A 57,671-nucleotide genomic window follows, 5' to 3' on the forward strand; every position below is an offset into this window, starting at 1 on the left:
TTAGTGTATGTTGGTTTAAAATATCAGCTAACGTTTTGCAGCTTGGCGAGGTGGCGAAGTTTGGAACCGATTATTTTTTATCAAAGATAAAATTTCTTGCGAGAAATGAACTTGTTTTTACTACGAAATTCGTAATCATGTTATATGGCTGTTAGCAGATGTTTTAATCTTTTTGAAATCTCATTTTTAAAGGTAATAATTTTGCTGTTTTGTTAAGCATTAACTCTCTTGGTTTAATTTCCCAATGTAAATAATTATCATTAAGTTTTAAGTAAACTGCAGAATCATGACCGCATAGCAATACTTTTCCAGTTTGTATTTCTGAAAAGTAAACAATCACTGAATTTTTATCTTTTGAGTCTAAAAATGAAGCTCCGACAATAATATTAGGAAAAGTTCGATCCAAAGTATTTAATAAAATCTCACCGTTTTTATTAAGTTTTAGGTTTATGTATAATGCATCTTGTTGATTGCTTTCATCGAAATATTTGAAGACTTCAATTTCAACTTCATTATTCATGTCACAATAAGTCCAACGTCCTAAAAAAATATCGAGAACATTATTAATATCTTTAAAAATTTCATTTGAATAATTTGGATTGTTAATAAGATGTTGATGTTTTTCTTCAACAGGATAAACATCCTTTTGAGCGAAAGAAAAATTAAAAAGTAATAATAGTAAAAAATACTTCATTTTGATACGGATTTTATGAAATCTCTACTAACGTTTCGGCGCAAGGTGAGGTTACGAGCTTTGGAGTTATTATTTTCTGTTAAAGATAAAATTTCTAACTAAATATGAATATGTATTTGTTATGATTCGCCATCATGTTGACTTGTTGTTGGGTGTTTGTTTTTTTAGTATAATTCATTTTCAAAAGGTTCAACGTCTTGAAGTTTAGGCAAAGGACTAATTACTATTTTCTTTTTTGTGCTACTAATTACTTCGTCGTTATCATATCTTTCTGCTTTTTCAATTCTAATTCCGGTTGAGAGATTGAAATCTGTTGTTGTTATAACGCCTTGTCCATTAGAATAGACTTCATAAAAACCTATTAACTCAAAATTTCCATTTTGAAATCTAAATTTATGTTCAAAATATCCTCTTACTAACTCGAATCTAACAATGAGGACTCCTTTTTTTATAGTAATATCGGAAAATCCATTTCCAGTGTTATAATTGACTCTTCCCTCAGGATATTGCGCTTCAATAATTTTAGTTGAGGCAACAATAGATTTAAAATCCCCGTTTGGTTTAGCAAAAAATATTTCTAGTTTATAGGGCGACTTTTCATTTATTGTGTCTTGAGTTACAACAACTTTGTCTGTTAAATTATCTTTATTTAAATCGCCTTTAACTTCTTTAATTTTAACGTTAAAATTGGCTTTTACATTTTTATTTTGTGAAAACATACAGATTTCAAATAAAAAGAGACTAATTAAAAAAATGTTTTTCATGTTAAAGAAATAATTTATTGAGTAAAAGTTGAGTCAAAACGACCGTTTGTAATGTTGTAAACTGCACCTGTATTTGGGTCTGTAACTGTAAATTCAAAAGTTGCTGAAACAATGTTATTTTGGATGTCAAATTTTGATACATTTAATGACCCAGGTTGTACTGAATTTGTTTTTCCTGGAGGACAAATACAATCGAAACTTAAAAAAGCATAAAAATTTCCATTTTCACGTTCTTTAAGAAGAATTTCTCCTTCTATTAACTGTGATTTTAAAGATCCTATATCTATTTGCAAATTCTCTTGATTGTTTATTGAAGCTGTAATTCCAAAATAATACTCACCATTTACCAACTGATAAAAGCAATTAAAATCGCCGCTGTTGTCTACATAAGGCACACCGTTTACTAGGCAACCAAAAGTGCCTGCGCCTATTTGTGTAGCGGGTGGTAATTGGCTTAATGGGTCTGCAGGTGGGTTGTCGTCTTTGTTGCAGCAACTCAGTGTAAAGGATACGAATAACAATACAAGTAAATTTTTCATAGTTGGTTGTTTTAGATTGCCATCAAATATAGTATTCTAGTGTAACGACACTGTTATTTTTACGCAATTTTGATTGTGTTGCTAACAACATTTTAAGTTGCGATTATAAGCTTTGGAACTGATTTTTTTAAAACTATATTTTCTTGCGATGTGTAACTTAAATTTAATGTTTTTTGAGATATGGTTAACTGGCTGTTGACTAAAGTTTCTTAATTATTGGCGGTACTTTTCGTATGGGTATTTCTAGTATTTTATCAAATTTAATAGCTCTGTTTTTTATTGCTTTCAATTGTTTTGATGTCATCAAATTATCCATCCATTTTGCAAATTTCCAAAATTCTTTTGGACCTTCTCCACCGTGAAGCGATAGCCTTTTATTATCCATTGAAAAATTTAATGTGGTTCCGTCAGTTATATTATCATTTAAAAAAAGAGAATCATTAATTGGGAATTTTAGTTTACATATTAGATTATTAAGTTTTTCCTTCTCACTTTTTATTAAAAGAAAATAGTACAAGTCATTTAGTTCATATGAATATCTATTTAAATAATAAACTGTATCAGATGAGTTGATTTTTAATAAATATGAGGATTTTAGGTTGCTTTGCATATATGTGAAATTTTCAAAGCATTTTTTTTCTTTTTCACTACAACTATACGACAAAATAACTAATGTTATTATAAACAATTTTTTCATTGGAAGAAAATTTTTAATTACACCTAACTATCAGAAACGCCACATCTAAAAGTTTCATTTCACAAACATAAATAAAAAACCAGTTACGATTTTACGGTTTTCCGCACTACTATTTACGGTTTGGAATTTCTTATTTGCAATCGGTTAGGGTAAGCGGCATTTTTGTGACAAAGTTTAGTTGATCGATGTTTTTAAAAGCGGTTCCGGTTGCATTTAGTTCGCCCGAGCCTTCTAATAAAGTTGTTCCCTCAATTTTAAAGGCTACTTCTCTTTTACTCAGTTGTCCTTCCGACTGAAACGTGTAGTTAAGTACTAAAATACCGTTTTTGATTTTTCCTGTAACTGTACCCGTATTTTTATCTTTTTCGACAAATGCATATGTTAAGTTTCCTTTAATTTCCTCGTCGATTTCGGTAATTTCTAGTGTAATGTTGTTGGCACCATCATCAAATACGTAACAACTTTCTTCAATAGTTGGTGTAGCTTTTTGGGTTGTAGTTTGTGGTTGTGTAGGATTTTGTTCTGTATTTTCTTCCGATTCTTTTTTACAATTTGTTAGTACTATTGCGGCTAAAAATACTAAGGCTATTTTTTTCATGATGTAATTTATTTTTATTTTACTTTTTTTCATAAAGATAGTAATATAAAACTAAATGCATTTGCATTCCGTATATGTGAGTATGAAAAACTTAAAACTTTATGTTGTTATAATGCTACTTCCACTTGGGATGCTGGCTCAGAAAATTGATAATATGGCCTCTTTTCGAGACCTACATTCGAAGCGTTATTTTCGTATTAATTATGATAATGATTATTTTGCATCTAGAGATCAGGACTACACGCAAGGTTATAGTTTTGAATGGGTAGCGCCTAAATTAGTCCAAAACCCTGTGAATACTATATTGATTCAGCCTAAAAATACGGAGAAAAAATACGGAATTTCTTTAGAGCATATTGGTTTTACACCGAATAATATAAAAAGTCCGAACATACAATTTGGCGATCGGCCTTTTGCCGCAACGATTATGCTAAAAAGTTTTTCGATTGCTACTGATACGCTACATAAATCGCGATTCATAGCTTCTTTTAATATGGGATTAATTGGTCCGGGTGCTTTTGGAAAAGAAATGCAAGTAGCCATTCATGAAGCTACTGGAAATACCATTCCAGAAGGTTGGCAAAATCAAATTAAAAATGATGTGGTATTGAATTATGAAGTGAGTTATGAAAAACAGTTGTTTCAGTATCGTAATTTCTTTTCGTTACAATCTACAGCTAGGGCAAGAGTAGGAAGTTTATTTACTGCTGCCGGATTAGGTGTTACATCCACTTTAGGTATTGTAAATTCGCCCTTCTCCACCCATTTGCCTAAGAAACGATTTGCCTTGTATGGTTTTGCTCAAACCTTGGCTCAAGTTGTAGGTTACGATGCCACTTTACAAGGTGGATTATTCAATAGGAAAAGTCCATATACAATTCGTAACCATGAAATAGAACGCTTAACGGCACAAGTTAATTTTGGATTAATATTGCAAACTAAAACCCTATATTTTGAGTATTCTCGGGCTTTGATCACTAGAGAATTTGAAATGGGAAAAAGCAGTAAATGGGGTGGAATTAAAGTAGGTTTTCGAATGTAGAAACAGTATTGAAAAATAAAAAAAACCGCTACGAAACTATATTTGAAGCGGTTTTGTTCGTTTTAGTTTATGATTTAACTAAGATTTTTGTTCTTTATTGAAATATACTAAGTAATAATACATTTGTTTTTCTTCGTCCCAACCTTTTTCTACGAATTTCTCGGCACTTTCAGGGTTGATGAAATCTAATCTAATTTGAATGTTGGTGTCTAATTCAATAGTATTCTTTAATTTTCTACGTACATCTGTAACAGCTGCATTCGCGATAGGGAAATTAGAAACATCTTCAATGCTGTATTTCGCACCTTTATCTACTTTATAGTTTTTAAATTCTGGAATTAAATCGGGATTATTAATTACATCATTTAAGAAAGCCGTTTCTTCAAATTCATCATTTTTGGCAAAGTGATTTACAGCACGGTTCATAAACAACACTTCTTCTTTTTTGTCTTCAGCAGGTAAAACTACTTCTTTGGCGAAATCTTTACAAAATTGTAGGTATTTTTTAGTCATAAACGTTTCGTCTTGAAACACATCTACACTTAAAAAATGCTCTAACCAGTAACGGGCATCGTATCTGTTGCTGTCTACAGTTAAGATTTTATAACCTTCTTCTTTTTTGTAATTGAAAATCAAACAGCCTTTGTCTAACTTGTTTAAGTTGATTCCGTCTTGTAAAATCATTTCTAAGTTACTACCGTTTTCTTGAAATTGTAGGAAGTCGGTTTTGATTTCACTTTTGAATACACCAATCGCATCCACTACGTTATTGTCGATAGAAACGTTCGTTAAATAAGCAATATAAACTTCACCACTTTTGATGTGTGGATGATTTGACTGCTCAAATAAATGCTGAGTAATTTTTTTAGAAACGTTATGAATTTCGCTTGGTTTATTGAAAATTTCTGTAGCCAAATTGAACATTTCATTGTATTCTAAGTCAACATCGTGAGCAAATTGGTAATAGTTTTCTTCTTTTTCACGGAAAGCTTTAAAGAAATATTCCTTTAAAATAGGCATTATTTCATCATTCAAAGTATACGGATTTTCAGATAAAAACATTTGTTCTTCTTTGTTTTTATTTCCAACTCGGTGAATAGAAAGGTTTTCTACGTGTGTATTAAATAAGTTTATCATTATTAATGTGTCAATTAGTCAATTTGACAATTAGTCAATTAACTATAATTATTAATTTTCGTTTAGTATTTCAATTGGCACATTGCCACATTAGCACATTGGCTACTTGTATTAGTTCCAGTTTTCTTCAAATCCCATATCTTCGAAGCTGTCGTCGCCATCAAACATGTCTAAATCATCCTGATCTAAATCGTCTTCAAAATCGTTAAATAAATCTTGGTTTTCTAAATCGCCACCTCTAAAGCCACTTGTTGTAGCTTCATCTGGTAAAACACCGTGTGAGAATAATAATGCAGGATAAATAACTTCTTCTTTATTTTCTTCAATGGCAGCAAGTTCAACAAAAAACGTCCACATTGAAAATAAATCGTAAACGTAAACCAATTTAGTATTTTGTTCGTGAACTAAATCGTCTAATTTGTATTCGGCCATTGTTTTTATTTCACCTGGCACATCCCCGGTATCAAACATCGGAATTCCATCTTCTTCATGCCAAGCCCAATCGTCTCCACAAGTATAAAAAGCACCAACTTCAGTACCATCAAAGCCAAAAGCATTGACTAAGGCGTTATGTAAATCTTCTAAAGTATCTTTTGCTTCTATAGCAATATCTCTAAAAATATCTTCTTCGTTATCTAAAATGGCTCTAAACTTATAAATCATAATGTGAAATTTTAAAAGGCAAAAGTACGTAATATTTAAAATGTTTTAAAGTCAAAAATACGATTGTTAATAAAAACAGTAAGCAGTTGTGAAATAGAGATTTGGTGAATTTGATACTTGTTGGTTTTTTTTCATATAGATAAAATAAATTTTTAAAATCTTTTAAATCCGTGTTTTATATGTTCAACATCATTTTTGTAAACACAATTCAGAAGCATTATTCTACAATTCGGCACATTCCTTTTTCAAATGGATGTGGTTTGTTCCAACTTTGCTTCATCAAAAAAACAAAAACATGAAAAATTTTATTATTATTTTAATTACACTATTTAGTTTCGCTTCTTTTTCTCAAACCAAAATTTCTGGAAAAGTAGTAAATAAGAAAAACCAACCTATGCCAGGTGTAAACGTCTTTATTGATGGTACATATGACGGCGCTTTAACTAATGAAAAAGGCGAATTTAGTTTCGAAACTGATGCTGAAGGAAATCAAATTTTAAAATTTACTTTTAATGGTTTTTTAGATGTGACAGAAGATATTGTTGTAGCAGCATATGTTCATCGCGTTTTTACGCTTTTTCAGGATATGAATACTATTGATACAGTTGTAATTTCTGCTGGAACTATTAAAGCGGGTGATAATAGTAAAGTTACCGCTTTAAAACCTTTAGATATTGTAACAACAGCTGGTTCTTCTGGTGATATTGTAGCAGCTTTGGAAACCATGCCAGGTGTAAATGCAGTAGGAGAAAGTGGAAGATTATTTGTTCGCGGTGGAGAAGCAGGAGAAACGCAAACTTATGTAGATGGCATTCGTGTGGCTCAACCTTATGGCGCAACCCCTAACAATACCCCAACTCGTGGACGATTTTCGCCTTTTTTGTTTAAAGGAATAACCTTTTCAACTGGTGGTTATAGTGCGGAATATGGGGATGCATTATCAAGTGTTTTGTTATTAAATACAGTGGATGAACCTGTTCAAAATCAGACTGATATTTCTATAATGACAGTTGGAGCTGGTATTGGTAAATCGAAAAAATGGAAAAATAGTTCTATTACTTTTAATACAAGTTATACGAATTTGAAACCCTATTATTTGTTAGCACCACAAAGTTTAGATTGGAATAAAGCACCAGAATCTGTCGCAGGTGAAACCGTTTTCAGAACAAAAATTAAAGGAGGTTTACTAAAAATTTATGCGGCGTTTGATACTTCGAGTATGAATTTAAATCAGAAAGACATTAATTTTACAGATAAATTTAGATTCGGATTGACCAATAATAACTTGTATTTCAATTCGGTGTATAAGGGAAACCTCGCAACTGCTTTACAATTACAAACAGGTTTTAGTTTGGGTTACGGAAACAATAAAATTGGAATTAATGCTGATAAATTAAACAATTACGAACGCGCTTTGCATTATAAATTAAAATTGCGAAAAACGTTTTCCAATCAATTCAAATTAAATGTTGGTGGTGAATTTTTTCACACGAATTTCGATGAAAATTACCAAGCCGTTTCCCAAAATAGATTCGATTATGGCTATCAAAATCATACAATAGCTCTTTTCTCAGAAGCGGAAGTTTTTTTATCAAAAGATTTGGCTTTCAATGTAGGTTTACGTTCTTCAAATGCTACAATTGTAGATGAGTTTACGTTTGAACCAAGACTATCAGTGGCTTATAAAATTGCAAATAAGAGTCAAATTTCGTTGGCTTACGGAAGTTTTTATCAAACCGCCAATCCTGATTATTTAAAGTTTACTACAAAATTAGCGTATGAAAATACCAATCATTATATTTTCAATTATTTGTACAATAATGATGGGAAAATGTTTCGTGCGGAAGCCTATTTTAAAGATTATAACCATTTAGTGAAGTTCGATATGAATGTGTCAAGTTATAGTTCGAATTTTAATAATAATGGTTTGGGTTATGCTAAAGGAATCGATTTATTTTGGAGAGATAATAAAACCATCAGCGGTTTGGATTACTGGATTACGTATTCTTTTATCGATTCGGAGAGAGACTATCGAAACTATGAAAAACAAGTGACACCAAGTTTTATTGCCAATCATAATTTTTCGATTGTGACGAAATATTGGGTTGACAAATTGAAATCGCAAATCGGATTAACGTATAATTTTAATTCGGGTCGACCTTACGATAATCCAAACGAAACGGAATTTATGAATCAGAGAACCAAATCCTTTAATAATTTTAGTTTAGGATGGTCCTATTTACTCTCTCAACAGAAAATATTGTATTTATCAGTTTCTAATTTACTAGGTGCAAACAACGTATTTGGCTATCAGTATGCGAATTCACCGGATGCAACAGGAACTTTTCAAAGACAAGCTATCACACAACCTGCAAGCCGATTTTTCTTCATAGGATTCTTTTGGACGATTTCAGATAACAAAAAAACCAATCAATTGGAACAATTATAATTTTAAATTAACGGTTCAAGATTTAAGCTGTCAGATGTTCTAAAAGTTAAATTGTATTTTGTTTACTTCGTATTGGATTATAGCATTGATAACATTTATATCACAATAATAAAAAATGTAACTTATATTACATTAAAAAGCATTTGAATTTTATATTTTTGCTCCAAATTAAAATAATACGACCATGTCAAACGAAATAGAAAAAGTAAAATGCCTTATCATAGGTTCTGGTCCTGCAGGATATACTGCTGCGATTTATGCGGCTAGAGCAAATATGAATCCAGTTTTATACCAAGGAACACAACCAGGTGGACAATTAACAACCACAAACGAAGTTGAAAATTTTCCAGGTTATCCAGAAGGCATAACAGGTCCGGAAATGATGGTACAATTACAAAGTCAAGCACAACGTTTTGGTACGGATGTTCGTGATGGTTGGGCCACTAAAGTAGATTTTAGTTCTGAACCTCATAAAGTTTGGATTAACGATACAAAAGAAATTCATGCCGATACAGTAATTATTTCTACTGGAGCAACAGCAAAATATCTAGGTTTAGATTCTGAACAACATTATTTAAAAACTGGTGGTGGCGTTTCTGCTTGTGCGGTTTGTGACGGATTCTTCTACAGAAACCAAGAAGTAGTAATTGTTGGAGCAGGAGATAGTGCTTGTGAAGAAGCACATTATTTATCTAAATTATGTAAAAAAGTTACGATGTTAGTTCGAACTGATAAATTTAGAGCTTCTAAAATTATGGCTGAACGTGTTAAAAACACAGAAAATATTGAAATTTTAATGAATACTTCAACTGTTGAGGTTTTAGGAGACGGACAAGTGGTAACTTCTGTAAAAGTTAAAAATTCAATAACTAATGAAGAACACGAAATTCCTGCAACTGGATTTTTCGTTGCGATTGGACACAAACCTAATACAGATATTTTCGCAGATTATTTAACTTTAGACGAAACAGGTTATATTGTAAATGTACCAGGAACTTCTAAAACAAATGTACCAGGTGTTTTTGTGGGTGGCGATGCTGCTGATCATGTATACAGACAAGCGATTACTGCTGCCGGAACAGGTTGTATGGCTGCATTAGATGCTGAAAGATATTTAGCTAGTAAAGATTAATTATCATTACATCATAAACAAAAAAATCGGATATAAAATCCGATTTTTTTGTTTTAGTTAATTAACCAACCAATAAAGAATATTTTTCTTTGTTGTCATAAAGCGCCCAGATATTTACTAATAAAAACGCTAAAGCTATTGGAAATCCTGACATATCTGTTACGGTATTAGTCAGCATAATTCCAACTATTATAGGAAAAATTACAATAGCTCCTAAAGCTCTTGTTTTTGGAAAAATAAATAAAATTCCACCAATAATTTCTACAATTCCCACTAAAGGTAATAACCATCCAATTTGAGTAAATGCTGTAAAAGCGTTAACTAAACTTTCGGGCATTTTTTCTGGCATGGGCATGTAATGAAATAATTTATCCAATCCTGCATTAAGCATCATGAGTCCGAAAATCAGACTAAAACCAAATAGAATTTTGTTTTTCATAAGTTAAAGTTTTGTTTGTGATGTGATTATAAAAATAATTTTTGTTTAATCGATATAGTAAATGTAGTTTTTTTATCATTTAAATGATGAAAAACCATTATTTTTTTTCATTATTCACTTGCTTGGCTTGATTTTTGATAGGTTTTACAGAGCAAAATCTTGCAAAATTCAAAATGAAAAATTCAATCTTTTTACTTGTATTATTTGTACTTACTGGTTGCTCTCAACAATTAGTCTTTGAGCGCAAGCAATATAATTCTTCTTACAGTCCTAGTTATACGACCAGTTATAATTCGGCAACAATTAAAATGGAGGTTTTAGAAGCGAAAAATGACGAAAATATTAATAAAATTATTTTCGATAACATAAAGGAACTTTCCAGTTTTATTGATAGTCAAAACATAACAATTAATAACTACAATCAATTGACAAAAGGTTTTGTAGAAACCTATAAAAAAGCTAAAAACAACACACCGGAAAGTAAGATTAAGAATTGGGATTTCGAAATAGAATCTAACATAGAATATGAAACGGAAGAGTTTGTAAATATTGGAATTAATTATACTTCTTCTTACGGAGATGCTTCTGGATTTGGTGGTAAAAGATCCTTATTGTTTAACAAACTAACGGGCAATCAATTAAAAATGGATGATATTTTTACTAACACTAAAGCTGTTTCTAAATTGGTTGAAGCCAAGTTTAGAGCTAAGTACAAGGTAAATAATTCCATTCCTTTAAATCAACAAGGGTATTGTTTTGAAACGGGTTCATTTTACTTAACCCAAAATATATTTTTTAACATTGAAGGTGTGAAATTTTTATATAATATCAACGAAATTTCTTCCTATGAAAAAGGTGCTTATGAAGTTTTCTTAAGCTATCAAGAAATTGATAACTATCTCCTTATTAAATAAAGTTTTTAATTTTCATCATAAATCCTAAATGAATGGCTTCGTGGTAATTGTTAAATTGAAGAGCGTCATTTAAATTTTGTAAAGAAAATCCTGTTGATGTTTGATAAGGCGTATACGTTTTAAAAACATCATTTTCAAAATCTGAAATGGTTTGATTTACAGTGGAAGTTAATAAGTTTTTTATTTCATTTACTTCTTCCAAAGTAGTAGCTCCAGATGGAACAGAGCCATTTTTGTAAGTTTCCATCATTTCAGTAGAAATTTGCATAGGCAAGCCAGATAAACGATACACTAATCCTTGTTGAGAAACCACTGCATGTCCAATATTCCAAATTAAATTGTTTCGCATTCCATTTGGAATTTGATTCAATTGTTCTAAAGAATATTTCTCTAAAAAATTCAAATAAAGTGCTCTATTGGTTTTCCAAATTTTAAAAGTTGTTTCCATACAGTATAGTAGTTTCTGTAAATTTAATAAAATAACTGAGTCAAAGTATTTTATTTTGTCAAGAATTTTCGAATGATGTTATTCTTGATTTGATTAATTTCGGAAATTAGCGGTAAAAGAAGTTGAATTCTAATTTTGTTTATTATTTCTAAATCATAATAAAAAATAACTTTCTTACCTTTGCATTTTAAAATGATTATGCGAAAAATATATTATCTCGCTTCTTGCGATACTTGTCGAAAAATAATTAAATCGTTACCTACTACTGCAAATTTAGAGTTTCACGATATACGTCAAAATCCTATTACTGTTGCAGAATTAGAATTTATGCACCAACTTTCTGGAAGTTATGAAGCTCTTTTTAGTAAAAAAGCCCAATTATATAAAGAAAAGGGTCTAAAAAACGTCACGTTAACGGAAGACGATTATAAAAATTACATTCTAGAACATTATACTTTTTTAAGTCGCCCTGTTGTAGTTTTAGAAAATGAAATCTTCATTGGAAACAGTCAACCTAATATTTTAAAATTACAAAAGGCATTAAGTAATGAATAGTCGTTCTTGGGCCTTAGTTTGCGCTTGGATTGTGGCTATTATTTACGGAGTTACGTTTACCATTGCTAAAGATGTAATGCCAAAGTATATTGACGCTTTTGGTTTTATAGTTTTACGTGTTGGTGGGGCAACGCTATTATTTTGGTTGGTTTCTTTTCTCGGACCAAAAGAAAAAATTGCTAAAAATGATTTTCTTCGAATTGCTGCTTGTGCCTTTTTCGGAGTTGCTTTTAATATGCTAACTTTCTTTAAAGGTTTAAGTTATACGTCGCCAATTATGGGTGCGGTATTAATGGTTACGACGCCAATGATAGTTTTAATTCTTTCATCAATAATTATGAAAGAAAGCATGCAAACTAAAAAAGTACTAGGTATTTTGTTAGGCTTAGCTGGAACTATTACATTAATTTTATATGGAAAAGCACTAAACAATGCGCCAAATGCCACTTTAGGAAATTTATTGGTATTTGTAAATGCTATTTCTTACGGTTTCTATCTGATTTTTGTAAAGAAATTAATGGATAAATACAATGCGTTTACGTTTGTGAAGTACATTTATTTATTCGGATTTTTTATGGTTTTACCGTTTGGTTTTCATGAATTGCAAGTAGTCAATTGGAACAAAATTCCTTTATCTATAGGTTTGAAAATCGGATTTGTAGTTATTTTTTCTACGTTTTTCACGTATTTGTTGAATTTAATTTCTATGCGAAATTTAAAACCCACAACAGTTGCTGTTTTTATTTATTTACAACCTTTTTTCGCCACAATTTTTGCCATTGGTTTAGGAAAAGACGATTTAAATTTAGTTAAAGTTATCTCAGCTTTTTTAATTTTTGTAGGTGTTTATCTAGTAATAAAAAAGAAATAATAATTTTAGGGTTAAAATTTTTGACTTTACTAAAATTGTGCTATTTTGCAGAAAAAACTAAGACTCTACTTACATGAAAAAAACCATGCTAGTAATTATGACCTTTTGTGGTGTAATTGCTTATTCTCAAAAAGATTATTCTTTAATCTATCAATCTGATTCTATTATTAAAAGTGGTGTTATACTTCACGATAATGGCAAATATGAAGAAGCCATACAGAAGTATAAATTAGTAGATGATTTAGATCCCAATTTTTACAAAGCACAATCAGAAATTGCTGTCTCTCTTTTCGGATTGAAAGACAATACTAAATTAGAAAAACATTTAGGAGATTTATATGCTTCAGGCGAAATGGAAAAATTTCCAGATTTGTATATAAAATATGGAAGTTATCTTGATGATGTGAATCAATTAGAAAAAGCCAATGAAGTATTTAAAGCTGGTGAAAAACATTTGAGTAATCATGCTAATTTCATGTACAATTTTGCTATTCATCACATCAAAAACAAAAAGAAACAAGAAGCAGTTAATTGTCTTAAGAAAGCGATATTGCTAAATCCAAATTATGCTTCCTCACATTTTATGTTAGGTTTGATGGCATTTGAAAATGGTAACATTTCTGAAGGTTCACTTTGTTTAATTTCTTATTTAGTTATAGCGCCAGACGGCAGATTTGCTGCAGACGCTTTGAAAATGCTAAGTCTAAAATTTGGGGAGAATTATACTGAAAAAGGTAATTTAGTTTTTTCAACTCAAGATGATGATTTTACAGAATTAACCGAAATTTTGAGAAACCAATTTCCTTTCAATAAAAATTATAAAGTTAAGTCGAAAATTGATGATCCTGTAACCAGACAAATTCAAGCAGTGGTTGAATACGCTGCTAATCATAAAATAAAGGATGGTTTTTTTGAAAACTATTATTTGCCTTGGATGCAAGCTGTTGTTGAAAAAAACGAAGTAGAAGCCTTAACTTATTATACTTTAATTGGCTTTGAAAAAACACTAGGTAAACAATTAACCACTCACAAAAAGAAAATAGAATTTTTTTCCCAAAATTTTATTCCAACTTTCTGGAAACTTTTCACTACTCAGAAAATTAATTTTTTTGGTAAGGAAGATAAAGTAACGATCATTTATAACAACTATCGCCCTTATTTAATTGGGAAATTAATTGATGATAAAAAAGAAGGTAAGTTTTTATACGTTGATGAGTATGGAAATAAAAAAGGAGAATTACAGTTTAAAAACAATCTTTTAAATGGTGTGCAATTATATTTTAATCAAGAAGGTAAGTTGCAAGAAGAGAAAACTTTTTCTGATGATGAATTAAATGGTTTGCGAAAATATTATTATGAAACAGGTAATTTAAGTTATACTGAAAACTATACTAAAGGAAAACTTAATGGATTAGCTACAACTTATTATCCAAATGGAGGCAAACAATGTGAAGTTAATTTTAAAGAAGACGAAAGAGATGGTGTGTTGTCTTGTTTATATGAAAATGGTACTGCAAAATCAACGCTTACATATGTGAACGGTAAACTTGAGGGAAAATTTACTGAATTTAACGAAATTGGTGAATTAACTAAAAAAGGATCTTATAAAAACGAAGAGTTAGATGGAGAATTTATCGAATATTTTGATGGTAAAAAGTTAAAAAGTGAAGTGCTTTACAAAGACGGTAAAGTTGCAAGTAATGCCAAAGAATATTACAAAAATGGAGCTTTAAAGCTTGAAACATTTTACTCAAACGGTAAAAAAACAAAAAGTATTGAGTATTACAGAAATGGTTTATTAAGTGAAGAGTCTTTTTTCAGTGCGGAAGAAGATTTAGATCGTTTGGTTTTCTATAATTTATTAGGAGAAAAATTTTTCGAACAAAAACTTAAAAACGGAGAAATTAAATCAGGTTTACAATATACTTATGGTTCAGATAAACCCGTTGAAATTAATATTGCTAAAAAAGAATTTGAAATTTTTGGCTTAGAAAAAAATAAATATGTAACTGGTGAATTTTCTAAAGGCTTAAAAAAAGGACTTTGGATTTATTATCACCCAAATGGAAACATAAAGTCTAAAGAAACTTATGTGAATGGTAAAATTAACGGATTGCAATATAATTATGATGCATTTGGTAATTTGACGGATATCTATAACTATGTAGATGGAAATTTAAACGGTTTGTCAGAATCTTACGAGAATGATAAAGTTATTAATAGTAGTTATTTTGTAAATGATGAGCGTTCCGGACCAATGACTTTTTACAATTTAGATGGTGTTGTGCTTAGAAAAGATTTTATGGTAGAAGGCGATAATTTAGTGTCTTATCACTACAATAAAAATAAATCAATTCACTCTAAAACAAATTTTATTGAAAAACAAATTTCAAAATTTGAAAACTTTGATTCTAATGCTAAACAAGAATCTTCAGTAGATTTTACTAATAAAAACGGAAAAGTTAGTTTTACTAGCAACAATAAAGTACTTAACTATACCGTTGATTTAAAAAATGGTATCTACAATGGTATTTACGAAATTAAAGACAAGAATAATACTGTAGTCAGTACGACTAACTATACGAATGGTGTGAAATTTGGTATAACCAAAGCTTATAATCCAAATGGTAAAATTGCTTACGATTTAAATTATTATTCTGGAGATTTACACGGCGATGTTAAGTATTATGATTTGATGGGTAATTTAAGATTATCATTTACTTCTGTTTTTGGAGAAGTTACTGGAATTACGAAACGTTATAATGCAGATAAAACTGTATTAAATGAAGTTAATGAAATTGACGATTTAAAAGAAGGAGACTACAAATGGTTTAACAAAAAAGGAAAATTAGTTGCTGCTATTCATTATGTTAATAATGTACCTGTTTACTATTTATCAATGGACAAACAAGGTGAAGTAACGGTTAAAACAAAAATTATTAACCAAACAGCAGAAGTAGTTTCTACCTATCCAAACGGTAAAAAAGCTTTCGGATTTAGTCTTAAAAATGGTGGAGTTAACGGTAAAATTCAAATTTTTAACACTGAAGGTTTACCAGAATTTTATGCAGAATATAAAGACAATAACTTAAATGGTAAAAGATTAGAATACCACGCAAATGGTAAAGTGTATAAAAGCGAAGTTTTTATTAATAGCGATTATAATGGTGTAATTGAATATTTTTCAGAAGATGGTAAAAAAGTAATTTCTGCAGAATATAAAAATGACAATTTAGAAGGTTTATATCAAGAATTTGAAAATGGTGTTTTAAAAATCAGTAAAAAATATATTAATGACGAATTGGTTGAAATTATTAAATAAAGCAATCGTAATAAGTTGCGTTTTTTGGGCCCTACAAACAAAGGCCCAAAAAACATTTGAAGAATATAAAAGTTTATATCCGAATTCAAACGAATTGGTTATTAATGATTTGCAAACATATACTCTTTCTATTCAAGATAATAAAATTAAAGTATTGTCGGAAAATAAGTTCGAGTCTTTAATATTAACCGAAAATGGAATTAATAGCAATGAAGAAACTTTTTCTTATTCCGATTTAATAAAATTAATTGAATATGATGCTTTTACAGAAAATTTAATTAATGGAAAAGTAAAAAAAATTAAAGTCACACAATCAAATGAGAAACGAGATGCTGATAAAACCGTTTTTCATGACGATATTAAAATTAGACAATTAATTTTTCCAAATTTACAGGTTGGTTCTAAAAAAGTATACAGCTATACTACCGAATTTACCGATCCTTTTTTATTGCATCGATTTAATTTTGGGTCAAGTTTACCTCTAGAAAATGCAACTTTAGAAGTAGTTGTAGATAAAAATATTGAAATTGGTTATACGGTATTTAACGATCCTAAAAAATCCATTCAGTTTAAGGAATTTGAACGAAAAGGTAAAAAAGTGTACCAATGGACTGCATTAAATGTGAAACCATTAAAGTACGAATTTAATGCACCTGGATATTTACATATTGTTCCCAACGTAAATGTTTATATCAAAGAATATACTGTTGGAAAAACAGTAACGCCAGTTTTAGGAACTGTAGACAAACTGTATAATTATTATAAAAAATTTATTGAACAAATAGGTAAAGAAGAAAATCAGGCGCTTAAAGATATTTCAATAGAATTAACTAAAAATGAAAAATCGGACACTGAAAAAGTAAAAAAAATATACTATTGGGTTAAAGAAAATATCAATTATTTAGCTTTTGAAGATGGATATGAAGGCTTTATTCCTAGATCGTCGTCTTTAGTATTCGAAAGAAAATTTGGAGATTGTAAAGATATGGGGAATTTAATCTATACCATGGCCAAATACAGCAACATCAAAAACGTTTTTATCTGTTGGATTGGCACACGTTCAATACCGTATTCGTACGAACAATTGCCAACACCAGGAGTAGATAATCATATGATAGCTGTTTATCAAGATGAAAATAAAAAATATTTCTTTTTAGATGCAACCGATAAGCATACCAAATTTGGCTTACCATCTGATTTTATTCAAGACAAAGAAGGTTTGGTAGGAAAAGGTGATGCTTATGAAATTATTAAAGTTCCCATTGTACAAGCTTCAGACAATGCTGTCAATGAAGTGATAAATATGACTATTGACGGCGATAAATTAGTAGGTGATGGTTTTATTTCATTTGATGGCTTTAACCGAACTAATATTGTATATGCTTTAGGTGATACTACCGATAAAGAGCGTTTTGAAGCAATCAAAAGTATTGTTTTAAAAGGAAATAATAAGTTTAATCTTAAAGAGTTCAAAGAAGCTAATTTTGAAGACAAAGACCAATCGTATACTATCGATTTTAAGTTTGAAATTCCAAATTTTGTCATAACTATAGATAATGAAATTTATGTGAATCTTTTTTTAGATCAAATGATTACTAAAATGATTTTAGAGAAAGATAGAAAATTTAGTTACGATTTAGATCAACTAACTAAAACTCAAGCAAAGTACATTTTAAAACTTCCTAAGAATTACAAAATAAGTTATACACCAAAAAACGAAACCATTACAAATGATCTTTTCGATGCTCAATTTAGTTTTGAGAGCAAAGCAGATGAAATTATTTTAAATGCAAGTTTTGTAAACAAAAAGCTATTAGTAGAACCAAAAGATTTTGAACTTTGGAATGCTAGCTTAAATAAAATTAAAGAAATTTATTCAGAAACTATAAAACTTGAAAAACAATGATTTTAAATAAAGTAAGAAACGTTATAATTGTATTGTTATTTTGCAATGTACTTTTTTCACAAGAATCCATTTTAAAAATTTACGATTGGGAAAAAAAAATGCCCAAGTTTGAAAATTTAAGTAAATTCGATAAAGAAAATGAGGCCTTTTTAAAGAAAACAATATCCATAGAATATGTTCCGGTAAAAGAAGGGATTTCACAATACTATTTATTACATCAAGTCATTTTAATTAATTCCGATGAAGCAGTTAATAGTTATAATAAAATTTATATTCCTTCAAGTAAGAATGAAAGAATTGAAAAATGTAAAGTTCGTGTTCGTTTAAAAAACGGAAAAGAATTTGATATTGATGCTAAAGATATCAAAGAAGAAGTAGATGAAGAAAAAGATGTGAAATACAATTATTTTGCAGTGAAAGGTTTAGAAAAAGGTGCAATTATCGAACAGTTATTTCTTTTTGAACAGGCGCCAGATTTCAACGGGAAAACCATTTTTATGCAATCAGAATTGCCTATAGAAACTTTTTCTTTCAATATCATCTATCCAAAACATTTGGTTTTAAAAACAAAATCATATAATGGTGTTGCAGAGCCAGTTATTGATTCTGAAACCTACGAAAACAAAACACTTTTATCTATAACTGATAAAGATGTTACTGCTCTAAAAGACGATGATAAATTTTCAAATTGGAAAAATCATGTAAAATCTTTTCGTTTTAAATTAGATGAAAATACAGCTCGTGGAACTAAAAACCTATATAATTTTAAAAGTTTTTCGACCAATGTTTATGAAAATTTGAATGAAGAAATTGATAAAAAGAGTTTAAAGGCTATTGATGATTTTTTCAAATCTATCAAAGTAACTTCAGATGAACAAGCTACAATTTGGTCTTTAGAAGATAAAATTAAGAAAAACATCAATTATAGTAATTACTTCGATCCAAAAGAAAATTTATCAAAAGTTATCGAATCCAAACAAGCCAATCAATCGGAAATTGTAAAACTATTTATCAACGGATTTAAAAAGTTTAACATTCCTTTTCAAATTGTGTTTGCTTCAGATCGTTTTTCTGTGCCTTTTGATAAAGATTTTGAAAGTTATGAGAATTTAGATGAAGTACTGTTTTATTTCCCAAAAATCGATAAATATTTGTATCCAACAGGTGTAAGTTATAGAATTCCATTAATTCCATCTGAACTTGCAGATAATAATGGTCTTTTTATCAAAACTAAAGAATATTCTGGAGTTACTATGCCTTTTGGTCAAGTTGAGAAAATTTCAATTTTAGATGCAGAATACACAAAAGACATCATGAATATTGAAGTTGATTTTACAAAAGACATTCAAAATCCAACTGTAACAACAAAAATTGAATTTGGTGGATATTCTAACGTTAATTTACAACCTATAAAAGATTTAGTTGAAAAAGATCAATATCAATTGATTCTTAAAGATATTGCAGAAAATTATACGGGTTCAACGGAGTTTATTAAACTAGAAACTAAAAATGATGGTTTAGATTTTGTTGGAAAAATGCCCTTTACTTTAAACGTATCTTTTGAAGGTAAAAACTTAATCAAAAAAGCTGCAGATAATTACTTGTTTTCAATTGGAGAAACTATTGGAAAACAAACAGAATTGTATCAAGTAAGTACAAGAAAACTGCCAGTTGAAATTAATTTCCCACATGCTTATGTTAGAAAAATTAAACTTATTTTGCCTGATAATGTAACGGTTAAAAATTTAGAAAAATTAATTATGGATTATAATTTGGTGATGAATAACAAAACAGAAGCTAAATTTAATAGTAGTTATACTAAAGAAGGCAATACAATTATTGTGCAAAATACTGAATTTTATAACGTTGTAAAATATCCACTAGAACTTTTCGATGCGTATAAAAATGTAATTAATGCTGCAGCCGATTTTAATAAAATGGTTATCGTATTAACTAAGAACTAATATTTCCTAAATATAAACCTTTAAAGTCGATTGGAAACAATCGGCTTTTTTATTACAAATACGAATTATTTTTTTTTCATACAAAAAACTTATCTTTACAGCTTTTTATAAAAATATATGATATTATCAATGACCGGTTTTGGTAAAGCAAGTTTGCAATTATCAACCAAAAAAATTACAGTAGAAGTGAAGTCTTTAAACAGCAAGGGACTCGATTTAAACACGAGAATGCCATCTGTTTATAGAGAAAATGAGTTGGCTTTAAGAAATCTTTTGGCACAAAAGCTAGAAAGAGGAAAAATCGATTTTTCATTATTTGTTGAAGTAACTGGAGAAGAAACGTCATCTAAAATTAATGCACCAATTGTAAAAGCCTACATTGCTCAAATGAAAGCTATTTTGCCAGATGCCGATGAAACGGAATTGATGAAGATGGCGGTAAGAATGCCTGACACGATGAAAACCGAGCGTGAAGAAATTGATGAAAATGAATGGAAACAAATTCAAACTGTAATTGATGAAGCCATTGAAAACATGTTGTCTTTCAGAACTTCTGAAGGGGCATCTTTAGAAAAGGAATTCACATTACGTATTGAAAATATTAGAAGTTACATGAATCAAGCTCTAGCTTTAGATCCAGAACGAGTAACAGCAATTAAAGAACGTTTGCAAACCGCAATTGACGAATTAAAAGTGAATGTGGATACGAATCGTTTCGAACAAGAATTGATTTATTATTTAGAAAAATTAGACATCACGGAAGAAAAAGTGCGTTTAACGAACCATTTAGATTATTTCCTTCAAACGTTAAAAGGAAATGAAGCTAACGGAAGAAAGTTAGGATTCATCACCCAAGAAATGGGAAGAGAAATCAACACCATGGGTTCTAAATCCAATCACGCTGAAATGCAAAAATTGGTGGTGATGATGAAAGACGAATTGGAAAAAATTAAAGAACAAGTACTGAACGTTTTATAGATTAATAACTATAAACCAAAACAACATAACACGCAATGAATCAAGGTAAATTATTAGTATTTTCTGCGCCATCAGGTTCTGGAAAAACAACTATAGTAAGGCATTTATTAAAACAAGAAGATTTAAATTTAGAATTCTCTATTTCTTGTACGACTCGTGAGCCAAGAGGTGAAGAAGTACATGGAAAAGATTATTATTTTATTTCTTTAGAAGAGTTTAAAAAACACATCAAAGCAGAAGATTTCGTTGAATGGGAAGAAGTTTACAGAGATAATTTTTACGGAACATTAAAAAGTGAAGTAGAACGCATTTGGGCAAAAGGGAAAAACGTAATTTTCGATATTGATGTAGCAGGCGGATTACGAATTAAATCGAAATTCAAATCAGAAACATTGGCAGTGTTCGTAAAACCACCAAGTATCGACGAATTGAAAATCCGATTGAAAAAACGTTCTACAGAAAGCGATGATAAAATCAACATGCGAATTGCTAAAGCCTCTGTAGAATTAGCTACAGCACCACAATTTGACACGATTATCAAAAATTACGATTTAGATGTAGCCAAAGTAGATGCGTATAATCTGGTAAAAGAATTCGTAAACAAATAACGTAGAGACGCGATTTATAGCGTCTTCATAAGAAACAATTGATGCGATTTATTGCATGTTATAATTAATTTTATTAATTATTAAAAAACAGACGTGATGAATCGCGTCTCTACTGGAAAAATGAAAATAGGTTTATATTTCGGAACGTTTAATCCCATACATATTGGGCATTTAATTATTGCCAATCATATGGCAGAACATTCAGATTTAGATCAAATTTGGATGGTGGTTACGCCACATAATCCGCACAAACAAAAGAATACGTTGTTAGACGATTACCATCGGTTACACATGGTACATTTGGCTACAGAAGATTTTCCGAAAATTAAACCTTCGGATATTGAGTTTAAATTGCCACAACCTAATTATACGATAAATACGTTAGTGCATTTGCAAGAGAAGTATCCGAATTATGAATTCTCTTTAATTATGGGTGAAGACAATTTGAATTCGCTTCACAAATGGAAAAACTACGAAGCTATTTTGCAACATCATCATATTTACATTTATCCTAGGTTACATTCTGGTGAAATGGACGAACAATTTGTCAATCATCCAAAAATTCACAGAGTGGCTGCTCCTGTTGTCGAATTATCTTCCACATTAATTCGAGATAGCATTAAAAATAATAAAAATGTAATTCCGTTGTTACCACACAAAGTTTGGGAATATGTAGAACATAATTTGTTTTATAAGAAGTAATATGATTCAAAATCCTGAATTAGAAAATCTCATAAATAAACAATCTAAACAAAGTAGTAAGGTAATTGATTTTATTTTTAGTTCACCTTATTTTGTAAGATCTACTGAGTACGATGCAATCATAAAGAAATATGAAGAAGAAATCATCTTTACAAACAAAGATTCGAACAAATTTATTTATTTTGTATTAACTTTTATTACATTAATTATAGGATTTAAAGCCATAGACGATGAATCAAATCGTTATTTGTTTTTTATTTTTTTGGGTATTATTGTAGTTGTTTTTTGGTATAATTCAACTAGAAAGTTAAATGAGATTAAAATTTCAGAAAAAGGAATTGAAATTGAAGAAACCAATTATTTATGGGATCAAATTTATGATTATGGTTTCACAATAGTTCCTAAACACAATACATCGGATTATTATCTTGAAATTTTCATGCAAACAGGTGTGAAATTAAGCTTTGGATTGTATCATTTTACAGAGCCCGATGCCATAATAGAAACTATGAACTTTTTTAGAAATAGGTATTCATCTAAATTTGTTTCAACAAATAGTTAGTCAAATGGAGTTTAAGGCTAAAATTTATGTTAAAGATGAGAGTTTGTCATTTTATAAAAGATGGAGCAATTCAGAATTATTATGCTGGAGTTCACTTTTTATGATAATTATTTCTTCGCAAATATTAATTTACAATCAACAGCATTCGAATAATGAAATTTTTGAAAATATTTTCAAAACTATTCCAATAATTTCTTGTTTCATTTATATTTATTCTTCAATAATCAGATTTTGGGAATTTGAAAGAATCAATGGCAAATTGGAAGGCGAAATTTCTTTTGAAGAAAAAGGAATTGAAATAAATGAAACACTATATTTATTTTCAGAAATTAATAATTTGGATATTAGTTATGGAAATAAATATGGAGATTTAACTAATAATTCAAAAATTGGACCAAGATATTCACAAGGTTTAGATAATCATATTTCCTTCTATCATGATAGTAAATTTTTTAAAACGTATTTTCAATTGTATTCCACATCACAATATGATGCGATTCAAAAAGATTTATTTTATTATGTAATTCACGAAATTTTCCCTTTCGAAAAGAAAAATTTAGATTTTATAGATAAACAATTCCATCATTATACTTTGTACAAAGAGTTTATTGAAAAAATGAAGCGGGAAGGTAAACTAACTTAAATAAATTTGCATTTCCATTTGAATATCGTCTAATAAAGCATTTAAAGTGCTATTTTTTCTCGACAAAATATAAACTTCTGTACTTGGCATTTTTAAACTGTTCCAAACTAATTGTAATTTATTTTGTTCAATAAATGGTTTTGCATTGATATCCCAAACTACAGAAACTCCTGAGTTTTCAGATAAAGCAGTTAATAATTGTGATTCAGACGGAATAATATAGTTGGAAATAATCGAAGGGCGTTTTTTATCAAAAACATACAACCAAAATAATTTCACATGTGGAATCTGTGCATCATAATTGTACCATTTTTGTTGGTTCAGCCAATTTTCAATCGCAGTATTGTTTTCATTTTCAATCTCTTTTTTAACGATATTTAGTTCTAAATCTGTACTGGCAACAAGTATTTGTTTTATGGTTCCAATTACTCTTTGAGTAGTATCAAATGTGTCATATTTTTTTGAAACTATAGCGAAATCTATTTTTTTGTTATCTACCAAATGGAATAATTCATCATTCGTTCCAAAAGAAAAATCTATGAAATCAAATTTCGAAAGCAACTTCGCACCTATACTTGTAAATAAATGTTGTGAAATTCCAACAGAAACTACTTTATTCGAATTAAAAGCTTTTTCTCGAAATCCATTTTCTACACTTTCTAATCGATCTAATGCTTCAATAATTAGGTTATTTAACAACTTGGCATAATCGGTTGGTTCAACTCCTTTCGATTTTCGATTGAATAATTTATAACCCACATGAGCCTCAAGCATAGCCATTTGTTGACTAACCGCAGGCTGACTAATAAATAATTCTTTAGCAGCAAGAGAAAAATTTCCGTTTTTATATACTGATTTAAAGGTACGATACCATTCTAAATTTACCATGATATAATTTTACTTATCACAAATATAATTTAAATTATTTTTACTAATATCTTATAAGTCGTAATTTTGAAAAAAATTTAAAAATCATGAAACAGATCGCAGCTAGTTTACTAGTACTTTTAACCATCAGTTGTCAACAAAAAGAGCAAACAACAGATACCAATGAATCAAAAAATCAAATCATAAAAACAGAAAAAATGAAAAAAGTAGTATTCGTTTTAACTAGTCATGATGCACTAGGAAATACAGGAGAGAAAACAGGATTTTGGATCGAAGAATTTGTAGCACCTTATTACGAATTAGCTGATCAGGGATTTGAAATTACAATTGCTTCACCAAACGGCGGACAACCACCTATTGATCCCAAAAGTTCAGATCCAAGTGCGGCTACTGAAGATACCAAACGTTTTGATGGTGATAAAGTTTTACAAGAAAAATTAAAAAATTCAGTTAAATTAGCAGACATTAAGGCTGAAGATTATGATGCTATTTTTTATCCTGGCGGACACGGACCATTATGGGATTTGGTTTCTGATAAAAATTCTATATCTTTAATCGAAACTTTTTATACTTCCAATAAACCTGTTGCTTTTGTTTGTCATGCTCCAGCAGTTTTGAAAAATGTTAAAGCAAACGGTGAGTTTTTAGTAAAAGGAAAAAAAGTAACTGGTTTTACAAATGAAGAAGAGGATGCTGTAGGGTTAACTAAAATTGTTCCCTTTTTATTAGAAGATGCTTTAAAAGCCAATGGTGCTTTATTTAGCAATGGAGAAAATTGGGCGCCTTATGCCGTAGAAGATGGCTTGTTAATTACTGGTCAAAATCCAGCTTCATCAAAATTAGTAGCACAAAAATTAATATCACAATTAAACAAATAAACTATGTTAAATTTCGAATTATACAATCCAGTTAATTATGTCTTTGGAAAAGGACAGACTGAAAAATTAGCTTCTTTAATTCCTGCAAATGCAAAGGTGCTTTTAGCTTATGGTGGTGGAAGTATTTTTAAAAATGGTGTGCATGCACAAGTTACAGAAAACTTAAAAGGTTTTGAAGTTGTTGAATTTGGCGGAATTGAACCAAATCCACGTTTTGAAACTCTAATGAAAGCAGTTGAAATTATTCGTAATGAAAAAATCACATTTATTTTAGCTGTTGGTGGTGGTAGTGTAATTGATGGCGTGAAATTTATTTCTGCAGCGGTAAATTACCAAGGTGATGCAGCAGAAATTTTAAGAAAAAGAATTCTATTTACAGATGTTTCGCAAGTCATTCCTTTTGGAACGGTATTAACTTTGCCTGCTACAGGTTCTGAAATGAATTCTGGAGCTGTTGTAACAATAAATGCGACTCAAGAAAAATTAACTTTAGGTGGAAGTGCTTTGTTTCCAAAATTTTCAATCGTTGATCCAACTGTTATTACATCATTACCTAAAAAGCAATTGCAAAATGGAGTAGTAGATGCTTTCACTCACGTAATGGAGCAATATTTGACTTATACACATGACGCACTTTTACAAGACCGAATTGCTGAAAGTATTTTACAAACTTTAATTGAAATTGGTCCTGATGTAGTAGAAAATCCAAGCGATTATAAATTGGCTTCTAATTTTGTTTGGAGTGCAACCATGGCCTTAAACGGATTGATTCAAAAAGGGGTTCCTTCCGATTGGGCAACGCACATGATTGGACACGAATTAACAGCTTTATACGAAATAGATCACGCCAGAACATTGGCAATTATTGGTCCGAATTTATACCGTGTGATGTTTGAAACTAAGAAAGATAAATTGGCACAATATGGCAAAAGAGTTTGGCACATCGAAGGAAATTCAACCGAAGAAATTGCAGAGCAAGCGATCGAAAAAACAGTTGCTTTTTTCCATACTATGGGAATGAAAACCAAACTTTCAGAAAATACAGAAGATTATGCTAAAACAGCCGACTTTATCGTAAATCGTTTTGAAGAAAGAGGTTGGAAAGCAATGGGTGAAAAACAAAACATTACTTTAGAAAAAGTAAGAGAAATTGTTGAATTGAGCTATTAAGAAAAAGTAAAAGGTAAAAAGGCAAAGGAAAAAAGTTGTCCAGTTCAATTTTACAAAAAATTAAAGGCACAATAGCAAAATAAAAAAAGCGTCATCGAATTACTTCTTTGACGCTTTTTACAAACTAAACTAAACTACTAACTATTTTTTAACCATTGTTACTGGTGTTAAATTTGTTTTGGTTCTTGAAGCTGCATTTCTCATAATCGGAATAAAGCCTCTTCCTACAAATTCATATGTTGTGCCACTTGCAATGTGGTATAATCTTATTCTTCCATCATTAATTACAGTGATGTTAAATCCTTCGTAATCATTTGTATTATAATACAGATTCAATTTTTTGGTGTAATTATTTCCAGCAACATTTTGAATGTTATAACTTCCCGTGTAATCCCAATAAATGTTATTCACATTTCCTATCATATAATCTTGTGAAGAACGGAACGTATCGTTACTACCAATCACAAATTTCAGATAATTTTCAGCATCAAATGCATTCGGATTTCCAGTTGCACTAGTGTACACTTTTTCCCATGCTACATATTCTTGTAAGAAATAATGCATGTTGTCGTAAAACACTCTATCATAATCAAAAGAACTTCTCTGATAACCTATCAAATAGTATGCCGTATTTGTATAAGGATCAATTAATTTAATTTCATTTCTAGAAATCTGATAAACATCTAACTCATAAAAACCATAAATATTGTGATAAACTCTAATAGAATTTGAAGTATAATCACAGTATCCAATATTTATTCCAAAACCATTTCCTGTACTTCCAATTCCAACTAAATTATTATTGGCTAATACATCGCCACCTAAAAAAGAAATTGTAAATGCTTTTGATAAAAAGGGAACTTCTCCGTTTCCAGTCGTCATATTATAATCTACATACCATAAATCATAACTTTCCATTAATTCAGGTAAACTTATGTTATCCTGATAATCATTTATCACCACATCTGTAGTACAAGATTGTAAAGAAAAGAGTGAAATAAATGTCACTAAAAGTAATTTTGCTTTCATAATTTATAATTTTAATTGTTTGTGGTAAATTATGTTATCGCTTTTTTTATTTGTGCAAACTTTTTATGGTAGCGATTTCATAATAAATAATTTTAAGGTTATGAAGTGTAATTCAATTGCCGTGCCAAAAAAGTTGTATTCACAACTCATTAACAAGTTTTTTAAAAAACAATAGCAATAACTACAGGAATTTCAATGATAATTTCAATTTTTATTATAATTTCAGATTTAAACTTTATTTTGTTTAAACACAGATTACATAAATTATTAAAATCGGTTTAATCTTTCATACTGGTTCCTATAAATTGCTTTTTGACATTGTTTTTGCTATTGAATTTTTTCTTTCTATTCCTAAAGAATTTTGATATTGTTTTTTGCTGTTGTTATTGATAATAAATTTTGTCATTGTTATTGAATTTTTATCATTGCTATTGATTTTTGCTATTGATTTTGCATATTGCCATTGAAAAGTGTATTTTTGAGGTTCATTATTTTTGAATATGGAAAACAATAAAAAATTCGCAGTTATAGGTGGTGGAAGTTGGGCAACAGCTATTGCAAAAATGCTATGTGAAAACCAAGAAAAAATTGCTTGGTATATGCGAAGTACTTACGCTTTAGAACATTTAAAACACCAAAAACACAATCCGAATTATTTGAGTTCGGTAGCTTTTGACACCAATAAATTGCAATTGACCAACGATATTAACGAAGCTATAAAATTTGCGGATGTTATTATTTTTGCTATTCCATCTGCGTTTTTAAGTGGTGAATTAGAAAAAATGACGGAATCTTTGGAAGGAAAAACTATTTTTTCAGCCATAAAAGGTATAGTTCCAGAAACTAGTTTAATTGTAGGAGAACATTTTCATCACAAATTTAATATTCCATATGAAAATATTGGAGTCATCACCGGACCTTGTCATGCTGAAGAAGTAGCGCTAGAACGTTTATCCTATTTAACAATTGCTTGTTCCGATAAAGAAAAAGCAAAATATTTAGCTAAAAATGTTTCTTCTTATTACATCAAAGCCAAAACCTCAGATGACATTGTTGGAACGGAATATGCAGCAGTTTTAAAAAATATCTATTCCATTGCGGCTGGAATTGCACATGGTTTAGGTTATGGAGATAACTTCCAAGCGGTTTTAATGAGTAATGCCATTCGCGAAATGAAAAAATTCATTAAAAAAGTACATAAAATGAAACGCAATATTAACGATTCTGCTTATTTGGGCGATTTGTTAGTCACAGGATATTCTGTATTTTCAAGAAACAGAATGTTTGGTAATATGATAGGGAAGGGCTATACCGTTAAATCTGCTCAAATGGAAATGAGTATGGTAGCTGAAGGCTATTACGCGGTAAAAAGTGCTTACAATTTAAACTTGGAATACAAAGCTAAAACACCAATCATTGACGCTGTTTACCAAATTTTATATGAAGGAAAAGATGCGAAAGCAGTATTTAATAAATTAACGGAGAAGTTGGATTAGTTAAAGAGCCAAGTGAAAAGAGCCAAGTAAAAAGACCCAAGTAAAAAGAGCTAAGTGAAAAGAGCCAAGTAAAAAGAGCCAAGTAAAAAGAGTCAAGTAAAAAGAGCCAAGTAAAAAGAGTCAAGTAAAAAGAGCCAAGTAAAAAGGCAAAAGTTAAAAGTTTAGCTTGTCATTTAGACTTTTGGAGAAATCTATTAATCTTGGGAGGTTTATTTAAATATGATAAATGGTATAATGAGTTTTAAAGATTTAAAAAAAAATAATAATCTTGCTATTTTAGTATTTTTACTTTTTAACATAACCCTAATTTACGATTTATTTTTTTCAAAAGAGTTTTTTTTAGAAGGTATATTTGTTATAGGAATAGTTGTATTATCATTGATAAAAATTGCTTCAAACTTTTTTTATTTAAAAATTCATAAGTATTTCTTGTATTTTCTTAATATTTTTATTATTTTATTACAAGTATTTTTTTTTATTTTTTTATCAATTCTTTTATTTGGTTATGGTTTTTCAGGTAAAACAATTCATTTAGTTTGGTATTCTGCAGTCATTCTGAATTCAATCATGTTAGTTTTAACAATTAAAGAAATACAAAGAATAAAATGATTATCAATCCTATAAAATTATTAGTGATTATGTGATTTCTCCTTTTGGTCAAAATGACAAGATTGTAAAAACCTTTAATCCATAGCTAAGAATCTACTAACCCATTTCAAATGCACTTCATCAACGTAATTCTTCCTTTAAATCTTGATAAAACGTTTACGTATTCCGTAAATGTGGAAGAATACAAGTTTTTGAAACCTGGTATGCGAGTTACCGTTCCGTTTGGAAAAACAAAAGTGTATACGGCTTTAGTTGTGGAAAAGCACACCAATCCACCAGAATTATATGAAGCGAAAGAAATCAGTCAAATTATTGATGAAGTTCCAATTGTAAACGACATTCAACTGAAACATTGGAGTTGGATTGCCTCATATTATATGTGTTCGATTGGAGAAGTTTTTAAATCCGCGTTGCCTTCTGGATTGATTTTAGAAAGTGAAACGATGATTTCTTCTTCGCATACGGATGCAGATAAAACATTAGCTACAGATGATGAATTTTTGGTGTTAGAAGCCTTAGAAAATAAATCTTCGATTACAATTTTAGAAATTTCTCAAATCTTAAATAAGAAAAATGTAATTCCAATTATTCAAAGTTTGCTAGCCAAAGGTTTGCTTACCATGCAAGATGAGGTTCAAGATACTTATAAACCTAAGTTGGTGAAATACATCAAGCTACAAGATGCATTTTTACAAGCAGAAAAATTACAAGAATTATTAGAGATTTTAGGAAAAGCCAAAAAACAAAAAGAGATTGTTTTGTCGTATTTTCAATTGCAAGCGACAGAAAAAAAGCCAATTCCTGCAAAATTATTAATCGAAACTTCTGGTGTGAGTGCTGCGGTGATTAAATCGTTAGTAGATAAACAAATTTTCGAAGAATATTATATCAATATAGATCGGGTTTCCTTTGAAAAAGAAGCCGATTATGAAATTCATTTAAGCGAATCTCAAGCCATAGTTTTAGATAGTATTAAAGAAAAATTCCAACAGTTTGATGTCAATTTATTGCATGGTGTAACTGCTTCAGGTAAAACAGAAGTTTATATTAAACTTATTGAAGAATTTTTACAAAAAGATAAACAAGTTTTGTTTCTGTTGCCAGAAATAGCTTTAACTACACAATTAGTGCAGCGTTTATCGGCCTATTTTGGAAATCAAATTGCGGTTTTTCATTCGAAATACAATTCTAATGAACGGGTTGAGGTGTATAATCATGTCTTGCAAAACTCTGAAAATGCCAAAGTTGTTTTAGGGGTTCGAAGTGCTTTGTTTTTACCTTTTTCCAACTTAGGTTTGATTGTGGTTGATGAAGAACATGAAGCCACATATAAACAGCAAGATCCAGCGCCACGTTATCATGCCAGAGATGCGGCAATAGTTTTAGCAAAATTTCACAATGCCAAAGTGTTATTAGGAAGTGCTACGCCAAGTTTAGAATCGTATCATAACGCGAAAACCAATAAATACGGTTTAATCGAATTGTTTACTCGATTTAATAACGTGGTTTTGCCAGAAATTCATTTAATAGATTTAAAAGACAAATATTTCCGCAAACGAATGGATGGTCATTTTTCCGATGAACTATTGGAAAGAATGCACGAAACTTTAGCGAATAATGAACAAATTATGTTGTTTCAAAATCGCCGAGGCTATTCACCGTATATTGAATGTACGACTTGCGGACATGTGCCTCAATGTCCAAGTTGCGATGTAAGTTTGACGTATTACAAATATAAAAATCATCTAAAATGCCATTATTGCGGTCACAGTATTGCAAAACCAACCCATTGTCACGCTTGTAATTCGTTAGATATTTCTGCAAAAGGTTTCGGTACAGAACAAGTCGAATTGGAATTGATAAAACTTTTTCCAAACAAGCGAATTGCTCGAATGGATCAAGATACTACACGAGGTAAATTTGCTTTTGAAAAAATGATTGATGCCTTTAAAAATCAGGAAATTGATATTTTAGTGGGTACGCAAATGTTGGCCAAAGGATTAGATTTTGAAAACGTGACATTAGTCGGCATTCTAAATGCGGATAATTTATTAAATCAACCTTACTATCGAGCTTATGAACGTGCCTATCAAATGATGGTGCAAGTGGCTGGTCGTTCAGGAAGAAAAGCAAAAAAAGGAAGTGTGGTTATTCAGACTTACAATCCGATGCACAATACCATTCAGCAAGTGGTGCATAACAATTATGTAGCGATGTTTAACGAACAATTATATGAAAGACGTAATTTTCAATATCCACCATATTTCCGTTTGTTGCAAATTCGATTAAAGCATAGAGATTATGAAAAGCTTCGTGAAGGTTCAACTTGGTTATATAATGTATTAAAGCAACAAATTGCGGTTCCTATTTTAGGTCCGGAAGAGCCAGCAATTAATAGAATTCGAAATGAGTACATTCGAACTATTCTTATCAAGATCCCGAATAATGCGAACCTGATACATACAAAAAAACTCATCAAAAGGGCATTGATGAGCTTTGAGGCGACTTCGCAATATCGTTCAATAAAAACTACAATTAATGTAGATTATTAAATTTTTATAGCTTTCAGTTTGTCAATCTGAATTGGTTTCAGATTTTTCTCCTTTAAATTCAATTCAAAAACAAATTCAAAATGAAAAAGCATTAAATTTAATAATTTTCTAAAATAGTTATTATTTCTTCTTTTTTATTTCTACTTAACGGAATTTTTTCTCCATCAATTTCAACTTGCTTACTGTTAAAGCGTTCTACTTTATCTAAATTGATAATATATGATTTATGAATTCTTAAAAAATTATCTTTAGGAAGTTCTGTTTCAAAGGCTTTCATTGTGGATAGTACTAAGTGTGTGTCTTCATAAGTCACCACTTTTATATAATCGCCAAAAGCTTCCACCCATTTAATATGAGAAGTATAAATTTTTATTTTTTTGAGATTACTTTTGATAATTAAATGTGGTCCATGATCATCATGAATTTGATCATGTTTTAATTGGTGCATTTCTAGTGCTTTTTTTACAGAAACTAAAAAACGTTCTTTTTTTATGGGTTTTTGTAAAAAATCTAAGGCAGAATATTCAAAAGCTTTTACAGCATAATCAGCTTTAGATGTGATAAAAACAATTAAAGGTTTTATTTTTAGTCCGTCTAATAAATCGAAGCCGGTAATATGTGGCATTTCAATATCTAAGAAAATTAAATCTACATTATTGTTGGTAATGTAACTTTTGGCTTCTAATGCATTCGAGAAATCACCTCCTAATCTTAAATTAGCATGTTCAGAAATTAGTTTTGCAATGGTAATTCGCTGAATTGAACTGTCATCTACAACAATGGTATTTAATTTCATAAGTAAAAATTGACTAGATAGTTTTTTTTTTAGTTTTGTTTAACACGTAAAAATATGTAAAAAAAATACAACTAACTAATATTGTGATAAAAAAAATACTTTTTATGAATTTGTTAGTTTCATTAAAATGTTTATCTTTGCACCCAATTTAAAAATAATTACAAATGAAAAATTACGAAACTGTTTTCATTTTGAATCCCGTTTTATCTGATGTTCAGGTAAAGGAAACAGTAAGCAAATTTGAAGATTTTCTTACTTCTAAGGGTGCTAAAATGGTATCAAAAGAGGATTGGGGCTTAAAAAAATTAGCCTATGAAATCCAACACAAAAAAAGTGGTTTTTACCATTTATTTGAATTCCAGGCTCCAGCTGAATTAATCATTTCGTTAGAAACTGAATTCAGAAGAGATGAAAGAATCATGAGATTCTTAACTGTTTCTTTAGACAAACATGCCATTTCTTGGGCGGAAAGAAGAAGAGAAAAATTAAAAACTAAAGGTAACTAATTATGTCTATAGCTAGTGGAAAAAAAGAAGGAGATATCAGATATCTTACTCCTTTAAATATTGATACAAACAAGCAAAAAAAATATTGTCGTTTTAAAAAATCAGGCATCAAGTATGTAGATTATAAAGATGGTGACTTTTTATTAAAGTTTGTGAATGAGCAAGGTAAAATTTTACCAAGACGTTTAACTGGAACTTCTTTGAAATTTCAAAGAAAAGTATCTGTTGCTGTTAAAAGAGCGCGTCATTTAGCTTTAATGCCTTACGTGGCGGATTTATTAAAATAATATTAATCATTTGTTGTTCCGATGGTATCGGGACTAACTTATAAAATAAAAAGGACAACAAAATGGAACTAATTTTAAAACAAGACGTTCAAAATTTAGGTTTTAAAGATGATATCGTAACTGTAAAAAACGGATACGGGCGTAACTTTCTAATCCCACAAGGTGCAGCTATTTTAGCTACTTCTTCTGCAAAAAAAGTTTTAGCTGAAAACTTAAAACAAAAAGCTCACAAAGAAGCTAAAGTTGTGGCAGATGCAAAAGCAACTGCTGAAGCAATTAAAGCTTTAGAGATAAAAATTACTGCAAAAGCTGGTGGTGAAAAATTATTCGGTTCAATTTCTAATGCAGATATCGCGCAAGCTCTAGAAGCTAACGGACAAACAATTGATAGAAAATTCATTACTTCTGGTATTGTTAAAAGAACAGGAAAATACAATGCAACTATTCGTTTACACAGAGAAGTTATCATTGAATTACCTTATGAAATTGTAGCTGAAAAAGCATAATTTTATTTAAAATATTTCTTTAAAAAGCGTTGCAATTGCAACGCTTTTTTTATTTTTACGAAACCTTATACTTTGAAATTAATATCTGTAAATGAAATATACACGCTTGACCAAAGAACAACTTGAAGAACTTCATCCTGAGTTTAGTAATTTTTTAGCTGCCCAAACTATAGACAAAAAAGAATGGGACGATTTAAAAATCAATAAACCAGAAATTGCTTTACAAGAAATTGATGTTTTTTCCGATTTAATTTGGGAAAAAGCCATTACGAACGTGCGTTTTATTGATCATTTTTCTAAAAATCATATTTTTCTGTTTAAATGTCATGACGAACTTTTAGAATCATTGATTATTCAAACGTCTAATGAAGCAATTGATTTTTTCACTACTGAAGGTTTAGAATGGTTAGGAAATAATTTATTCAGCAATTTTGTGGTCATTCAAACCGGAAAAAAAGTAGTTTCAGAAAATCGAAATGAAGAAGTTTTTAAAATTATTCAAAATGGTGGAATTATTAGTAAAGGTGAATTATATAGCAAACTTATGGCATTAATAAAAGTATCGTAATATGACTGTTTTAGAAACCATTCAAGCATTAAGAGCAGAGTTAAATGTACATAATCATAATTATTATGTATTGGATAATCCTACAATTTCCGATTTCGATTTCGATACTAAACTAAAACAATTACAAGATTTAGAAGCAGACAATCCACAGTTTTTTGATGAGAATTCTCCATCGCAACGTGTTGGTGGATCGATCACAAAAAATTTCAATACGGTTGAACACGAATTCAGAATGTATTCTTTAGACAATTCGTATTCTAAAGAAGATTTATTAGATTGGCAATCTCGTTGTCAGAAAATTTTAGGTGATGTTTCTTTAGAATTTACTTGTGAATTGAAATACGATGGCGCTTCAATAAGTATCACCTATGAAAATGGAAAATTAGTTAAAGCTGTAACTCGTGGAGATGGTTTTAAAGGTGATGACGTTACGAATAACATCAAAACGATAAAGTCTGTTCCGTTACAATTAAATGCAGGTTTTCCTGATAAATTTGAAATTCGTGGTGAAATAATTTTACCTTTTTCAGGTTTCGAAAAAATGAATCAAGAATTATTAGAAATTGGTGAAACACCATATGCTAATCCAAGAAATACGGCTTCTGGAAGCTTAAAATTGCAAGATAGCGCTGAAGTTGCTAAACGCCCTTTAGAATGCTTATTATATAGTATGATTGGAAATAATTTACCAATAAATTCTCAATATGAAGGTTTAGAATTATCTCGAAAATTAGGATTTAAAGTTCCGAATGAAAGTAAATTAGCCAAAAGCATCGATGAAGTTTTTGAATTTATTGCTTATTGGGACAAACATCGTCATAATTTACCATATGAGACCGATGGTGTTGTGGTAAAAATAAACAACATTCATTTCCAAGAAGAACTTGGTTATACAGCAAAATCGCCTCGTTGGGCCATGGCTTATAAGTTTAAAGCAGAACAGGTGAGTACCATTTTACAATCTATTTCTTATCAAGTTGGACGAACTGGTGCTATCACTCCTGTTGCAAATCTGGAACCAGTACAATTAGCAGGAACAGTAGTAAAACGAGCTTCTTTGCATAACGCAGATCAAATTGCAAAATTAGATATTCGTATTGGCGATGAAGTTTTTGTAGAAAAAGGTGGAGAAATTATTCCAAAAATTATCGGAGTAGCTAATCGAGGAAATCAAGAAAATCCTACCGTTTATATTACTACTTGTCCAGAATGTAACACAGAATTGATTAGAAGTGAAGGTGAAGCGAATCATTATTGTCCAAACTTTTATGGTTGTCCACCTCAAATTATTGGTAGAATACAGCATTTTATTTCTCGAAAAGCAATGGATATAGATGGTTTAGGTGGCGAAACTGTAGCTTTACTCTATCATGCAGGTTTAGTGAAAAATTATGCCGATTTATACGATTTGAAAAAAGAACAAGTGGTTGTATTGGATAGAATGGCCGATAAATCTGCAGATAATCTGATTTCAGGTATAGAAAAATCTAAACAAATTAGTTTTGAAAGCGTTTTATATGCTTTAGGAATTCGCTATGTTGGCGAAACCGTAGCGAAAAAATTAGCCAAACATTATAAAAATATAGACAACTTAGCAAAAGCCGATTTATTAGATTTAGTAACAGTTGATGAAATAGGTGAACGAATTGCACAAAGTGTGATGGATTTCTTTCAGAACTCAGAAAATCAGATAATCATAAATAGATTAAAAGAAGTTGGAGTTCAGTTCGAGCATAATGAGGTTTCTACTTCAGTTTCTAATGCTTTGCAGGGAAAAATATTTGTGGTTTCAGGTGTCTTTGAAGTTTTTTCTCGAGATGACTTAAAAAAAGCAATTGAAGATAATGGTGGAAAAGTTGGAAGTTCTATTTCTGCTAAAACCAATTATGTAATTGCAGGAGCTAATATGGGACCCGCCAAATTGGAAAAAGCGAAACAATTAAAAATTGAAATAATTGATGAATATCAATTTCAAAAAATGATTAATGGGTAAGAAAAGTGTTTTATATGCTTTTATAGTTGTTTGTATTTTATATTTTTTCTCCTCACTTTTGGAGTTAGATGGTTTAGAACTGCTTACAAGGCCTTTAATTTTACCTCTTCTCTTGTTTTTTTATTTGAAGAGTGCTAAAAAAAAGTATCAAAAGCGAGTAGTATTTAGTTTTGTTTTTTACTTTTTAGCAGAAATATTAACAACAATTGATTCAAAAAAGTACTATTTGATTTCTATTTTCTGCTTTTTAATTCCATACACGACATTATTGTTTTATGTTACAAAAGACTTAATGCTGCTTATAAAAATAAAAGGGTTTAGTAAATTTAATTTTGCTATTTTTTTTATTATTGGTTTCTTTATTTATTTGTATGTAAGTATCAATTTGATTTTAGATATAAAAACGTCATTTGAAAAATTGCTTTTGTATTTTTATGGATTGGTTTTGTTGTTTTTAGGTGTTTTTGCAACGGCAATGTATCTTATTAAAAATTCATTATTAAGTGTTTTTTTAATATTAACTGTGTTAACTTATATAGTTTCGGATATTTTTTATATTTTCATTATAAAAATCGAATCTAATTTTGCGTTTAGAGCTATAGTTTTAATATCACAATTGTTGTCTTATTATTTTTTTGTAACTTACTCATTAATAAAGATAAAAGGTAAATAATGAAAAAGAATATTCAGAGTTTATTAAAACGAGATTTAGAAGTTATCCCTTTAATAGCCTATTTTGTATTTTATATTCTATATCTTTTTTTCGAAAGAATTTTAGAATTACAAGATTATGCCGTAATTATAAAGCCAATAATTATACCTATTATTGTTTTTTTATATGTGATTAATCCAAACAGTAAAAAATCTATATTAAGTATTTTTTTGTTAGTGCTTTTGTTTATTACCGATAATTCATCGCTTTTGGAAATTCGATCTATTTATGTTTATTCGATGGTAACTTACATGATTACAGTTTTTATTCTTCTGTATTATGCTGTTTTAGATATGAAACTTTTACAAAGAATGAAATTTGAACGTTCTCATATCGATAAAATTTTTAGCTTAATTCTCTTTTCAACTTTAGTATTTTGGCTATTTTTTTATTCTCCAAAACAAAAATCTGGAGAAAAATTTATAGTATACGAATACTTAATTATCTTTTCGCTACTGTTTATATGTAGTTTGTTAAATTTTATTCAGTTGAAAACCAAAAAAACAAAGTATTTACTTTTATCTATTTTATGTTGGTTATTTTCAGATTTATTTTTTTCTATTCATCACTATTATAACGGACACGATATTTATAAATATTTAATTTGTCTCGTAGAAATTCCTATTTATTATTACCTATTAAAATATTTATTAAAAAGGGATGAAGAAGAAAAAATTACTGAACAATAATATTTTTCTCTTGACTAATATATTTAGAATCGTCGCTAAGATAAAAGTCAATTCGCCCTAAATTTATTCCATAAGCTCCAACTTGATTGACAACTACTTGTTTTCCAGCTTTGTTAGTTTTTATTATTGGTTTGTCTAAAAACGTGTGTGTATGACCTCCAATTATTAAATCGATATCTTGTGTTAAAGCGGCTAATTTGATATCAGAAGGTTTATCTGCTTCGTTTTTATAATCGAAACCTAAATGCGATAAACATATAATTAAGTCACATTTCTCCGTTTCTTTTAATTGTTTGGTAATGTCTGTGGCAATTTCAATAGGATTATTGTAAATCGTTTCTTTATAGAGATTTTTATCCACTAATCCTTCTAGTTGAACACCTAAGCCAAAAACACCAATTTTAATTCCTTCTTTGATGAAAACTTTATATGGCTTAACAATTCCATCTAATTTAGTGTTTTTAAAATCATAATTGGCAGAAACAAATTCAAAGTTCGCATGTGGTAACTGTGCGTAAAATCCATCAATACCATTATCAAAATCATGATTTCCCATAGTGGCTAAATCGTATTTCATCATACTCATTAGCTTGAATTCTAGTTCTCCACCATAATAATTAAAATAGGGAGTACCTTGAAAAATATCTCCAGCATCTAAAAGTAAAACGTTGGTTTCTTCTTTTCTAATTTTTTCAATTAAGTTGGCGCGTCTTGCCACACCACCCATAGCGGGATTTCTTGGATGATTGTCTGGAAATGGATCGATATGACTGTGAACGTCATTCGTATGTAGAATGGTTATTTTTCGTTCTTTAGTTGTAGTAAAACTGGTTAAAGAAACACCACTAAGACTTATTAAAGCTGAAGTTGCAGCTGTTTTTTTTATAAAAGTTCTTCTTTGCATAATTTCAATTTTATTCTTTAATAATTCTTTGTAAGTTAGAGGGTTCAATGGTTTTGTATTTATAAAAATAATCAATCAACACATTTCTAATTTTATAGTTTAAGTCGAAAACACCTTCATTCTTTAAGAAAAAGGTCATGTTGTCACCACCATTTGCCAAATAATCTGAAGTAGCAACGTAATAGGTCTTTGAAGGATTAATAACTTCTTCCTTAAAAAGAATTTTAATAATTTGATTGTCTTTGTTTATAACGATTTTTAAACCATTTAACGGATGTGGTTTTTTTTCTGTAATGATATGTTGAGCCATTGCTTTTATTTGTTCACCTTTTAATGCTACGACAATAAGGCTGTTTTCAAATGGCATCACTTCAAAAGCGTTGCGTTTAGTAATGTTACCTTTCGGTATTATAGAACGAATACCGCCACTATTTAGAAGTACAATATCGATGGACTTGTTTTGTTGTTTTAAAAAAACCGGATTTGCCAATTCCATACAAGCATCTGCCATAAAATTACCAATATTAGATTGCCATTCGCCTTTACTTTTATCTAATGTTTCTGGAGAAAATGAAAGTACACTATCTAAATCGTTATTAATATGTTCTCTATATGGAAGAATAAATGATTCTATTGCTTGATTTTTTTCATATGAGGCATTTACTTCTATTTTTTTTCCTTCAATTAAATAGGTTCGTGTCGCATTCGTTTTACAAGAAAGTACACTCAATAATGTTAAAGTTGTAACAAAAATTGTGTAAAGCGAATTAGTATTTTTACTTTTGAATGTCATATATTTAGTTTGATTACATTAAATTTGTGAACGAAGTAAAGTTACAATGATTTCTAAAATAATAAAGGATTTTTTTCTTAAAAGAAAAGTAAATAGAAAGTTAGCTAATTATCAATTGCAAATGTCTGAAGACAAGATTGTTAGTATTGGTGTGCTAATTGATGCAAATTATTTTTCAAATCAAGAAGCATTAATTTCCGAAATTGAAGCACAAGGAATCAAAAGAGAAAACATTGAAATTTTATCTTTTGTTAATAAAAACAAGAAAACTTTATTAGAAAAGTTTGATTATTTTTTTAGAAAAGATATTACTTTGGGTGGTTTATTTAAAAGTGAAAGAGTAACTAATTTTATCAATAAAAATTTCGATTTATTAATAAGTTATTATGATGTTCAAAATCCAACTTTGCTCTTGGTTACAAAAGGATCTAAAGCAAAATTTAAAGTTGGTTTTCATACCATAGATAAAAGGATACATCATTTATCTATAAATACAATTGTTGAAAATTATTCGGAATTTATTTCGGAATTATTCAAATATTTAAAAATATTAAAAAAAATATAAAATGCAAGCATTAATAGGAACGGGAGTGGCTTTGGTTACGCCTTTTAAAAAAGATTTTTCAGTTGATACGGAAGCACTAACTAAAATTACTAATTATGTTATAGAAGGCGGAGTAGAGTATCTGGTTATTTTAGGAACTACTGCAGAAAGTGCAACACTTTCAACAGATGAAAAAGCACTAGTTATCGCTACAATTGTAGAAGCAAATAACGGTAGAGTACCAATGGTGTTAGGTGTTGGTGGGAATAATACTGCAGAAGTAGTACACGAGTTGAAAACTAAAGATTTGTCTAAGTTTACCGCTATCTTATCGGTTTCTCCATATTATAATAAGCCAACCCAAGAAGGTATTTATCAACACTTTAAAGCTGTTGCTGAAGCATCGCCAATTCCAATCATTCTTTATAATGTTCCTGGAAGAACTGCTAGTAATATGTTGCCAAGTACCGTAATCAGATTGGCTAACGATTTTAAAAATATTGTTGGTATAAAAGAAGCGGCTGGTGATATTGTACAAGCTATGAAGTTAATTCAGGCCAAACCTGATGGTTTTTTAGTGATTTCTGGAGACGATATGATTACATTACCGATGGTTTTAGCTGGTGGTGCTGGAGTTATTTCTGTTATTGGTGAAGGTTTTCCTAAAGAATTTTCCGAAATGGTACGTTTAGGATTAAATAAAAAAGTAGCAGATGCTTATAAAATCCATTACAAATTAGCAGAATCTATCGACATGATTTTTGAGCAAGGAAATCCTGCTGGAATTAAAGAAGTCTTTAAACATATAGGTTTATCCGAAAATACAGTACGATTACCACTAGTTCAAGTTGATGAAAATCTATCGCAAAGACTGTCGGATTTTATTAAAAAATTAGTTTAAAAAATCTTTTTTGTAAAACATAAAAATATACCTACCTTTGCAGTTGCTTTTTAATTGCGATAAAGGCACAAAGTGATATCAACTATGAACAAATTTATATATTTACTTTTAGTACTTTTTACATTATCATCATGTAGTAACTATCAAAAAGCTATGAAATCTGATGATGTGGAATTTAAAACAAAAGTTTTTACAACTCAAATTGAGAAAAAGAAATACAATAAAGCCATTAGACTTTTCGAACAATATGCAGGTTCATACAGAGGAAAACCTCAAGCCGAAGCTGCCTTTTTAAATTACGCTAAAGCTTTATATGCAACAAGACAGTATATTACTGCTGCTTATCAGTTTGAAAGTTTTGCCAGTAGTTATCCAAAAAGTGCCGATGCAGAAGAAGCTGCTTTTTTAGCTGCAGAATGTTATAGTAAAGTTTCTCCTGTTTTTAGTTTGGATCAGGTAGATACAGACAAAGCATTAACTAAAATTCAAGCATTTGCAAATAAGTATCCTAATTCTCAATATTTACCAAAAGCAAATGAAATTGTAAAGGTATTAACAGATAAACTTGAACTTAAAGCCTTTGAAATCGCCAAACAATATAATACAATAGGCGAATTTACTAGAGATTATAATGCAGCAATCAAAGCACTAGATAATTTTGTATATAATTATCCAGGTTCAAAATATAAAGAAGATGCACTCTTTTATAAGTATGATGCTATGTACAAATTAGCGATGAACAGTGTACCTTCAAAAAAACAAGAAAGATTAATTTCTACTAAATCGTTTTATCAAAGTTTAGTGAAATTTAAAGCAGATACCAAGTATTTAGAGCAATCTAATAAAATGCTTGAAGCCGTAGAAAAAGAATTGAAACAATATACAAATTAATCATTATTATGGATTTAAAGAAAACAAATGCTCCAGTTAACACTATAACTTATAACAAAAGTGTAATAGAAGAACCAACTGGTAATGTATATGAAGCAATTACTATAATAGCACGTAGAGCAAATCAAATTAATTCTGAAATTAAAAAAGAATTATTAGATAAGTTAGACGAATTTGCTACTTATAATGATAGTTTAGAGGAAGTTTTCGAAAATAAAGAACAAATTGAAGTTTCTAAATATTACGAAAAGTTACCTAAGCCACATGCTTTAGCTGTTCAAGAATGGTTAGAGGATAAAATTTATCATAGAGATACTAAATAATTTAAACTTATATTAATGTCTGTTTTAAACGGTAAAAATGTTTTGCTAGGCGTTTCTGGCGGAATTGCAGCTTATAAAACAGCCTCATTAGTAAGACTTCTTATAAAAGCAGGTGCACATGTACAAGTTGTCATGACACCTGCTTCTCTTGATTTTGTTACTCCGTTAACATTATCAACCCTTTCTAAAAATCCAGTTTATAGTACTTTTTATAATGAAGAAGAGGCAAATGCTACTTGGAACAATCATGTAGAATTAGCACTTTGGGCAGATTATATGCTAATTGCTCCTGCAACAGCAAACACATTATCTAAAATGGCCTCTGGAACTTGTGATAATTTACTAATGGCAACTTATTTATCTGCAAAATGCCCCGTATATTTTGCTCCAGCAATGGATTTAGATATGTACATTCATCCTACAACTAAAATCAATTTCGATAAATTACAAAGTTTTGGAAATACTATAATTCCCGCTGAAAGTGGTGAATTAGCTAGTGGTTTAAGTGGTGAGGGAAGAATGGCAGAACCAGAAAATATCATTCAATTTATTGAAAAAGATTTAGAAAGTAAATTACCTTTAAAAGGAATAAAAGTCTTAATAACTGCTGGGCCAACTTATGAAGCTATTGATCCTGTTCGTTTTATAGGAAATCATTCATCAGGAAAAATGGGATTTGATATAGCTACAGCTGCTGCCAATTTAGGTGCTGAAGTAGTTTTAGTATCTGGTCCAACTCATTTGCAAATGAAACATAATTTGGTTCATTTAATCCGAGTAACATCTGCAGATGAAATGTACGAAGTATGTCATCAACACTATGAAAGTTCAGATGTAGCTATTGCAGCTGCTGCGGTTGCAGATTATAAGCCAAAAAATATAGCTACACAGAAAATAAAAAAGACAGAAACTACGTTTACTATAGAGTTAGAAAAAAATAAAGATATTTTATTATCTTTAGGTCAGTTAAAAAAACATCAGTTTTTAATTGGCTTTGCTTTGGAAACTGAGAATGAGATTGATAATGCTAAAATTAAAATTGAAAAAAAGAATTTAGACTTAATTGTTTTGAATTCATTAAATGATAAAGGTGCTGGTTTCGGAAAACCAACTAATAAGGTAACTTTTATCGATAAAGATTTTAATATATTTGAAAATCCATTAAAATCTAAAGAGTTAGTAGCAGAAGATATTGTTAACCTAATTGTAAAAAAATATGCGAATTAAATTTTTAATAATATGCATTTTATGTGTTTTTACTGCAACTTCGCAAGAATTAAATGCCATTGTTTCGATGAATACAGATCAGGTAACCAACGTAAATACGCAGATTTTTAAAAATTTAGAAAAACAAATTTTCGATTTCCTAAATAATACAAAGTTTTCAAATAAAGAAGTAGTAAAGAATAATGAAAAAGTAAATTGTTCTTTTTTCTTTATTGTAAATAAGTTTGAATCTAATAATTTTGAAGTAACTCTTCAAGTTAATTCCACCCGTCCAGTTTTTAATTCGACTTACACAACTCCAATTATTAATATTAATGATAAAGAAGTTAGTTTTAAATATATCGAATTTGAGAATTTAATTTATGATCAAAATTCTTTTACTTCTAATTTAGTGTCAGTTTTATCTTTTTATGCGAATATAGTTTTAGCATCCGATGCTGATACTTTTTCAGATAAAGGCGGTACGGAGTTTCTTGAAACTGCTTTTAATATTGCTAGTGTAGCACAATCAAGTGGATTTTCTGGTTGGGTACAAACTGGAAAAAAAACAAATCGATATAATCTAATTTCAGATTTAATGTCTGCTACTTTTGATTCATACAGAGAAGCCTTATATATTTATCATATTAGAGGTTTAGATGTAATGGCCGATGATTTGAAGACAGGAAAAATTCAAATAGGAAGTGCCATTCAAACTTTATTAGATTTACATAAAGTAAGACCAAATTCACTTTTAGCAAGAACATTTTTTGATGCTAAAACAGATGAAATTGTTTCCGTTTTTAGTGCCGGACCAGTTATTGATGTTTCAAAAATAAAAGATAATTTGGCTACAATTTCTCCGTTAAATTCTTCTAAATGGAATAAAATAAGGTAATATGCTTTTATCTTTAACAGTTCAAAATTACGCTTTAATAGAACAGCTTAATATTAATTTCACCGATCAGTTTGCTACCATTACTGGAGAAACTGGTGCGGGAAAATCTATTTTGTTAGGCGCTTTAGGTTTGATAATGGGTAATCGAGCCGATTTATCTTCTCTAAAAGATAAAGAAAAAAAATGTGTGGTAGAAGCTAATTTTGATATTTCAAAATACAATTTAAAAACTCTTTTCGAAGCCAATGATCTAGATTATGAAGATACTACGATAATTCGAAGAGAAATTTTACCTTCTGGTAAGTCTCGCGCTTTCATTAATGATACGCCTGTTAATTTATCAGAACTTCAAATTTTAGCTGAAAATCTAATTGACATACATTCTCAGCATCAAACTCGTGAATTAGAACAACAAAATTATCAGATTTCCATCTTAGATGCCATTGGATCCAATTCAGAAAATTTAAAAGAATATGCTGTTTTATTGTCTGATTTCAAACAAAAATCTAAAGAACTAGAACAAGCAATAAATGAAAAAAATGCTTTGTTTACAGCTCAAGAATACAATTCTTATTTATTAAATGAGTTGATTCAAGTAGGATTACAACCGAATGAACAATCGGAATTAGAAGAAGAATTGTTAAGTTTGAATAATTCGGAACTAATCAGCGAAACTTTAAGTAAATTGGTTTCATGTGCTAATGAAGAGCAATTCGGCTTTATAAATGCCTTGAAAGATTGTAAAAGTGCTTTGCATAAAATCGCAACTTTTTCAACGTCTTATTCAGAATTATACGAAAGATTAAATTCGAGTTTAATTGAATTAGAAGACATTGCCGATACAAGTTTTAATTTAGCTGAGAAAAATATTTACAATCCAGAACGTTTAGATTTTATTTCAAACAGGTTGCAAACCATTTACGATTTACAAAAAAAACATCAAGTGGCTTCGATTGAAGCATTAATTGAAATCAGAAACCAACTGGATGAAAAAGTTCTATTAGTTGATAATTTAGAAGAAAAAATCAATAGCTTAAACGCCTATTTAAGTTCTAAAACTGTTGAATTAAACACAACCGCAAAAAAAATAACTGAGAATAGAAGCAAAGCGATTCCAGTATTTATAAATAAAATTTCTTCTATTTTGTTCGAATTAGGTATGCCTGATTCGCAATTTAAAATCGAATTAATGTCCTCTAATCAGTTCTTATCTAACGGAAAAGACGAATTAGAATTATTGTTTTCTGCTAATAAAGGAACAAGTTTAGGTTCATTTAAAAAAGTGGCTTCAGGCGGAGAAATGTCGAGAATTATGTTAGCTATAAAATCTGTTTTAGCGGATTTTTCTCAATTACCAACCATTTTATTTGATGAAATCGACACTGGAGTTTCAGGAGAAATTGCATTAAAAATGGGAGAAATTATGAGTAAAATGAGTATAAAGCGTCAAGTTTTTGCGATTACACATTTACCACAAATTGCCTCAAAAGGGACTACTCAGTATAAGGTTTCTAAAGCTACAATTGCTGATAATACTGTTTCTAAAATTGTGAAATTAACAAACGAAGAAAGAATTATAGAAATTGCCGAAATGTTGTCAGGTAAACAAATTACCGATTCTGCATTAACGCATGCAAAAACATTATTAAATTAAAATTTATACTTTTGTACTAGATTTAAAAAATACAACAACAATAAAAAATAAAATTATGATTATAGAACCAAGAATGCGCGGATTTATATGTTTAACAGCTCATCCACAAGGTTGTGCGCAAAATGTAAAAAATCAAATTGAATATGTAAAATCAAAAGGAAAAATTGAAGGTGCAAAAAAAGTCTTAGTGATTGGTGCTTCAACAGGTTTTGGTTTAGCTTCAAGAATTACTAGTGCATTTGGTTGTGATGCTGCTACAATTGGTGTTTTCTTTGAAAAAGAACCATCTGAAGGAAAAACAGCAACTCCAGGTTATTACAATTCTGCAGCATTTGAAATTGAAGCGGAAAAAGCAGGTTTATATGCTAAAAGTATCAATGGAGATGCCTTTTCAAATGAAATAAAGCAACAAACAATCGATTTAATCAAAAAAGATTTAGGTCAAGTTGACTTAGTTATTTACAGTTTAGCTTCTCCAGTTCGTATGCATCCAACAACAGGAGTTTTACACCGTTCCACATTAAAACCAATTGGAGGAAAATTTACAAATAAAACTGTTGATTTTCATACAGGAAATGTTACTGAAGTTTCTATTGAGCCTGCAAATCAAGAAGACATAGACAACACTGTAGTTGTAATGGGTGGTGAAGATTGGTCTATGTGGATGAATGCTTTAAAAGACGCTGGAGTATTAGCAAATGATGCAATGACTTTAGCTTATTCATATATTGGACCTGAAGTTACAGAGCCAGTTTATAGAAAAGGAACAATCGGTCGTGCAAAAGATCATTTGGAAGCAACAGCTTTCGAAATTACAAAGCAATTAGAAGATGTAAATTGTAAAGCATACGTTTCTGTTAATAAAGCATTAGTTACTCAAGCAAGTTCAGCTATTCCAGTAATTCCATTATACATTTCGCTATTGTACAAAACAATGAAAGCAGACGGAATTCACGAAGGTTGTATTGAACAAATGCAACGTTTATACTCAGATAAATTATTCCATGGAAATGAAATTCCAACTGATGATAAAGGAAGAATAAGAATTGACGATTGGGAAATGCGCGATGATGTTCAAGCACAAGTTTCTAAATTATGGGAAGTTGCAACAACTGAAAATTTGTTAGAAATAGGTGATTTAGCTGGATACAAACAAGATTTTCTAAATTTATTTGGATTCGGCTTTGAAGGAGTTGATTATCAAGCAGATACAAATGAATTGGTATTTGTGCCTAGTATCAAATAACAAATTGTTATCTTAATGTTATAAAATCCCGCTTAGCGGGATTTTTTTTGCCTTTTATCGATATTTTTTACATTTTATCGATGAAATATGTTAATTATATTTATGGTGTATTTTTTTTTTGTTCATTTACAATTACTAAACAAATTTAAAACAAAAAATAATGAAAAAAATTACTTTATGGTTATTTGCCATTTTTGCAAGTTGGCAAATGTCAGGTCAAGTAGGTATTTTCCAGAATTTCGATGCTGGAACTGCCTTACCCACAGGATGGACCACTACTGGTGGAGGTTTTGTTAATGCTACAGAATCCTGTTCTGGTAACTCATTAGTTGATAACTTATATAGTTTTAGTACTACTGGAACTTTAGTTACTCCTAACCAAGTTGCAGGTTCTAATGGAACAGATTTAACAGTTTCATTCGACTATAAAATTGAAGATTGGAGCTCAACTACAGCAACCGGGCCAGGTTGGGGTAATATTCAAGTGCAATATTCTGTAAACAACGGCGGAGTTTGGACTACTTTTATGACAATTGATGATTCAAATCACGTAGTTGCAAATACTTGCGCTACGATGTCTACTATTATTCCTGCTGCAAGTGTGCCAAATGCTTCAGATGTTAGAATAAGATTTTTATTTACATGGGTGTCTGGTGATTATGATATCTATATAGATAATTTTTCAGCTACTCAAGTTACAACTTTACCTCCTTCTTGTACTGTTTTGTCTTCACCAGCAAATGGTGCTACAAACATTGCAAGTTCTACAATTTCTTGGAATGTTGCACCTGGAATTCCAACAGGTTACAGATTAAACGTAGGAACAACACCTGGTGGAACTAATATATTAAATTTATTTAATGCGGGTAACGTTACTACATATGATTTAGGGGCGTTAAATTCTGGTACAACTTATTATGTTACTGTAATACCTTATAATGCCAACGGAAATGCTACGGGATGTACAGAAAGTTCATTTACAACTTGTGGTGCTACTACAACCTATCCAAGTTTAGAAACTTTTACAACTTTCTTACCGAATGCATGTTGGTTAAGAGGAGATAATGGTGACTTAACTTCAGGTCCTGCAACTTTCGGATCTAATGGTTTTTATGCCGATGGTTTTGCTAATAATGGATTTACAGGTGCTTTCACTTACAATATTTTTGTAGCTTCAGCTAATGATTGGATAATCACACCTGAATATACAATTCCTGCTACAGGTTACGAATTAAAATTTGATGCAGCAGCTGTTAATTATAATGCAACAACAGAAGTAATAAACTGGGAATCAGATGATTTTGTTGAAGTTTTAGTGAGTACAACAGGTACTTCAAACTGGACAGTTTTATACACTTATAATGATACAAATGTTCCTTCTAATTTAGGTGAAGCTAACATCATCGATTTAGATGCTTATAGTGGACAAACGGTAAGATTCGCTTACAGAGTTGTTGAAGGTACTGCAGACGGTGCATCTGATATTGAATTTTCTATAGATAATTTCCAAGTTCGTTTGTCTCCAACTTGTCCAGACCAAACTGGATTAACTGTTGGAACCGTAACTGCAACTACAGCTGACTTTTCTTGGTCAGATTTAAGTGGCGATGGTGCTACAGGTTATGAATATGCTATTACAACTTCTGCTACACCACCAACTTCAGGAACAGCAACTACTGCACAAATATATGCAGCTACAGGTTTGTCTCCTCAAACAGTTTATTATATCCATGTTAGATCTTCATGTGCTGCTGGAAATTTTGGAAACTGGGCTACAGCGACATTTACTACAGCATGTGCTCCTATTACTACTTATCCTAGTTTAGAGCCATTTGCAACATTTTTGCCTAATCAATGTTGGTTAAGAGGTGATAATGGTGATTTAACAGCAGGTCCAGCTACTTTTGGAACAAATAATTTCTATGCTGATGGATTTAGAAATGTTGGTACAACAGGTTCTTTTGCATATAACATTTGGGTTGCAGCTGCAAACGATTGGATTATTTCTCCAGAATTTGCAATTCCAGCTACAGGTTATGAATTAAAGTTTGATGCAGCAGCTACTAATTTTAATGCAGGAACTGCAGTTACAAACTGGGAAGCTGACGATTTTGTTGAAGTTTTAGTTAGTACATCAGGTACAACTAACTGGATTGTATTAGACACTTATGATAGTTCAAATGTCCCTTCAAATTTAGGAGAATTAAATGTTCTTGATTTAGATGCTTACAGCGGTCAAACAGTAAGATTTGCATTTAGAGTAGTCGAAGGAACGGCAAATGGAACAGCAGATTTAGAGTTTTTTGTTGATAATTTTGAAGTTAGAATGACACCATCTTGTCCTGATCAAACAGGATTAACTGTTGGGACAGTAACTGCAACAACTGCAGACATTTCATGGGCAGATTTATCTGGTTCAGGTGCTCTTGGGTATGAATATGCTATTACAACATCTGCAACACCTCCAGCTTCAGGTACAGCTACTACAGCTCAAATTTTTGCAGCTACAGGTTTATCTCCTCAAACAGTATACTATATTCATGTTAGAGCTACATGTACTGCAGGTACTTTTGGTAACTGGGCAACTGCAACTTTTACAACGGCTTGTGCTCCAATTACATCTTTTCCTTGGACTGAAAATTTTGATAGTGTTACTATTCCTGGTTTTCCACCATGTTGGTCAGAACAAAATGGAGATTATCAAACTTCAAGTGATACTTTTAGTAATACACCGCGTTCAGGTGCAAACTATTTAAGAGATGCATTTTTTGCTTCAAATGAATTTATGTGGACTCCAGGTTTCGATTTAGTTGCTGGTACTTCATATGACTTCTCATCTTGGGTTCAAGGCGATGGTGGATCAGGTTGGATTGTAGACTATTTTGTGAATACTGCTCAAAATTCAACTGGTGCAACTCAATTAGGAGCTACATATAATGTTCCAGGTACAGGTACTTTAGCAATACAACCGTATGCACAAGTTACAAGATCTTTCGTGCCAGCTACAACTGGAACTTATTATTTTGCAGTTAGAGTGAATCAGCCAAGTTTTAGTCCTAATTATGTGGCTTTTGATGATTTCGAATTAAAATTATCTCCAGCTTGTCCAACTCCAAGTGCTTCCGCATCTGGTGTAACAGATGTTGCAGCAAATTTAACATGGACGGCTGTTCCAAGTGCAACTTTAGGATATGAGTATGTATTAGATAACGTTGCTACAGATCCTACGGGAGCTGGAACTTCTACAACTGCAACTACATTTGCAGCTAGTGGATTAACGCCTTTAACCACATATTATTTTCATATTCGTTCAGTTTGTGCTGCAGGTACATTCAGTTCATGGACAACTGTAAGTTTTACTACTTTAAATTCACCACCTGTAAATGATAATTTGTGTAATGCTACATTACTAACATTAGGTACTCCTACTGGAATCACAAATACATTAGTAGGAGCAACTGCTCAGACTTCTGAGCCAGTACCTTCTTGTTTCAATGGTGGAATTAATGGATCAGTTTGGTTTAGTTTTGTTGCTCCTTCTTCTGGATCTGTAGAAGTAAGTACAGATTTTGCTGGTGGAACTTTATTTGATGGTGATACTGAAATAGCAGTTTATGCTTCAAATGGAGTAAATTGTTCAGATTTGACAACGCTTGGAACTGCTTTAGGATGTGATCAAGATAGCGGAACTACTGTTAATTACAGTTCATTCTTATCTTTAACAGGATTAACATCTGGCGATACATATTATATTCAAGTTGATAGATGGGGAACTGCTACAGCAGGTACATTTGGAATTCAAGTTTCAACGGTACTTAACGCTGCTTCTTTTGACACAAACTCATTTGTGGCCTATCCAAACCCAGTAAAAGATATCTTAAACTTATCTTACAAAACAACAATTAGCAATGTTAGAGTTGTTAACTTGTTAGGGCAAGAAGTTTTAAATACTAAAGTAAATGCAAATGAAGTACAAGTAAATATGTCTTCATTAACAGCAGGTGCTTACGTTGTTAACATTACTGTTGAAGATACAGTACATACTATTAAAGTTATTAAAGAATAAATAATAATTTATGATAAATACAAAAGCCTCGTTAAAATCGAGGCTTTTTTTATAACATTTTCTCTATTTTTTTTGATTTTTATTTAAATTATTATAAAATATGGCAAAAAAACACTAAATTTAGCATTCACTAATCACTTAATAATTTATTTATGAAAAAAATTACTTTTTTTCTGTTTTTTGTTCTGTATGGAATTTCCACCCTAGGACAAACAACTGTAACGATAGGAACCGGTGTTCTATCCGCTACAAGTGCTAATGGATCACCTGTATATAGGTCTAGTGCTACTAGTACTTTTAATTTTTCACAAAGTGTAGAACTTCTTACTCCTGCAGATTTATCGGCTGTAGGTATTACTGCAGGTTCTACAATTACAAAAATTGCATATAAAAAACTTAATGCTTCCACCTTGTCTCCTGGTAGAACAGCAACTATGCGAATTTTTATGAAAAATACAGCAACAACTGCATTAGGTACAACAACAAATTTTGCAACTTACACAACCGGCTCTACTTTATGTTACGATAATGCTGTTTATTCTAATACAGATTTACCAGCAGTAGCAGGTTGGGTTGAATTTAATTTTTCAACTCCATTTAATTATACAGGAGGTTCTATAGAAGTTGGAATTGATTGGGCAATTAATGCAGGTACAGGTAATCCTACAGACGGAGCTTTTGCTTGGGAGTATACTACAGTTTCAGCAAATCAAGCTGCGGGCACTTCTGCTGGTGCAGCTATTACAGGGAATTTAGCAACCGCTAACACAAGAATTTATAACACTCAATTAACATTTACAAACAATCCTTGTTCAGGTGTTCCTGCACCAGGAAATACAGTTGTTTCAACATCTGGTTGTTTTGGAAGTAGTGCAACGTTATCATTACAAAATCCAACCATTGGATCTGGAGTTACTTATCAATGGTATATGAATACTGTCGCAATTTCAGGAGCTACAAATCCAAATTATGTGATACCAAGTCTTACAACAAGTGATACTTATTTTTGTGAAGTTACATGTGCTGGAAATACTTCTGCATCTAGTTCATTATTAGTTGGACCTTCTATTTTAACTACACCAGTTTTAGAACCGTTTGCGGTATTTTTACCTACATGTTGGATGAATATGTTTGGTGGTGATTTAACTACAGGTCCTACTGCTTCAACAGGTTCAGGTTGGGTTGCAGATGGATTTGCAAATTCAGGTACGACTGGTGCTATTAGAAATGAAATTTGGACTGTAGGGGCTAATGATTGGGTAATTTCTCCAGTTGTTAACATACCAGCTGTAGGTTACGAGTTAAAATTTGATGCTGCAGCTACTCAATTTGCTTCAGTAAACTCTCCAACAACACCATGGGAAGCTGATGATTTTATTGAAGTATTAATTGCAACAGGTGGTTCAACAACTAACTGGATAGTTTTAAATACATTCAACGATACTAATGTTCCTTCTAATATAGGTTCTTCTTATATTTATGATTTATCGGCATATGCTGGTCAAAATGTTAGAATTGCATTTAGAGCTGTAGAAGGCACGGCCAATGGATTAGCTGATATCGATTTTTCAATCGATAATTTTCAGATAAGACAAACACCAGCATGTTCTGAACCTACTGGTATTACTATTGGAAACATCACTTCATCATCAGTAGAGTTCTCCTGGACAGAACCTACAGTTGCTCCTTCTGTAGGATATGAGTATATCGTTTCTACATCTAATACTATTCCTACAACAGCAGGAACTCCAACTACAAACACATTTGGCATTCCTACTGGATTATTATCTAATACAACTTATTATGTTTTTGTGAGATCTGATTGTGGGGCCAGTGGTTTCAGTACTTGGGTTGGTCCTGTTAGTTTTACTACATTATGTGCACCAGTAACAGCACCTGTTTCAGAAAATTTCACAACATTTTTACCTAGTGTATGTTGGTTTAACAGAACAGGTGGTGATTTAACAACTGGACCAACAAGTTTAACAGGTTCAGGTTGGGTTGCAGATGGATTTGCTAATGCAGGTACTACTGGAGCTATAAAAAATGAGATTTGGACAACAGGTGCAAATGATTGGTTTATTTCACCTGAGATAACAATTCCATCAACAGGATATGAATTAAAATTTGATGCTGCTGCCACTCAATTTGCTACTACAAATTTACCAACTACACCTTGGGAATCTGATGATTTTATTGAAGTTTTAGTTTCTACAACAGGTTTAACAAACTGGACTCCAATTTTCACATATAATGATTCAAATCAACCATCAAATACTGCAACTCCAAATGTTTTAGATTTGGATGCCTATGCTGGTCAAAATATTAGAATAGCTTTTAGAGCTGTGGAAGGCGCTACTAATGGTTCGGCTGATATTGATTTTTCAATTGATAATTTTCAAGTTAGATTAACGCCTACTTGTATTGAGCCTTCAAATTTAGTTTTTTCAAGTGTAACAGCTACAACAGCTAATATTTCATGGGAGGGTACAACTCCAGTTCCTACAATAGGTTACGAATATTTTGTTTCAACTACAAATGCAGTTCCTGTAACTGCTGGTACTGCAACTACTAATACTTTTGCGGCATTATCAACTTTATTACCTCAAACAACTTATTATATTTTTGTACGTTCTGATTGTGGTGGAGGTGATTTTAGTCCATGGATAGGGCCGATCTCATTTACAACGGCTTGTTCTCCAGTTGCAACTTTACCTTGGATTCAAAATTTTGATTCGGTAACTGTTCCTGCAATTCCTACTTGTTGGTCTGAAGAAAATGGGGATTATGTAACTGCAATTGCTGGTACATATAATACGCCTCGTTCAGGTGCTAATTATTTAAGAGATTCATGGTCTGCTTCTAATGAATATATGTGGACGCCAGGTTTCGATTTAATTGCTGGTACTTCTTATGATTTTTCTTCTTGGATTCAAGGTGATGGTGGTACAGGTTGGACAGTTGATTATTTTGTTAATTCATCTCAAAATTCAACTGGTGCAACTCAGCTAGGTGGTCAATATGCAGTTCCTGGAACTGGAACGATTGCTATACAGACATATGCTCAAGTAACTAGATCATTCGTTCCTTCAACTTCTGGCACTTATTATTTTGCATTTAGAGTTAATCAGCCAAGTATTACTCCTTGGTATGTAGCGTTTGATGATGTAGAAGTAAAATTATCTCCTGCTTGTCCAACTCCTAGTGCTTCTGTATCTGGTATAACTGATGTTGCTGCTAACTTAACTTGGTCTGCTGTTCCTAGTGCAACTTTAGGTTATGAGTATGTATTAGATAACGTTGCTACAGATCCTACGGGAGCTGGAACTTCTACAACTGCAACTACATTTCCAGCTAGTGGATTAACACCTTTAACCACATATTATTTCCATATTCGTTCAGTTTGTGCTGCAGGTACATTCAGTACATGGTCTACAGTAAGTTTTACTACTTTAGCTACACCTCCAGCGAATGATAATTGTGCTACTGCTAGTGTATTAGTACCTGGTGGAGTATTTGCTACGAATTTTCAAGTTGCTTCTAATGTAGGTGCAACTGGTTCTACGGCTCCAGCACCTGGTTGTGCATCTTATTTAGGTGGTGATGTTTGGTATTCAATTACAATTCCTGCTTCAGGAAACTTAACTATCGAAACTAGACCAAATGCAACTTCACCAATTACTGATACTGGTATTGCAGTATACTCTGGTTCATGTGGAGCTTTAGTTTTAGTAGAATGTGATGACGATGATAGTGCAAGCGGTAATTTCTCATTAATTTCATTAACAGGAAGAACTGCAGGTGAAGTATTATATGTGAGAGCATGGGAATTTGGTAATGATACTTTCAATACTTTCCAAATTTCTGCTTATGATGCGTCATTAAGTTCAGATTCATTTGATTCTAAGTCTTTTGTGGCCTATCCAAACCCAGTAAAAGATATCTTAAACTTATCTTACAAAACAACTATCAGCAATGTAAGAGTTGTTAACTTGTTAGGTCAGGAAGTGTTAAATACAAATGTAAATGCTACTGATGTACAAGTAAATATGGTTTCATTAACAGCAGGTACTTATATAGTAAACGTTACAGTTGATGATACTATTCACACATTAAAAGTTGTAAAACAATAAGTTATTTAATTTTTTATTTAAAAGTCCCGAGAAATCGGGACTTTTTTGTTTTTATATTTATCTTTGTTTTTATAAAATTATATCATGTATTTTTCTTTAATTATACCGATTTTTAATCGTCCGGATGAAATTGATGAACTTCTACAAAGTTTAACCAAGCAAACTTATACTGCTAAATACGAAATTGTAATTATTGAAGATGGTTCTTCAATTCCTTGTAAATTTATTATTGAAAAATATAGTTCATTAAATATAAGTTATTATTTTAAATCAAATTCTGGTCCTGGAGATTCTAGAAATTATGGAATGAAAATGGCGAAAGGCGATTATTTTATAATTTTAGATTCGGATTGTATAATTCCTGCTACTTATTTGCAAACTATTGAAGAAGAGTTAACGGTAAATTATGTAGATTGTTTTGGTGGTCCTGATGCTGCTTTAGATTCTTTTTCTAACGTACAAAAGGCAATTAATTTTACAATGACCTCTTTTTTAACTACAGGTGGAATTAGAGGTGGAAGTGAAAAACTAGATAAATTTCAACCCAGAAGTTTTAATATGGGATTGTCTAAAAAAGCTTTTGAGGCTTCAAACGGTTTCGGAAATATTCACCCTGGTGAAGATCCAGATTTATCAATACGATTATGGAAAATGGATTTTAAAACCAAGTTAATTTCTAATGCTTTCGTATACCATAAACGTAGAATCGATTGGAACAAGTTTTACATCCAAGTTAATAAATTTGGTTTAGCTAGACCTATTTTAAATTCGTGGTATCCGGAATATGCTAAAATTACTTTTTGGTTTCCAACATTGTTTTTGTTAGGTTTTTTACTTTCAATTTTCTGTTTGTTATTTAATTTTCCTTACTTTCTTTACTGCTATATTTTCTATTTTTTTATGTTGTTTACAGCTTCTTTGTTACAAAACAATTCTCTTACAATTGCTTCATATAGTGTAATCGCTGCTGTAATTCAGTTTTATGGTTATGGAAAAGGTTTTTTACAATCTTATTTTAAAGTTCATATTTTAAAACAACAACCTGAAATTGCATTTCCAAAACTATTTTTTAAACGATAAATGACTAAAATTATTGGACTTACAGGCGGAATTGGTAGTGGAAAAACAACGGTAGCCAATTATTTTGCTTCAAAAGGTATTCCTGTATATATTGCAGATGAAGCCGCTAAAGCGATTATGAATGATAAAATCGTAATTGAGGAAGTAAAAGCAATTTTTCCGGATGAAAATGTAGTTCAAAATAACGGGTTTTTAAATAGAAAATTAATCAGAGAATTAGTTTTTAACAATAAAAGCAAATTAAATCTGCTTAATAGGATTATTCATCCGAGAGTAAAATCAGATTTTGAAAATTGGTTAAATAAAAATAAAAAATCTAAATTTATCATTAAAGAAGTTGCTATTTTATTTGAAACAAATGGGCAACAATATTGTGATGCTACTATATTAGTAACTGCTCCTATAGAAACAAGAATTAAACGAGTCCTAGAAAGAGACAAAACTTCTAGAGAAAATATTCTTCAAATCATTAATAATCAACTTCCTGAAGAAGAAAAAATCAAATTAGCAACTTATGTTATAACAAATGAAAATTTAAATATAACGTATAAAACAGTCGATAATTTGATTGAAATTTTAAAGAAAATTTAAATTTTAACATATTTGTTAAATATTGGTTAATTGTTTTAACAGTAGCTATTTACATCTTAACTTTGCTATAATGAATAAAACAAGGTTTAGAATATTAGTTTTTTTGATGAGTATTTCCTTAATTGGAATTATTTT

Annotated in this window: 52 protein-coding genes (1 of these 52 running past the window's edge); 38 read left to right on the forward strand and 14 right to left on the reverse strand. The window is 30.5% G+C overall.

The window, feature by feature from the left end; genetic code table 11:
• Positions 1 to 163: 163 nt before the first annotated feature.
• The 5 genes from G4D72_RS10830 to G4D72_RS10850 form a co-directional block, all read right to left on the reverse strand.
• The gene (locus G4D72_RS10830; RefSeq protein WP_166077716.1) at positions 164 to 694 is read right to left on the reverse strand and encodes a DUF6705 family protein; all 531 of its coding nucleotides are present in this window, start codon (positions 692 to 694) and stop codon (positions 164 to 166) included.
• A gap of 164 nt (positions 695 to 858) precedes the next feature.
• On the reverse strand, positions 859 to 1,458 hold the full coding sequence (locus tag G4D72_RS10835; protein WP_166077717.1) for a hypothetical protein: 600 nt from the start codon (positions 1,456 to 1,458) through the stop codon (positions 859 to 861).
• A 14-nt stretch (positions 1,459 to 1,472) separates the two neighbouring features.
• Complete coding sequence (locus G4D72_RS10840; protein WP_166077718.1) at positions 1,473 to 1,997, reverse strand: hypothetical protein; 525 nt, start codon at positions 1,995 to 1,997, stop codon at positions 1,473 to 1,475.
• A gap of 199 nt (positions 1,998 to 2,196) precedes the next feature.
• Positions 2,197 to 2,694, reverse strand: coding sequence for a hypothetical protein (locus G4D72_RS10845; RefSeq protein ID WP_166077719.1), 498 nt, complete (start codon positions 2,692 to 2,694; stop codon positions 2,197 to 2,199).
• Positions 2,695 to 2,824: 130 nt separating this feature from the next.
• Positions 2,825 to 3,292, reverse strand: coding sequence for a hypothetical protein (locus G4D72_RS10850; protein WP_166077720.1), 468 nt, complete (start codon positions 3,290 to 3,292; stop codon positions 2,825 to 2,827).
• A gap of 112 nt (positions 3,293 to 3,404) precedes the next feature.
• Here G4D72_RS10850 and G4D72_RS10855 point away from each other — a divergent pair, with 112 nt between their 5' ends.
• On the forward strand, positions 3,405 to 4,334 hold the full coding sequence (locus tag G4D72_RS10855; protein WP_235922495.1) for a lipid A deacylase LpxR family protein: 930 nt from the start codon (positions 3,405 to 3,407) through the stop codon (positions 4,332 to 4,334).
• 78 nt (positions 4,335 to 4,412) lie between these two features.
• On the opposite strand, the gene G4D72_RS10860 is transcribed toward G4D72_RS10855, so the two are convergent.
• Complete coding sequence (locus tag G4D72_RS10860) at positions 4,413 to 5,471, reverse strand: nucleoid-associated protein (RefSeq protein ID WP_166077722.1); 1,059 nt, start codon at positions 5,469 to 5,471, stop codon at positions 4,413 to 4,415.
• Positions 5,472 to 5,582: 111 nt separating this feature from the next.
• On the reverse strand, positions 5,583 to 6,134 hold the full coding sequence (locus tag G4D72_RS10865; RefSeq protein ID WP_166077724.1) for a plasmid pRiA4b ORF-3 family protein: 552 nt from the start codon (positions 6,132 to 6,134) through the stop codon (positions 5,583 to 5,585).
• A gap of 295 nt (positions 6,135 to 6,429) precedes the next feature.
• On the opposite strand from G4D72_RS10865, the gene G4D72_RS10870 reads away from it, so the two are divergent.
• Together G4D72_RS10870 and trxB are read left to right on the forward strand one after the other, a co-directional pair.
• Entirely contained in the window at positions 6,430 to 8,583 is a 2,154-nt protein-coding gene (locus tag G4D72_RS10870; protein ID WP_166077725.1) for a TonB-dependent receptor, read from the forward strand.
• A 184-nt stretch (positions 8,584 to 8,767) separates the two neighbouring features.
• The gene (gene trxB, locus G4D72_RS10875; protein WP_166077726.1) at positions 8,768 to 9,715 is read left to right on the forward strand and encodes a thioredoxin-disulfide reductase; all 948 of its coding nucleotides are present in this window, start codon (positions 8,768 to 8,770) and stop codon (positions 9,713 to 9,715) included.
• A 61-nt stretch (positions 9,716 to 9,776) separates the two neighbouring features.
• Here the strand turns inward: trxB and G4D72_RS10880 are convergent, their stop codons facing one another.
• Positions 9,777 to 10,154, reverse strand: coding sequence for a DoxX family membrane protein (locus tag G4D72_RS10880; protein ID WP_166077727.1), 378 nt, complete (start codon positions 10,152 to 10,154; stop codon positions 9,777 to 9,779).
• A gap of 173 nt (positions 10,155 to 10,327) precedes the next feature.
• Here G4D72_RS10880 and G4D72_RS10885 point away from each other — a divergent pair, with 173 nt between their 5' ends.
• Entirely contained in the window at positions 10,328 to 11,068 is a 741-nt protein-coding gene (locus G4D72_RS10885) for a DUF3298 domain-containing protein (protein WP_166077728.1), read from the forward strand.
• On the opposite strand, the gene G4D72_RS10890 is transcribed toward G4D72_RS10885, so the two are convergent.
• Complete coding sequence (locus G4D72_RS10890) at positions 11,061 to 11,516, reverse strand: DinB family protein (RefSeq protein WP_166077729.1); 456 nt, start codon at positions 11,514 to 11,516, stop codon at positions 11,061 to 11,063. The genes G4D72_RS10885 and G4D72_RS10890 overlap by 8 nt on opposite strands.
• A 198-nt stretch (positions 11,517 to 11,714) precedes the next feature.
• On the opposite strand from G4D72_RS10890, the gene G4D72_RS10895 reads away from it, so the two are divergent.
• From G4D72_RS10895 to G4D72_RS10940, 10 genes are all read left to right on the forward strand, one after another.
• Positions 11,715 to 12,071, forward strand: a complete 357-nt coding sequence (locus G4D72_RS10895; protein WP_166077730.1) for an arsenate reductase family protein — start codon at positions 11,715 to 11,717, stop codon at positions 12,069 to 12,071.
• On the forward strand, positions 12,064 to 12,942 hold the full coding sequence (locus G4D72_RS10900) for a DMT family transporter (RefSeq protein WP_166077731.1): 879 nt from the start codon (positions 12,064 to 12,066) through the stop codon (positions 12,940 to 12,942). The genes G4D72_RS10895 and G4D72_RS10900 overlap by 8 nt, the downstream gene beginning before the upstream one ends.
• A gap of 73 nt (positions 12,943 to 13,015) precedes the next feature.
• Positions 13,016 to 16,264, forward strand: coding sequence for a toxin-antitoxin system YwqK family antitoxin (locus G4D72_RS10905; protein ID WP_166077732.1), 3,249 nt, complete (start codon positions 13,016 to 13,018; stop codon positions 16,262 to 16,264).
• A complete protein-coding gene (locus G4D72_RS10910; protein ID WP_166077733.1) occupies positions 16,236 to 18,170 on the forward strand; it encodes a DUF3857 domain-containing protein in 1,935 nt (644 codons plus the stop codon). Before G4D72_RS10905 ends, G4D72_RS10910 begins: the two co-directional genes overlap by 29 nt.
• 98 nt (positions 18,171 to 18,268) lie before the next feature.
• On the forward strand, positions 18,269 to 20,134 hold the full coding sequence (locus G4D72_RS10915) for a DUF3857 domain-containing protein (RefSeq protein WP_166077734.1): 1,866 nt from the start codon (positions 18,269 to 18,271) through the stop codon (positions 20,132 to 20,134).
• A gap of 117 nt (positions 20,135 to 20,251) precedes the next feature.
• Positions 20,252 to 21,112 carry a YicC/YloC family endoribonuclease gene (locus tag G4D72_RS10920; RefSeq protein ID WP_166077735.1) on the forward strand — a complete coding sequence of 287 codons (861 nt, stop codon included), beginning with the start codon at positions 20,252 to 20,254 and terminating at the stop codon, positions 21,110 to 21,112.
• 35 nt (positions 21,113 to 21,147) lie between these two features.
• A complete protein-coding gene (gene gmk / locus G4D72_RS10925; protein ID WP_166077736.1) occupies positions 21,148 to 21,720 on the forward strand; it encodes a guanylate kinase in 573 nt (190 codons plus the stop codon).
• 120 nt (positions 21,721 to 21,840) lie between these two features.
• Positions 21,841 to 22,422: a nicotinate (nicotinamide) nucleotide adenylyltransferase gene (gene nadD / locus G4D72_RS10930; RefSeq protein ID WP_166077785.1), complete on the forward strand. Its 582-nt coding sequence runs from the start codon at positions 21,841 to 21,843 to the stop codon at positions 22,420 to 22,422.
• 1 nt (position 22,423) lies between these two features.
• The gene (locus G4D72_RS10935; protein WP_166077737.1) at positions 22,424 to 22,984 is read left to right on the forward strand and encodes a hypothetical protein; all 561 of its coding nucleotides are present in this window, start codon (positions 22,424 to 22,426) and stop codon (positions 22,982 to 22,984) included.
• Positions 22,965 to 23,627 carry a hypothetical protein gene (locus G4D72_RS10940; RefSeq protein ID WP_166077738.1) on the forward strand — a complete coding sequence of 221 codons (663 nt, stop codon included), beginning with the start codon at positions 22,965 to 22,967 and terminating at the stop codon, positions 23,625 to 23,627. The genes G4D72_RS10935 and G4D72_RS10940 overlap by 20 nt, the downstream gene beginning before the upstream one ends.
• Here G4D72_RS10940 and G4D72_RS10945 read toward each other — a convergent pair.
• Entirely contained in the window at positions 23,619 to 24,515 is an 897-nt protein-coding gene (locus G4D72_RS10945) for a LysR family transcriptional regulator (protein WP_166077739.1), read from the reverse strand. The two genes, G4D72_RS10940 and G4D72_RS10945, sit on opposite strands and share 9 nt — an antisense overlap.
• A gap of 86 nt (positions 24,516 to 24,601) precedes the next feature.
• Between G4D72_RS10945 and G4D72_RS10950 the strand changes: the two genes are divergently transcribed.
• On the forward strand, positions 24,602 to 25,393 hold the full coding sequence (locus G4D72_RS10950; RefSeq protein ID WP_166077740.1) for a type 1 glutamine amidotransferase domain-containing protein: 792 nt from the start codon (positions 24,602 to 24,604) through the stop codon (positions 25,391 to 25,393).
• A 3-nt stretch (positions 25,394 to 25,396) separates the two neighbouring features.
• On the forward strand, positions 25,397 to 26,563 hold the full coding sequence (locus tag G4D72_RS10955; protein ID WP_166077741.1) for an iron-containing alcohol dehydrogenase: 1,167 nt from the start codon (positions 25,397 to 25,399) through the stop codon (positions 26,561 to 26,563).
• 141 nt (positions 26,564 to 26,704) lie between these two features.
• Here G4D72_RS10955 and G4D72_RS10960 read toward each other — a convergent pair whose 3' ends face one another.
• A complete protein-coding gene (locus G4D72_RS10960) occupies positions 26,705 to 27,592 on the reverse strand; it encodes a nicotinic acid mononucleotide adenyltransferase (RefSeq protein WP_166077743.1) in 888 nt (295 codons plus the stop codon).
• Between the two features lie 500 nt (positions 27,593 to 28,092).
• On the opposite strand from G4D72_RS10960, the gene G4D72_RS10965 reads away from it, so the two are divergent.
• The 3 genes from G4D72_RS10965 (at position 28,093) to priA (ending at position 32,249) form a co-directional block, all read left to right on the forward strand.
• On the forward strand, positions 28,093 to 29,088 hold the full coding sequence (locus tag G4D72_RS10965; protein WP_166077744.1) for an NAD(P)H-dependent glycerol-3-phosphate dehydrogenase: 996 nt from the start codon (positions 28,093 to 28,095) through the stop codon (positions 29,086 to 29,088).
• Positions 29,089 to 29,322: 234 nt separating this feature from the next.
• Positions 29,323 to 29,697 carry a hypothetical protein gene (locus G4D72_RS10970; protein ID WP_166077745.1) on the forward strand — a complete coding sequence of 125 codons (375 nt, stop codon included), beginning with the start codon at positions 29,323 to 29,325 and terminating at the stop codon, positions 29,695 to 29,697.
• Positions 29,698 to 29,807: 110 nt separating this feature from the next.
• Positions 29,808 to 32,249 (forward strand): replication restart helicase PriA, encoded by a 2,442-nt coding sequence (gene priA / locus G4D72_RS10975; protein WP_166077746.1) that lies wholly within the window; start codon positions 29,808 to 29,810, stop codon positions 32,247 to 32,249.
• 97 nt (positions 32,250 to 32,346) lie between these two features.
• Here the strand turns inward: priA and G4D72_RS10980 are convergent, their stop codons facing one another.
• On the reverse strand, positions 32,347 to 33,045 hold the full coding sequence (locus tag G4D72_RS10980) for a LytR/AlgR family response regulator transcription factor (RefSeq protein ID WP_166077747.1): 699 nt from the start codon (positions 33,043 to 33,045) through the stop codon (positions 32,347 to 32,349).
• 164 nt (positions 33,046 to 33,209) lie between these two features.
• Here G4D72_RS10980 and rpsF point away from each other — a divergent pair, with 164 nt between their 5' ends.
• From rpsF to G4D72_RS11010, 6 genes are all read left to right on the forward strand, one after another.
• Positions 33,210 to 33,551, forward strand: coding sequence for a 30S ribosomal protein S6 (gene rpsF / locus G4D72_RS10985; protein WP_166077748.1), 342 nt, complete (start codon positions 33,210 to 33,212; stop codon positions 33,549 to 33,551).
• Between the two features lie 2 nt (positions 33,552 to 33,553).
• A complete protein-coding gene (gene rpsR, locus G4D72_RS10990) occupies positions 33,554 to 33,838 on the forward strand; it encodes a 30S ribosomal protein S18 (RefSeq protein WP_166077749.1) in 285 nt (94 codons plus the stop codon).
• 62 nt (positions 33,839 to 33,900) lie between these two features.
• A complete protein-coding gene (rplI, locus tag G4D72_RS10995; protein ID WP_166077751.1) occupies positions 33,901 to 34,344 on the forward strand; it encodes a 50S ribosomal protein L9 in 444 nt (147 codons plus the stop codon).
• Positions 34,345 to 34,435: 91 nt separating this feature from the next.
• Positions 34,436 to 34,912: a DUF6495 family protein gene (locus tag G4D72_RS11000; protein ID WP_166077752.1), complete on the forward strand. Its 477-nt coding sequence runs from the start codon at positions 34,436 to 34,438 to the stop codon at positions 34,910 to 34,912.
• 1 nt (position 34,913) lies between these two features.
• Entirely contained in the window at positions 34,914 to 36,905 is a 1,992-nt protein-coding gene (ligA, locus tag G4D72_RS11005) for an NAD-dependent DNA ligase LigA (RefSeq protein WP_166077753.1), read from the forward strand.
• Positions 36,906 to 37,577: 672 nt separating this feature from the next.
• The gene (locus G4D72_RS11010) at positions 37,578 to 38,306 is read left to right on the forward strand and encodes a hypothetical protein (RefSeq protein ID WP_166077754.1); all 729 of its coding nucleotides are present in this window, start codon (positions 37,578 to 37,580) and stop codon (positions 38,304 to 38,306) included.
• Here the strand turns inward: G4D72_RS11010 and G4D72_RS11015 are convergent.
• Positions 38,293 to 39,210: a bifunctional metallophosphatase/5'-nucleotidase gene (locus tag G4D72_RS11015; RefSeq protein ID WP_166077755.1), complete on the reverse strand. Its 918-nt coding sequence runs from the start codon at positions 39,208 to 39,210 to the stop codon at positions 38,293 to 38,295. The two genes, G4D72_RS11010 and G4D72_RS11015, sit on opposite strands and share 14 nt — an antisense overlap.
• 10 nt (positions 39,211 to 39,220) lie before the next feature.
• The gene (locus G4D72_RS11020; RefSeq protein ID WP_166077756.1) at positions 39,221 to 40,003 is read right to left on the reverse strand and encodes a 5'-nucleotidase C-terminal domain-containing protein; all 783 of its coding nucleotides are present in this window, start codon (positions 40,001 to 40,003) and stop codon (positions 39,221 to 39,223) included.
• A gap of 46 nt (positions 40,004 to 40,049) precedes the next feature.
• Here G4D72_RS11020 and G4D72_RS11025 point away from each other — a divergent pair, with 46 nt between their 5' ends.
• The 13 genes from G4D72_RS11025 to G4D72_RS11085 form a co-directional block, all read left to right on the forward strand.
• Positions 40,050 to 40,568, forward strand: a complete 519-nt coding sequence (locus G4D72_RS11025; protein ID WP_166077757.1) for a DUF6913 domain-containing protein — start codon at positions 40,050 to 40,052, stop codon at positions 40,566 to 40,568.
• 1 nt (position 40,569) lies between these two features.
• Complete coding sequence (gene dapA / locus G4D72_RS11030) at positions 40,570 to 41,448, forward strand: 4-hydroxy-tetrahydrodipicolinate synthase (protein ID WP_166077758.1); 879 nt, start codon at positions 40,570 to 40,572, stop codon at positions 41,446 to 41,448.
• Positions 41,449 to 41,532: 84 nt separating this feature from the next.
• Complete coding sequence (locus G4D72_RS11035; protein WP_166077759.1) at positions 41,533 to 42,339, forward strand: outer membrane protein assembly factor BamD; 807 nt, start codon at positions 41,533 to 41,535, stop codon at positions 42,337 to 42,339.
• Between the two features lie 8 nt (positions 42,340 to 42,347).
• A complete protein-coding gene (locus G4D72_RS11040; protein WP_091312562.1) occupies positions 42,348 to 42,662 on the forward strand; it encodes a DNA-directed RNA polymerase subunit omega in 315 nt (104 codons plus the stop codon).
• A gap of 15 nt (positions 42,663 to 42,677) precedes the next feature.
• Positions 42,678 to 43,889, forward strand: a complete 1,212-nt coding sequence (gene coaBC / locus G4D72_RS11045) for a bifunctional phosphopantothenoylcysteine decarboxylase/phosphopantothenate--cysteine ligase CoaBC (RefSeq protein ID WP_166077760.1) — start codon at positions 42,678 to 42,680, stop codon at positions 43,887 to 43,889.
• Positions 43,879 to 44,766 (forward strand): type IX secretion system protein PorD, encoded by an 888-nt coding sequence (gene porD, locus G4D72_RS11050; RefSeq protein WP_166077761.1) that lies wholly within the window; start codon positions 43,879 to 43,881, stop codon positions 44,764 to 44,766. The genes coaBC and porD overlap by 11 nt, the downstream gene beginning before the upstream one ends.
• A 1-nt stretch (position 44,767) precedes the next feature.
• The gene (gene recN, locus G4D72_RS11055) at positions 44,768 to 46,420 is read left to right on the forward strand and encodes a DNA repair protein RecN (protein ID WP_166077762.1); all 1,653 of its coding nucleotides are present in this window, start codon (positions 44,768 to 44,770) and stop codon (positions 46,418 to 46,420) included.
• Between the two features lie 55 nt (positions 46,421 to 46,475).
• Positions 46,476 to 47,666 carry an enoyl-ACP reductase FabV gene (gene fabV, locus G4D72_RS11060; RefSeq protein WP_166077763.1) on the forward strand — a complete coding sequence of 397 codons (1,191 nt, stop codon included), beginning with the start codon at positions 46,476 to 46,478 and terminating at the stop codon, positions 47,664 to 47,666.
• Positions 47,667 to 47,826: 160 nt separating this feature from the next.
• A complete protein-coding gene (locus tag G4D72_RS11065; protein WP_166077764.1) occupies positions 47,827 to 51,732 on the forward strand; it encodes a T9SS type A sorting domain-containing protein in 3,906 nt (1,301 codons plus the stop codon).
• Between the two features lie 152 nt (positions 51,733 to 51,884).
• Entirely contained in the window at positions 51,885 to 55,865 is a 3,981-nt protein-coding gene (locus G4D72_RS11070) for a T9SS-dependent choice-of-anchor J family protein (protein WP_166077765.1), read from the forward strand.
• Between the two features lie 84 nt (positions 55,866 to 55,949).
• A complete protein-coding gene (locus G4D72_RS11075; protein WP_166077766.1) occupies positions 55,950 to 56,945 on the forward strand; it encodes a glycosyltransferase in 996 nt (331 codons plus the stop codon).
• Entirely contained in the window at positions 56,946 to 57,536 is a 591-nt protein-coding gene (gene coaE / locus G4D72_RS11080) for a dephospho-CoA kinase (protein ID WP_166077767.1), read from the forward strand.
• Positions 57,537 to 57,606: 70 nt separating this feature from the next.
• Positions 57,607 to 57,671, forward strand: the 5' end (the start) of a protein-coding gene (locus tag G4D72_RS11085) for a sensor histidine kinase (protein ID WP_166077768.1). The gene runs 1,519 nt beyond the window's last position; the window shows 65 of its 1,584 coding nt (coding positions 1-65); it begins with the start codon at positions 57,607 to 57,609; its stop codon lies off the right edge, out of view.

Source organism: Flavobacterium difficile, assembly GCF_011392115.1.
GTDB classification, from domain to species: domain Bacteria; phylum Bacteroidota; class Bacteroidia; order Flavobacteriales; family Flavobacteriaceae; genus Flavobacterium; species Flavobacterium difficile.

Bases quoted from the DNA above. Each gene is read 5' to 3' on its own strand.
- G4D72_RS10830 (WP_166077716.1), bottom strand. From the start codon at position 694: ATGAAGTATTTTTTACTATTATTACTTTTTAATTTTTCTTTCGCTCAA.
- G4D72_RS11065 (WP_166077764.1), top strand. From the start codon at position 47,827: ATGAAAAAAATTACTTTATGGTTATTTGCCATTTTTGCAAGTTGGCAA.
- G4D72_RS11010 (WP_166077754.1), top strand. From the start codon at position 37,578: ATGAAAAAGAATATTCAGAGTTTATTAAAACGAGATTTAGAAGTTATC.
- G4D72_RS11035 (WP_166077759.1), top strand. From the start codon at position 41,533: ATGAACAAATTTATATATTTACTTTTAGTACTTTTTACATTATCATCA.
- porD (WP_166077761.1), top strand. From the start codon at position 43,879: ATGCGAATTAAATTTTTAATAATATGCATTTTATGTGTTTTTACTGCA.
- G4D72_RS10885 (WP_166077728.1), top strand. From the start codon at position 10,328: ATGAAAAATTCAATCTTTTTACTTGTATTATTTGTACTTACTGGTTGC.
- G4D72_RS10970 (WP_166077745.1), top strand. From the start codon at position 29,323: ATGAGTTTTAAAGATTTAAAAAAAAATAATAATCTTGCTATTTTAGTA.
- G4D72_RS10860 (WP_166077722.1), bottom strand. From the start codon at position 5,471: ATGATAAACTTATTTAATACACACGTAGAAAACCTTTCTATTCACCGA.
- trxB (WP_166077726.1), top strand. From the start codon at position 8,768: ATGTCAAACGAAATAGAAAAAGTAAAATGCCTTATCATAGGTTCTGGT.
- nadD (WP_166077785.1), top strand. From the start codon at position 21,841: ATGAAAATAGGTTTATATTTCGGAACGTTTAATCCCATACATATTGGG.
- rplI (WP_166077751.1), top strand. From the start codon at position 33,901: ATGGAACTAATTTTAAAACAAGACGTTCAAAATTTAGGTTTTAAAGAT.
- recN (WP_166077762.1), top strand. From the start codon at position 44,768: ATGCTTTTATCTTTAACAGTTCAAAATTACGCTTTAATAGAACAGCTT.
- coaBC (WP_166077760.1), top strand. From the start codon at position 42,678: ATGTCTGTTTTAAACGGTAAAAATGTTTTGCTAGGCGTTTCTGGCGGA.
- rpsF (WP_166077748.1), top strand. From the start codon at position 33,210: ATGAAAAATTACGAAACTGTTTTCATTTTGAATCCCGTTTTATCTGAT.
- G4D72_RS11025 (WP_166077757.1), top strand. From the start codon at position 40,050: ATGATTTCTAAAATAATAAAGGATTTTTTTCTTAAAAGAAAAGTAAAT.
- G4D72_RS10905 (WP_166077732.1), top strand. From the start codon at position 13,016: ATGAAAAAAACCATGCTAGTAATTATGACCTTTTGTGGTGTAATTGCT.
- G4D72_RS10900 (WP_166077731.1), top strand. From the start codon at position 12,064: ATGAATAGTCGTTCTTGGGCCTTAGTTTGCGCTTGGATTGTGGCTATT.
- G4D72_RS11000 (WP_166077752.1), top strand. From the start codon at position 34,436: ATGAAATATACACGCTTGACCAAAGAACAACTTGAAGAACTTCATCCT.
- G4D72_RS10960 (WP_166077743.1), bottom strand. From the start codon at position 27,592: ATGAAAGCAAAATTACTTTTAGTGACATTTATTTCACTCTTTTCTTTA.
- G4D72_RS10890 (WP_166077729.1), bottom strand. From the start codon at position 11,516: ATGGAAACAACTTTTAAAATTTGGAAAACCAATAGAGCACTTTATTTG.
- G4D72_RS10950 (WP_166077740.1), top strand. From the start codon at position 24,602: ATGAAACAGATCGCAGCTAGTTTACTAGTACTTTTAACCATCAGTTGT.
- G4D72_RS11040 (WP_091312562.1), top strand. From the start codon at position 42,348: ATGGATTTAAAGAAAACAAATGCTCCAGTTAACACTATAACTTATAAC.
- ligA (WP_166077753.1), top strand. From the start codon at position 34,914: ATGACTGTTTTAGAAACCATTCAAGCATTAAGAGCAGAGTTAAATGTA.
- priA (WP_166077746.1), top strand. From the start codon at position 29,808: ATGCACTTCATCAACGTAATTCTTCCTTTAAATCTTGATAAAACGTTT.
- G4D72_RS10920 (WP_166077735.1), top strand. From the start codon at position 20,252: ATGATATTATCAATGACCGGTTTTGGTAAAGCAAGTTTGCAATTATCA.
- fabV (WP_166077763.1), top strand. From the start codon at position 46,476: ATGATTATAGAACCAAGAATGCGCGGATTTATATGTTTAACAGCTCAT.
- G4D72_RS10965 (WP_166077744.1), top strand. From the start codon at position 28,093: ATGGAAAACAATAAAAAATTCGCAGTTATAGGTGGTGGAAGTTGGGCA.
- G4D72_RS10835 (WP_166077717.1), bottom strand. From the start codon at position 1,458: ATGAAAAACATTTTTTTAATTAGTCTCTTTTTATTTGAAATCTGTATG.
- G4D72_RS10980 (WP_166077747.1), bottom strand. From the start codon at position 33,045: ATGAAATTAAATACCATTGTTGTAGATGACAGTTCAATTCAGCGAATT.
- G4D72_RS10845 (WP_166077719.1), bottom strand. From the start codon at position 2,694: ATGAAAAAATTGTTTATAATAACATTAGTTATTTTGTCGTATAGTTGT.
- G4D72_RS10935 (WP_166077737.1), top strand. From the start codon at position 22,424: ATGATTCAAAATCCTGAATTAGAAAATCTCATAAATAAACAATCTAAA.
- G4D72_RS11015 (WP_166077755.1), bottom strand. From the start codon at position 39,210: ATGCAAAGAAGAACTTTTATAAAAAAAACAGCTGCAACTTCAGCTTTA.
- G4D72_RS10955 (WP_166077741.1), top strand. From the start codon at position 25,397: ATGTTAAATTTCGAATTATACAATCCAGTTAATTATGTCTTTGGAAAA.
- gmk (WP_166077736.1), top strand. From the start codon at position 21,148: ATGAATCAAGGTAAATTATTAGTATTTTCTGCGCCATCAGGTTCTGGA.
- G4D72_RS10865 (WP_166077724.1), bottom strand. From the start codon at position 6,134: ATGATTTATAAGTTTAGAGCCATTTTAGATAACGAAGAAGATATTTTT.
- G4D72_RS10840 (WP_166077718.1), bottom strand. From the start codon at position 1,997: ATGAAAAATTTACTTGTATTGTTATTCGTATCCTTTACACTGAGTTGC.
- G4D72_RS10850 (WP_166077720.1), bottom strand. From the start codon at position 3,292: ATGAAAAAAATAGCCTTAGTATTTTTAGCCGCAATAGTACTAACAAAT.
- G4D72_RS10895 (WP_166077730.1), top strand. From the start codon at position 11,715: ATGCGAAAAATATATTATCTCGCTTCTTGCGATACTTGTCGAAAAATA.
- G4D72_RS10910 (WP_166077733.1), top strand. From the start codon at position 16,236: ATGACGAATTGGTTGAAATTATTAAATAAAGCAATCGTAATAAGTTGC.
- G4D72_RS10870 (WP_166077725.1), top strand. From the start codon at position 6,430: ATGAAAAATTTTATTATTATTTTAATTACACTATTTAGTTTCGCTTCT.
- coaE (WP_166077767.1), top strand. From the start codon at position 56,946: ATGACTAAAATTATTGGACTTACAGGCGGAATTGGTAGTGGAAAAACA.
- G4D72_RS11075 (WP_166077766.1), top strand. From the start codon at position 55,950: ATGTATTTTTCTTTAATTATACCGATTTTTAATCGTCCGGATGAAATT.
- rpsR (WP_166077749.1), top strand. From the start codon at position 33,554: ATGTCTATAGCTAGTGGAAAAAAAGAAGGAGATATCAGATATCTTACT.
- G4D72_RS10855 (WP_235922495.1), top strand. From the start codon at position 3,405: ATGCTACTTCCACTTGGGATGCTGGCTCAGAAAATTGATAATATGGCC.
- G4D72_RS10915 (WP_166077734.1), top strand. From the start codon at position 18,269: ATGCCCAAGTTTGAAAATTTAAGTAAATTCGATAAAGAAAATGAGGCC.
- G4D72_RS10945 (WP_166077739.1), bottom strand. From the start codon at position 24,515: ATGGTAAATTTAGAATGGTATCGTACCTTTAAATCAGTATATAAAAAC.
- G4D72_RS10880 (WP_166077727.1), bottom strand. From the start codon at position 10,154: ATGAAAAACAAAATTCTATTTGGTTTTAGTCTGATTTTCGGACTCATG.
- dapA (WP_166077758.1), top strand. From the start codon at position 40,570: ATGCAAGCATTAATAGGAACGGGAGTGGCTTTGGTTACGCCTTTTAAA.
- G4D72_RS11020 (WP_166077756.1), bottom strand. From the start codon at position 40,003: ATGACATTCAAAAGTAAAAATACTAATTCGCTTTACACAATTTTTGTT.
- G4D72_RS11070 (WP_166077765.1), top strand. From the start codon at position 51,885: ATGAAAAAAATTACTTTTTTTCTGTTTTTTGTTCTGTATGGAATTTCC.